Source organism: Nitrospira sp. (genome assembly GCA_030653545.1).
Lineage (GTDB): Bacteria > Nitrospirota > Nitrospiria > Nitrospirales > Nitrospiraceae > Nitrospira_D.
This window is the reverse complement of the sequence record JAURZE010000004.1, coordinates 1-45,946: the sequence shown is the minus strand read 5'-3', so window position 1 is coordinate 45,946 and position 45,946 is coordinate 1. Positions and strand designations below refer to the sequence as shown.

The following is a 45,946-nucleotide window of genomic DNA, read 5'->3' as shown; positions in this document are numbered from 1 at the left end:
CATCGCGTACTCAATACGCTTGGTCTCCGAATCCATGATGAGTTGTTCCAACTTCCCCAGCTCCTCACCTTTGGGATTCTTAACCGTGTCGCCGATCATCTCACTATTGACTTCCACCTTCTTCCCTCTGGCCACCGGCATGATCGTATACTTGCTGGGAATACCCCCGGCCTCGCCTTTGGTGTTGGTCATATCCGTCTCGCCGGCCTTCGTCGCTTCCCGAGGCTTCGGCGACCCGCTCTCGCTCACAGCCGTAGGACTGTCCGGCTTCGTTTCGGCATGAGCAGGCATGCCGAATGGGAGGCTCACCAATCCCATCCCGATGAATACGATAGCTATCTTTTTCATAATTCGGTCTCCTTTGTGCGCAAGGCACTGATTGAGGAACACTATGAGTAGAATGCCAGGCTAAACGTTTGGACAGACCGGCGTCTGGTCACAATTGCTCAGTTGAAACCAATTCATCCGGCACGAACATGCCCGGTTGAAAGCAGGATCACGAGCTCTTTCAACCAGGTGAGAACACAGCGGTCCACCAATCGGAACCTGTCCCCGGTCATCGTTCGACAGGAAAGTCATCGTCCTTCCACCAACGCCAGCCACCGTCCAACTCCATGACCGGATAGCCGCTCCCGGCAAACTCTACCGCCGCCGTCGCGGCGAGATGACAAACCAGCGAGTAGCAATACAGGACATTCGTCTTGTCCTTACGCAGGCCTTTCAACGTCTGCCACTGATCCTTCGGAAGATTGATCGCTCCGGGAATATGCCCCTCGGCATAGTCTTCAGCAGCCCTAACGTCCACGATCGTCACCTCGTGCTTCTTCATCATCCGTTCGAGTTCGACAGGCCCGGTGGTGAACGCCATCTTGGCTTCGAAATGGGCTTTCGCCTTGGCTGGGTCCTGGATTGCGACGGCAGTAGTCATGGTCATCCCTCCCTGTAAATGGACTCGTATCGAGTTGTGCGTCCGCCCCCTCAACATGGCAAAGCATCCCGGGAACGATCGCGCCGGGCCGACGCCCTACCCCTCGCATAAAAGGCGAGTCCGGCAATCGCACGAGCGCGACGTCGCGATCGAGCTCTCGCTGCCCTGCGTAAACCATCCATCAATCGGCTTATCGAAAAACACCGAAGATCCAGAGCACGACGAGCAGGGTGAATGGGACTCCCAGTAGCCAGAGAATAAATGCCTTTCCCATGGTGCACCTTCTTTCCCGCCCGTTCAGCGACCCGGGCGTTGAGATGTAGATCGAGAACCTACGGCCTCCAAGAGACTGGATAGAGCCTCGACATGTTCTTCTTCTTGCGCAAGGATCTGCTCCAACACCGTACGAGTCGTGGGGTCATCGGAGCCGACAGAGGCGATCATTGTCCGATAGCTGGCGATCGCGATCCGCTCAGCAATCAGATCTTCCGTGATCATCTCCGCCGACGAGTTACCTTCGACATATTCCGAGTGGCTCCGGATCAGCAACTCTTCGGAGGACAGATCCGGCTCGCCCCCGAGATGGACAATGCGTTCAGCCAATTGGTCCACATGCGCCTGCTCGTCAATGACATGCTGAAGAAACTCTCGCTTCACGCCGGGGGAACTGGTTCGTGTAGCCATGAAGTAATGCCGCTTATTCCGAAGAACGCAGATGATTTCTGTCGCGAGGGCTTCATTCAGCAGCTTAATCACGCGCTCGGCTTTCGCTTTGTCGCATATGGCCATTACTCTATCTTCACTCCCTTGTCGTGCCCGCGCCCGTAACGTCTTCATATCAGTTGGACCATTGGTTGTTTGCACGACGCCTTCCTTTCGTGAGACACGTGAGAGTAGGACGCTCCCGTTTTGATAGGGCGCCCCCGTGCCGGTGATTGCTGGCGAACTCAGCAGCCATCACGGTATTGTTCCCCCTCCGCCGGCTGACTCTATCGCTGGCTCTTCCTTCCCGCGTTAAAGGACGCGCAGGAAGGCCACCAGGTCCTGCTTCTCTTCAGCGGTCAATGAAGTTCCCAACACAATATTGAAGAACTCCACGGTATCCTCGAGTGTCAGCAGCCGTCCATCGTGCAAGTACGGAGGCGAATCCTTGATGCCGCGCAGGGGAAACGTCTTGATGGGGCCATCGGCGCTCGCCATGCGCCCATTGATCATCCGAGGCTTATAAAAGCGCTCCACCTTCAGGTTGTGCATGGAGTTGTCCGTGTAATAGGGCGCCTGATGGCAACCGGCGCAGGACGCTTTGCCGAAGAACAGACCCTGCCCGCGCTTCTCGGACTCCGTGGCCTTGTGGGGGTTCAACTTGCCGTCTATGCCCAGCTTAGGCGCCGGAGGGAAGTCCAGGAGTTCCTGGAACTCCGCCATGAAATGCACTTGGCTGCCCCGCTCGAGAATGTTGACCCCTTTTTTTGTCGCGATCACCGGATCGCCGTCGAAATAGGCCGCGCGCTGCTCAAACTCCGTAAAATCCTCCACCGTCTTCAGCGCCCGCTGGGAGCCGAACAGTCGTTGGATGTGCACGCCGCGCAACGTCGGAGTATCAATCCTGTGACGGAACTCCTGCGGGCGCACATCTCCGGCTAGATGCGTACTGGCATTCGTGTGACCGTTGGCGTGACAGTCGAAGCAGGCCACCCCCCGGCTCGGACGCACTGTCCGACGATCTTCCGTCTGGTTGAATTGCTGCTGCGGGAACGGCGTGACTAACAACCGCACCCCCTCCAGCTGTTTCGGGTTCAGCATCCCGTTGAAGAGTTCATAGTAGTTGTCGATCGTCACCAATTTTCCCTGGGTCACATCGCCGAGATCGGGTCTGGTCGTCAGATAGATGGGTGCCGGAAACTCAGGGACAAAATGAGCAGGCAGATCGAATTCCAGGTCAAATCGAGTGAGATCGCGGCCCTCCTGCTTCTGAATTTCTTCAATGTGGAACTGGGGAAACAGCATCCCTCCTTCAGGGTGGTTGGGATGAGGAAGCGGAAAAAATCCGGCCGGAAACGCATTCTTCTCGCGTACTTCTTCAGGGCTCATGACCTGAAGCTTGTCCCAGGTCATCCCTTGCGGAAGTGTGACTCGGATGCCTTCTTGAATAGGCTTACCACCGGACATCGTGACATCTTTAGCAGGACGGTTCGCGAGGTCGTACCGCTGGTGAAGCAAATCCATCTGCCGCTTCACGACCGCAGGTTTGGCGGCTTTCATCCGAGCCATGACGGCCGCAAAGTCCTCCTTCAGATCAACGGGTGCATAGCTGGTTCCCTTCGGCGGCTTTTCCGTGGCTTGGCCAGAAGCGCTCCCGGCGCCCACGACCAGCAGGGAGCCGACAAGCAGAACCAGACCGGACATGATCCATTTGTGTGTCTTCATGATGTTCTCTTTTTTATTCAGGTGATGACGCTGTGAATGAAGCGTCGCTTGAGTCTAGCCTGCATTGGATCGCCCTCCGTGCGTCAGAAGTATGGAGAGAAGCCCGGCAGCGGTCTGATCACAATTGCTCACGCATGAAGATTTAGAATAGTAGGGGGGACAGTGCCCCCACGACCGCTCGCGCTTCACTTCGAATACACGGCAGGCTACCGGACAGATACTTCATCTAAGGCCGGAGAGATGAAGGATTGCCGGGGTCGGCCACAAGCGGTGTATGCCCGCCTGAAATCTCGACAGGAATGGCTTCACAAACTGCTCACTGAGTCCTTGCCAGTCAGTTCACAACTCCTTCGACCACAAGAGAAAGGCTCCATGGCCGCCTTTGCTTGGGGGAGCCCCCCCCGCATCGCGATACATGCCGAAGTTGTAGCTATAGTTGAGTTCGACCTGAGATTTCCACGGCGCTCCGGACACCAGCCCTCCCCCGAGAGCCGGCATCGAGTCGGTGGTATTGCGAATGCCCTGCGGGGTAAACCGGGGACGGTCCACGAGCCCATAGGTAGCCGTGACATAGGGGTACAGAAAGAACAGCGCCTCATACCGATACGTCACGCTCGCAATGGCATAGCGCTGAGGAAATAGTTCATTGAACGCAACGCCCGGCAATGTGGGAAGAGAAAGCGCTTCCCATTCAAACCCGGTCGGGCGCCCCGGCAAACGAAATGCACTGAACCGGTCAAGGTGGGCTCCAATCCCGCCGTATAGGCTGGTAATCAGCCGATGTTTGTCGCTGTCGATCGCAGGAAGGCCGCTCGCAATCAAGGCATAGGCGGTGGTTGAGAGATAGGTTCGCTCTTTCTTGAAATCCGGCGTGGCAAATGGCGCCCCGCCCCAGGCATCCCACCGGGCTCGGTGTCCATAGATGACATCTCCGCCCACCGCAAATCCTCGATGCGGGAGCTCCATGAGATTACGGATCAACGCATCCCACCGGATGTGACCGTGAACCCGGCCTTCATACGTATCCTTAGGAACCCCGTATCCGACAGCAGTGTTCTTAGTGCCCCGAAACCAGCGAAACCCCGGCTCATAGGTCAGCGTCACATTGATGGCACTGTCTTGCGCGAAGGGAACTGAAGGAAATCGATAGCCGACGCCGAAACCGGCGAAGATATAGTTCCACTCTAACTCCGAGGCTTTGATGCGCTGTCCCTCGACATACTCCGAGCGACCCAGGGGAGCGATGAAATTATCGAGGGTAAAGACCAGCGACCAGTTGGGAAGCGAGCGCAAGCCGATGGTGTAGTCCACATCATTAACCACTCCCGAAAAGGTCCCCCGAAGCCTAGTGTTGTCCGCATCCCAATTTCTCCACACGTACAAGGCGCCGAACGGGAGCGCTTCCAACTGACTCGGTCCGTTGGGAGTCCACTGAAGGCCAAAGTTCGCCGCCGTCACACTGTGGCGGTCGCGTGGAGGAACGTAGATCTCTTCTCCAAACAGCGTGGTCCGATAGGCCTTGCCCGCTTCACCGGTCTTTTCATTTTCCGCAAACGTGGTAAAAGGACAGAGGCCGATCATTAGAACCGCCCACACCGCAATGAGTTGCCATCTCCGCTTCATATTCAGCCCGTTCCCAAGAAAACAGAATGGTTCACAAACCGGTCACCCACACTCTCGACAACGCAATGGGGGTGAGCCAGACCATCGCCTCGCTCACCCCCATCGCTCTGCGCTCACGAATTCGGCTACTGCTCCTTGGCAATGGCCAGGACGAGACCATCGGCGTCAATCTGCGCCTCAACCTTGTCCCCCGCGCGCATATGCCGGCCCATGGCCTCCGTCAATGTAATCGGCAGATCCATCCCGGCTTGATCTCTCAAGAAGTAGTGGTTGCCACCCTCTTTTCTTGAAGATACTTCGTCCCCGATCAACTCGCCCTTTACCGTTCTCGTTCCCCTGCCGTATTGTGCATTCATACCAGCTGGCAACGAACCCGCCATCCGGTTATCGACAGTCCGAATCCCGCCGGCCTGCGCCAATTTGATCCGGGCATCCCGCACCGAAGCCGTCGCGTCCTCCAACGAAGTGCCTTGTGGCAAGTTCAAAGTCTCTCTCAACGCCACGATTCCTTCATTCAGACCCGGCACGTTCCCTGCGCGCTGGGCTTCCCGGGCCTGATCCAACGACAATTGGGTATGACGAATCAATTCAGGTCCCTTCTTCTGGCTCCCGGCGGCTTCCGCCACCGCGGCATGTTTTACCGCCTTATCGATGTGGCGATCGAAAAATGCGTTCTCCCGAATCAACCGGATACTCTGATCGCTCTTCACCGTAGTTGGAGCACTCTGATCGGCATCCCCAAGCGCATGCGCCGATACAGAAACAAACGCCCCGCCGACAACGAGAGCAGTACAAAGTGACAGTACGTAACGTGTGGTCATGATGTTCTCCTTAACTATAACGTGAAAGTATCGTTTTCGCTGGCTGTCAGAGCGTACCCATATACCAGATACCAGGCCTATTTCCCGGCGATTTTCTGAATGGCTTTCTGATGCCATTGCTCCGCCCACTTCATAAGCTCATCCTTCTTATCGCCGTACCGTTCCTGCACTTTACCGACGAACTTATCGTAATTGCCCTCAATCTGCGTCAAGTCATCATCGGTAAACTTGCCATACTGCTGCTTCAATTCCCCCTTAAACTGCATCCATTTCCCTTTGAGTTGCTCCGCATTCATGCGTCACTCCTCCTTGTACAAGATTGTGTGAGTCCTATGCTGTCTCTTCCCAACCCTCTCGCCCCCATACGTTTCCTAGATGTAAGTATGGCAAGAGAACTGACTACGATCTGATCACAATTGATCAGATGCTCGCATTCGCTCGATCAAAGGCCAATCAATCCTGCTCCATCATGATGTCTGCGCGCCCGCACGACATCAGCCGTCATTTCTCCTTGCGCCTACTCCTTGACGATGACACCGCAAGCAATCCTGGCTCCACCAGGAGCACCCTTGGTCGGCGGATCAGGCAAATATTTATCCTCTGATTCGTGGATGATGAACGCGCTGCCGTCTTTATCAAACAGCGTCGTCAGCCCGTCGGAGATGGTCACACGGTTCGTAATGGTATACAGCGAGCCCTTGCGCCCCTCGGTTACCAACAGATTCGGCAGATCCCCAAGATGGTACGGATGGTTTCCGAGGCCAGGGCTTACATTGGCATCAGGATTGAGGCTGGAATCGACATTACCGTCATAGTGGCTCTGGGCCGCTGCGAACGAGGCGCAATTGCCGGTTTCGTGAATGTGGATCGCATGACGACCCGGGGTCAGCTTGCTCTCCGGAGTTCCCTCCAGCCTCAACGTAATCCTGACACGTCCCTCATATTCTTCGTGAATATAGGCCTCTCCGGTAATACCGGGCCCGGCGATCACGGCCTTAGCCTGCAGCTTCTTATCCAATTTGCCCGTGTGGTAGCCGGAACATCCTGTCACAGAAAGCAGACTGCCTACGATAATCAGTACACCGCACCATGATTGCGTCACATTCATCACACACCTCATTGGTAAAGCACATTCGTCACGCTGCCCGCCGACTCATCATGACCCCGAATAGCCGAGGACAACGAGGACTGTAGAAGGCGCTGTCAACTACTAGTCAATGAACATTCGAAAGGGAGGAGAGAGTGCCCACCACGGACATCCGCGGTGGGCACGACTGGGCTTCACTCGTCACAGAACAGGCGAGCACCTCGACCGTGCTGAACAGAGTAATATTACTTGCTCTTCTTCGCAGCGGCCTTGGCGTCTTCAGCAGAGCTCCCTGGAGCTCCAAGCTTCTCCGCAGCGACAGCCGCACCGCCCCCTTGGGTCTTTTCGACATTCTGATCAAGTTTCTTCTCGGTGACAGACTCCGGCATCTGCTTTTTCATGCCCACTAAATCATCGCTCCGTCTTCCAGGACCACTGCCGCCTGGACCGAAGTTGCCTCCCTCGCGTTGAATTTCCTTGGGCACATTGTCTTTCGGATTGTCAGAGGTTCCAGGCTGAATACCCTGGACTTCCGCTATCGCTCCCGTCGCCAGAAACAGACTCACACAGGCAACCGCGCTGAGAATACGTACCTTGTTCATAACAACTCTCCTTTGAGGTGAAAGCGGGATGTTGATCCCTATGCAATGGATTGAGTTACTTATTGGGGCTAGGCTAGCACCGGCACGAGCCTAAGGCTGGTCAATAGTGCACAATGCGTGGAGATTTCAAAGACCATGACTCGTACGAATACCACCAGGGCTGCAGGTTCTCTGCAGCCAGGCATTCTGCGACTGGAATCCGGAGACGAGTCTCCCTCATGGCAGAAGAGCGCGCATACAACTCCCTCACCGCCCTCGTGGCTCTTCCTTCACCTGCGCCTCAGCCTGGGGCTTCTGCTGAACAGGCTTATCCATCTTGCGCGCGGCTCGTTCCGTCATGCACTGGCTACTCTCGCAACCCTTGGATCGTGCCTGTTGCCGTTCCGAACAAGACTTCTTGTCCTCTTCACTGATGGCACCCTCAAGGCACTGCTTCAAAAGGTGCTTCGCATCATCCAGACAGTCCTCGCAGAGATGCTGAGCAGAGAGAGGAGCACTGCCAAGGCACAGAAGCAGGAACAGTGTGACGACCATGCGTACGTTCATTTCAGCCCCTCATAATATGCATGCAGGACTGTCGTCCAGGCTGTCATGACCCGCATCACTTGCGGCTGACAGATCTAGCCAGCTCATGTTCCGCCTTCAGCCAGTCCTCCAAGTCATAACCGTCCTGCCTGCCACGCTGCACATAGAGTTCATAGGCGAGTTGTTCAATATGGGTGTGATCGATCACGGCTCTGTTGAACGCCTGCGCCATCTGACCAGCCTTCTCACCGGTCGGACTGACCTGAGACAGCCCCGATGTGCGTCGCACGGCAACCCGACTGAGATTCGTTTCCATCGTCTCTCTCCTCCTTATGTACACCCGCTTCTCTCTCGTCCACCGATGCCATCATGGCCGTGCTCGGCGGACGGAGAGCACCTGTGTTGTGCGAATGAAACCCTAAGCCTTCTCTTTCACCGTGAGATCATTCTTCACGGACTTCACGCCCGGGACGAACCACGCCGTCCAGGAGGCACGGGCACTCGTCGTGATATCCTTGACCTCGCCGGTCAACGAGACGACCCCCCCATGGGTTTGAACGGCGATATCGGACTTCTTCAAGTGGGCGTCCTTGGCGAGCTTCTTTTTGACCTGTGCCGTTATGGCCTCATCCTTTTCCCCCACGACCTCGCGCTTCGACGGGGCCACCACCTCAAGATCGTTCTTCACCGTCTTCACGCCATCGAGGAGCTTCGTGATGTCCGCCGCCGCCTGTTTGGCTTCAGTGGAATCCACCTTCCCGCGGAGCATCACAACGCCCTGCTTGGTCTTGACATCAATCTGCCGCCCTTTGACCCGGCCATCGGCCGCGAGGGCAATCTTGGTTTTCGCCGTCAGCCACGTATCGTTGATCGGAGTCTTCTCGGCAACCGTATCCTCCGCCATCGCTGCCCCGGCAATGAATGCGCCGCCGAGAACCAACGCCGTGCAGAATGTCAGTACATAAACTGTTTTCATCAGCATCTCCTTGCCCGAAACGTGAAAGTGATCAACCTGCCAATTCTTACTGCCTGCTATGGGCTCCCCGCTACATCCTGGTCTTGATATCATCCGGCGTCGACTTCTGATGCCACTGGTCAGCCCACTTCATCAGCTCGTCTTTCTTATCCCCATACCGTTCCTGAACTTTTCCGACGAACTTCTCGTAATCGCCTTCGATCTGCGTCAGATCGTCATCGGTAAATTTGCCATATTGCTGTTTCAATTCACCCTTGAACTGTTTCCATTTCCCCTTGAGTTGATCTGCGTTCATGATGTCTCCCTCCTGCGTGAAGTTGTGTGACACTCTGGCCTGTACTCCCTCTTCGCGTGCGGACAAATTCTGGCAATAACCCCGGCGGAGATCTGGTCAAAATTGCTCAATGGGAACGAATTGAAGCGGCAGGGAGAACTGCCACCAGTGGCCGGTGGAACCGGGGCCATCGGCAGCACAAAAGAATGCGGCCCTAGTCGTGAAGAAGGACGTTGAGGAGTGAACTGTGCACGTGCAAGTCGCTGCTGTACTCAATGTAGCCAAGCTTGCGGAACTTATTCATAAAGAAACTGACACGGGAGCGCGTCGTACCGACCATTTCGGCGAGTGTTTCCTGGTTAATCTTCGCGATCACCGGCTCCGGCTTGCCCTCTGTTCCAAATCGAGCCAATAGCAGCAGCACCCGCGCAAGCCGCTTCTCGCTGTTATTGAAGAGGTGGTCCACCAGATCCTCTTGCACACGCATCGCATGCGTCAGCAGGTACGCCATAAAGAATTCAGCGAATGCGGACTCCTCGCGAAGAAGATGAATCATTGCGTCTTTGTCGATGCGCACGAGACTGGAGTCCTCCAGGGTGGTGGCGGTCGCCAACTGCACCTGCTGGCCCGCAAGACAGGACTCCCCCACAAAGGCACCACGATCCAGAATCGCAACGACAGCTTCTTTCCCCTGCGGCGAGACCACCGTCAGCTTCACCTTGCCCTCCCGGATGTAGTAGACAGCGTGAGCCCGCTCCCCTTGTGAGAAGATCGTGTGTTTCCTGGGATACGTCACCAGAGTTCGCCCCTGGCCTTGATCCAATGTCCGCTGACCGTTATGAGCCAGGCTTACGGGCGCACAAGGCGACGGAGGCTCACAACGTGAGACCGTCGCCATCGCTTGCGGGGTGCGCCCACTCTTGACCGCTCGACTCTGTTTTGTCCGCTGAATGAGTTCCGCTGTAGGCATCACGACTCCTTGATTGCTAGAAGTGCACTGCTCCATACCGGCTCATCTGAAAACGACCGTCCCTGTAAACTCCAGCCCCCCTGGCCACGAGCAAGAACCATCGGGAGGCCACCGTCCATCACACATGTCACATGCCCGATACGCCCCCAATCAAAGCCGGCCGGTCAGGGCCAGGATAAGCAAAATCAGCAGAACGAGACCTAACCCACCACTGGGGTAATATCCCCAGTTACTACTGTGCGGCCAGGTTGGCAATGCACCCACAAGCAGTAACACCAGCACAACGATCAGAATCGTACTCATTCTATGTCTCCTTTGTTTGCGGGTTCGCCCCGCGGCTACCATTGCTAAACATCCACTCTGCCTTCCGCACCTCCAGACTCATACGACTTCGTTTTCCATTCACTCCGGCTGATAGTTAATTACTGATGGGGACGAGCAGATGATCGATGCGCTGACTATGGCCTACTCAACATATAGTCATTGCCAAGAGCATGCCATGTGGGGGGTTGCCTACATTCGCACAGTTACGAATTTGCGATGAGCCAGAGCGCGGTGCCTTGGGGTGAAACGACTCACAGCGAGGCATACAGAATGGGGAATACCGCGCCAACTTGGGATTGCTAAGCGAACCGCTCACTCGCCCATCGGCAGGGGATCATCAGCAGATATCACAGTAGGAATTGCACCGCCATGAATCGACAAGATCGGAAGAATGTGAGACCGCAGCGCACGGCTCATCCATCATCACTGCGACTACCCGGGGGTGCAGGTCCGACGCAGATGAACGCTCTCCCGGTGCGCGCACTACACCACGTGATGGAGCGCAGGATGCCGCCTGTGTTTCTTCAAATACTCAGCCAGGAATTGCACCGCTTTATGAAGCTTGCCATGCGCGACGCCCTGGCCCATCGGGGCCGTCCCAGTCGCTCGCAGGCCATAGGTCCCAATCCGCTCAGCTGAAGACTCCGGCCCGTCTGCCGGCTCCCAAAGATTCACCCGCGAACCGGCGACTTCAAAACGCTGATGCGCATCGAAAACCCGGTCGACATCTTCAGCACTGGCCATATGCACGATCCCGACACCGAGAGAGTGGCCGTTATCATCCCGGAGTACCTGCGCCAGGACCACCGTTCCAAACGGAATAAACACCTCGCGCAGCTCAGCGTCGGTACAAAAGAACGACAGCCCGCTGACATGGATGTGCGTATTCATATCGCTCCCTCCTGATGCAAACCACTTTTACGAACAACCAACCTCAACACCTGCAGGATACTAACCGCCCGATCACAGATCGCCTGCTGGAGCGATATCCGCGCGAACAAAGCGACGACTCTTGCAGTTGCGTGCTAGCGCGGGCCATCACCACTGAGAGACGTCCCCTCTCTGCGTGAAGGAAGTCTCCATGGCTCTTACCGGTCGCTGTTAGGCGGCGATTCCGTCGCAACAGCGCAGCGCCTGCTCCAACTCCACCGAGTCGAAGGGTTTAGTCAGACAGACCCGCGCGCCCGCCGCGAGCGCCTGGTCTGCTACCTGCCCGCCCGCATGACCGGTCATCATGACCACGGGAACCCCCGGATAGCGCAGTTGCATATGGTGCAAGACCGTCAAGCCGGTGATCCCCGGCATCATGTAATCGAGCAATACCATGTCATAGTCCGCATGCACGGCGTCCGCGTAGGCCAATCTGTTCAGCGCGTCGAGACCGGTTTCAGCGGCCTCTACGGTATGTCCGTTGTACTCCAGCCGCATCGTCAGCATGCTTCGAAGGGCGGCATCGTCGTCGACCACGAGTATGTGTTTCCTGGTCATTGGACACTCCTTTCAGACATTCTGACTTGTTGCATCCGGTCCAGGGACGGGACCCGTCTGGACTGGCTATCTTCCTGCGCCACGGTCGCACCACTTAAGGGCCGCTGTTGCGCAAAATCCCCAGCTGTGACGCCAGAGGTCGAAGCAGATGGTACGGCAACCGGAGCCTGGCCCCCCTGCTCCTTCGAATGTTCGATCTCCTCCAATACCATCACAATGCGCGAGTCCTCATCGGAATACCGGCCCGCCAACCCGAACCCGCGGACCCGGATTGTGCGTCCGGCCTCAAATAGCAAACGCCGTAGCTCGAAGAGTTCTGAGATGTTGGTCAGTCTCCGATGATCGAGCGTCTCCTGAATGTTCTGCCTGAGTTCATGTATCGATGCCGAGCGCAGCTTCTTAGTGGGTTCGGCATCCGTCTGATCGAGATGACCGGTCAGCTCCATGGCTCGACGATTCATGTGGAGCAATTTACGACTATGTGAATAAATCAGAATGCCGGGACGTGTCCCCCTGCCGACGGCCGGTATGCGCGCCGCGCTTGACTCACAGACATCTCCGAGCACGACTCCGTTATGCATCATTAGAGACCTCCTTACCTAGACGTAGAACAATGAGTGTTCATAAGCATCGACACCCGCGTGGCTTTGCAGGATCAGATTGGACAACCGCGAGAGCAGACCGATGCCCTTCAGGCTCTCTCTAACTGAGCGCGCACGTGCCCGACTCATTAGGCGCGGGCATATGCCTTCGTGAGCATGAGTCCGCTTTTCTTCAACAGCCCCCGAGGCTCCGACCGGTTTGGCAACGGCGGACGAAGACGATTGGCAAGGACAATCTCGTCCTCAATGCATCCACAATTTACGCATCGGGTGGCCGGACTCATCCGGCCTATTTCCTCGCTCAGATCGTCGAAGGTCACTCGCACGAGCAATCCTCTACAACGTTGGCAAAGCATATGTCCTCCTTTGGCGTTCTTCGCCGCGCAGATGAGTGGCCTCGCAATTGTCGTCTGCTTGACGCGCCTCAATTGCATCGTGCGCGCGGAAACAGACGTCCACTGCCCTTCTAGAGCTTCAAATGTATGGTTGTGGTAACTCACGAGATCTGGTCCTCCGTAACCGTCATGATCATGAACACAAGCTCGCTAGTTCGAATCCAGCACCCGCAAAGGACAATAAGTCAGTCCTCTCTTCGCATCGAGCACACCACAAGTCTCAGCCCCAGTATGTAGAAATGACGAATGCCGGTCTGATCATATTTGCTCACCTAGGCATCTCCCTAGCGGAGCTGCCCGACGAGAGCGGGCTCTCCCACTGTGGTCATACTGAACGCCCGCTAACAAAAGGCTCGGGTGGCTCTTTGAGCTGTGTATTCAAACGGGACGGTGTGCGTTGTGAATATCGCGAGAGGATTATGAGGATCAGAGCGCCACGCATACCCAACAAGAGCATCGACTGGTCAAACCGGCCGATGCCGGGGCGCGCTATTTCTTAAGCACGAACGGCGTCGTGAAGGACGAGATTGAGAAGTGAGTTGTGTGTGCGCATCCCGCGATCCAGGCCATCCGCATACAACTGACCGTTATATTCGCCGGGTCCCGGTTCCGGAACTTCTCCATTCGCATAGAGACAGACTCAGATGCTTGCGGCATACAGGTAACACGCGCTTTCAATTACCGTGCAAGACTCAGAGCGTCTTATGCGTACCGTCGCAGTACGGTGCCGTCTGCGTCTGCTTGCACTGGCACAAAGCGACTTGTTTCTTCTCCGTCATCACAAACTCGACCGGACTGAACTGAGTGCCTGCATGGGATCCGTCACAAAACGGTTGCGTCTTTGAGCGACCGCATTGACACCAGTGGTAGGTGCCCGGCTCCAGCGTGACCACGGCCGGCTCTTTCGCTGCAATGATTGGCTTATCCATTAGCTGCCCTCCTTGTCCCAATTACCCACATACTATTTTGTTTAGCTAGCCTGGCACCGGAGCCATCACGACAGTCCATGATGACTCCGGCATCACCGCTCCACCCAATACTTTTATGTGATCATTGCACCTTCCGCAAGTCGATCACCGTCCCCTCTTCGTTCAACTCCACCACGATGTTGGAACCTTCGGGGATCGGTTTCGTCTTGACCTCCATCCGCTCCAGCGGGAACAGCCTCTCGCCTTCCGGAGTGGACAGCTTGATCTGATTCTTGGTGGTCCCGGTATAAATCAGCTTTCCGTAAATCAGCCGGTGCAGACCTTGCTTATGTTTCTCTTTTCCGTGATGGTCGATCACCATATTCTCGTCATTGATCCAGAGCGAGACCTCGTCACCCACCGCCGCGTCGGCAGGAGCGGTATTCGCGCTGATGGTGGATTGCCCGGCAGGCGTCTTGATATAGATGAGGCCTGACTGGATCTTCGTCACCGTGCCATTTACTTGAATGACATTTCCCGGCATGGCGCGTGGGCGCTCGTCGAAATTCATCTCCATGGCGAAACGATGGATATCGATCATCTTCCCGGCCTCGTTTAGTTCGACCGTCACAGGCGCCCCTTCTTCAAGTGACGACATCTTCGATCGTCCGGCTTGCACGTCAAACGTCTTTTCCCCCTCCGGGGTCCAGAGTTTGATTTCTTTGCGATCCGATGAGGTATAGGCCAGATTGCCCGACCCATACCGATGGGCATGAGCAGGGTCTCCCTTTCGATGGACATCGATGACAGCGTTGTTTCCGCTGATCTGCATGTCCACTTCTTCTCCGACCACAAGGTGCTTGGGCGCGACATTCGAGGCGATGGTCATCGACCCCCAGGACGTCTTAATGGTGGTCAACCCCGATTGCACTTTGGAGACAACCCCGCTGACCTTTAGATGTGTGACGTTTGGAGGTGGGGCCACGTCGGCCGCATACCCGCCGGAGGTCAGAACCACGAGACTCAATGCCAGCGAACCGAGCACCATTTTTGTACGCATCATTCTTCTCCTTGATGTAAATAACAGCTGCGGGGCAGACTATTCTCCTGCTGAGGAAGGATCTGTTCACAATTGTTCACTTAAGGGATCTGGCGTAGCGCAGAGACTCGCAGCGTTGGAACAAGCAGAAGAACGCTCGACGGAACAAGATCCTTCGCGGATGAAGAGTAGGAGCCCTTCGGCGGACCGCTACTTGCGGCTACAAGCGGCTTGGGGTTGCGTCTGCAGAAAGCCGGCGATCTGGCAGCGGCCCTCCCGGCCAGTCACCAATTCCATATGTTCCACCCGCAAGCGCCGGGTGGTGACATGTAAGGCCTTCTCGTAGGCCGACGGCAGTAAAGCAGATCGGACGGTGACCGTCCCATCTCCATCACCCTGGACGAGTTCTGGGGCGAGATCGGGAAGGCGCGTGTGGAATTGCTCCTCGTCAAACACCACATTATTCTGCCGCCGTCCGGCCTCCTCCGGTATCCAGATTCCGCCGGCAAGCGTCGGCAGCCCTTCGGCATAGAGATAGAGCACCGGAATCGGTCGATCGTTCGGCACGGCGGAAGGAGCATGGAGGAGATCGAAGAACCGTTGCGTTCGATTCAGCCAGTAGGCGGTATAGGCCGCGCGCTTTGCGACCATGAGGGTGGGCGCCGACTGCGTATCCTTCAGCAATCCCCACCCCTGTTCGCGCCAGTGCATCGTCGAATGAATTAGTCCTCTGATTGGCTGCTTGGCAGCAGTCAGGAGCACATCCTCTTCCAACACCGGCAACGTAAAATAGGAAGCGGGAAAGGACGCCATCGCCTGTTGGTCCAACAGTGAACGGTTGAGCCCAATCCGCTTGCCGTATTGCATATTGCGAAAGGACCACATGGATCCTTGAAAGGGGACACCAGCCATCACCACCTGGTCGACTTGCTCGGCGCCTTCCCAGGTTTCCACGGCCGCGTCCAGGTCTTGCGCGCCGTAGCGAAGATAATAACTGACGATTAACCCACCCATACTATGGGCAACGATCGCGATGTGCCGATACCCCGAGGATCTCAGACGCCGGACTTCGATGCTCAACATGCGAACGGCATCCATGAGATCCAGACGCCAGTCGTAGTTCAATGGGCTGATCGAGACGTGCCCCTCCCGTAACTCATGCAACCGGTCAAGAAGCGGCTTATATAGCTCGACCGAATAGAGCCAGGGGATCACGCTGACTGCATCCAGAATCCCGCTCGGTCGAACGGCGACTCCGTCGAACCCCAGATCGGCCAACGGAAGAATCAGAGATTGTGAGCCGCCGAGGGCTTGGGATGCGGTGACCCAGAGAAGGTCTCCATTGTCGACACGCGCGAGTTTGGTCCCGTAGTAGCCGGTGACCACAATGATCGCGTCGCGTGACAGCTCAGAGGAAGAACTACGAGGGACAGGCGGAGCGCTGCACCCCAGGGAGCAAGACACGAGGAGACCGACGACCGCCGCATACCACTGCATAGGTTCGACTCAACGCTTCCCAAATGAACAGAATACGGCAGGATGGCCAACTCCCCCACCTGTGTTCCCGAGGGTGCCACAGGGACACACCGGCTTTCCACCGTCTCACCCCTGCGAGACACACAGCCACCCCCGTCCGGCGAGCAGACCTGGACGACCGCTCTATCGCGAGGCGATCGTTTCAAACGATTTCACGAGGCCCCCGCTCTGCTTCATCTTCTCCACGAGGCCGGCGTAGGACAGATCACGGACAATGCAGGTAAACTGCGAACGATAGTTGCTGACGATGCTCGCATGATCGACCTCCACATCGTACACGAGCCATTCACCGGAGTGGTTCTCTAACCGGAAGTCCAATAAGGTATCAACTTTGGGACCAATCAAGTTGGTCCTGAGCTCGGCAAAGTTGCCATCACGCCGCTCAACCAGATAGAAGACCTGCTCGTCGTAATACTGGTCGATCTGGTTGGCAACCCTATCCCGCAGCAACGCCACGAACAGGCCCACAAACTCCTGCCGCTCCAGGTCACTGAGCTTCACCCACGGGACGCCCAAAGCCTGCTGGGCCATGTGCGCATAGCTGACGCGACGTCTAATGACCTGTTCAATTTCCTGGCGGCGATCCTCAGAGCGGCCCGGTTGCTTCAGCGCCTCATTTCCGAGGATCCAGAGTACATCGTTGATTGTATGCTTCACCACTTCCGTGGGGGAGTAGCCGGATGGCTCGACGAGGGTGACGCCATCCACGACGGCGATAACAGGCGAGGAGCTTTTCAACCGTTGATGGTTCGACTGATCGGCCATCCTGCTACCGCCGGGGGACTCCAGTGAGGCGCACCCAACTGTGAAAGTTGCCAGCCCGAGAACTATGATCGATACGGCTACATGTGTGCGCATAATAAACCTCCTGGGGCAGAGTACTCGTCTTCGTATGTGCCACTGTGAGACGATTGCCCATGCGCATGAATTCATCCCGCCCTTTATCAATACCTGGCCGAATCTGAACTCCTCTACGGGATCTACCGGCGACGGTTACCACGCAGGCACGGCCCGGTCCGGCCAGTCCGTGAGGACTGGCCGGACTGGCATGAGATATCCCGATTCGCTGTCGACTTAGAACCATCTCATTCGCTCAGGACGATAGCCTTCGTCAGTTCGTCCCGCAGGTCACCTTCATCGACTCGATGTCGTTGGACATGTCAAGCTTGGACAGATCCGGCACACGTTGGCCCGGCGCAAAAGCGATCTCCGTCCCACGGAAGTCCTTGTCCTTAAACGCATGGACCGTGGCATTCGAGCCGACGATGACGCTCTGAATGTCGTTGTTCCAGTTCCGGCCGCTCACATCTTTCAACGAGGCGAACTCCTTCGGCCCCTGAATGAGCAAGTGCGGATCGTCGGCATCGTATTTCGTGTCATCGAATATTTCGATCGTGCAATTCTTATCGATCACTTTCATTTCCAAGTCCGCAGCCTGGACCGTGAATGCGCCGACCGCCATCACTCCACCCACAATGAACAATCTAAGAACCAACATGGTATCCTCCTCCAGAACACAGTTAAGAACATCGACTACCGGACCCGATGCGCCGTGGCCGTCACGCTCCTTACCGGAGCACGCCTACGAGCCACAGCACCACAAGAATGCCGGCCGGCACTCCAAGCACCCACAGCACGAGACTTTTACCCAAGACACCCATACGCTTACCTCGACACGACGGCGGTCGTCACAACAGGCTCCATGCTGCCGGTTCCCCCTGACGAGTGGGTCGAATTCTCCTTCCCACTCAGCGCCGACAACAGGCGCTCTGCGGTGCGGCCATCGGATGCGAATAAGGTGGGATACTGACTCTGCGCGCGGGCCCGAAATGCCGCCTGCTCGCCTGCCGGTATTTTCATGAGGGCGACGAGAGAGGTGAGATACTCACCGTCTCCGCGCGCAATATTCTGCTCGATATTTTCAAACGCGACGGCCGCAAACAACTGCGCCTTTTGGCTGTCAGTGACCAGGCCATCGGCATTGAAATACTCCCCCGGACTGGTACTCGAGGTGAATTTGGCAAACGTATCGACCGTCGCTTTGCTCGTATTACAGCCCGACACCGATAAGGCGCTCGCAAGAACGACTACCATCCCACACACACCCGTCACGTCAATCATGCGTGCCATGCTGCCCTCCCACGGTATGAAACCATTGCCGTCCGACGCGGAACCTGCTCTTGCGCTAGGTCACGCGTGGGGTTTGCCCCTTGACCACATGAACGAGGAGCAGCACGATCCCGATGACAAATAAGATCCAGGAGATCTGCGTCGCGATCGCTGCGACTCCCGTGACACCCAGCACACCAGCCACGAGACCCACCAAGAGAAATACCAGCGCGTAGTACAACATGAGAATCCTCCTTCTTGACTTAAGCGCGTTCCGGCAAATGATTTGCCGGGGCACGTCGTCTACTGCCATGCGGCACACTGCTCGCAACGCTCGTTCCTACCGACAAGACTTAGATCTTTTTGGGTCCGGCCATGCGCTCTCGCTCTTCCCTCAGTCGATCACCGGCGGTTCCGATCGCTTCAGCCACCACCGATGATTTCGCTTTAAGCAACTCCTGGCCTTCTTCTACTGTCTGAGCAATCGCCTCAGATGCCTGCTCGACGAATTCATGCAAACCGTCCTGAGCCCGCCGCGCGTATCCCCGTAACTGATCCTGTGCCTGACGACCCGATTGCGGCGCCAGCAGCAGCGCGACACCGGCGCCAATGGCCGCTCCACTCAAAAACAGCAGCGCCATTGTGCCCGCCGAGAACTCTTTGTCATGTGCCATTGGATGCCCCTCCTTCATGATGCATGCGTTGTTTCAACACGTTTGTCGCGGCCCTCACTCCACTGACTACACCGGCCAGACGGGCCAACACCGACCGGCCTTTCCCTTGCACCGTGCGCTGAACCAGTTGCAGCGTGTCACCCAGCGTTCCCGCCATATGCAGCAACACCACCGCGTGCGCGACTCCGCCCCTTGTCTGGTCGACCAGCACGTTCACCCGCTCAACCGCCGCCCGCATCTCAGCGAGCATCGACGGCAGCTCCCGATTCAGATTCGCCAACACAGTTTCCGAGACGACCAGCGCATTCTTGATCTGCATCGACAGAGCGGCCAGAGCGATGGCCATCACCGAAAGGGCGGCCGCGATGACACAGAGTGCAATCTCGACGATCATTGCGGCAGACCCTGTGCTGCGAACGGAGCGGATTGCGCTCCACCCAGGCTTGAGGCCGCCAGCTTCATAAACTTACGAGCTGCGATAAACGTAACGGCGCGTGATGCGGCAAATACCCGCCGATGGGTCCTTGGCTTTCCAATGCATGGTGTGATTTTCATGGCAGTATCTCCTTCATAGCTACAGTCTCTCTCGATTCTTAGACTACGCGTCCCGGCAGATGCCTGCTGGTCACAATTGCTCAGCTTCTCATTTAGCACGGGATTATTTTGCGATACGCCCGGAGCACTCTTCTGGGCACACCGGGGATCCGGAACTGACCGGATTCGTCTATTCGCAGATGAGGACTGGGCCGAAGGAGGAGAGAGAAATTCGAGAGTGTGACTTCGTGATCATCGCGCAATACGATGGGCGAGCTGACAGTACACGGCCTCGGCGAGGCATGTTGGTGCCGGCTCTGACGGCCGGCTCACCCCATACTGGAACCGCGTGATCGGCGGTCCCCGGCCCCTCCGGGCAGCACTCCACCTGACAGCAAAGCCGTATCGATTGTCGTGTCCATTCGAGTGGTCAGGGCGAGCTCTTTCTCAGATATGGGGAGGCTCACAGTGTCACGGTCTTGCATGGAGAGTTCCGTGATTGCATCCACTTCTCCATGGGCCTCGGGTGAAACCACTGCTCCCATTCGTTGGCCCGTTTCAGAATTTCCCCATGTATCGCCATAGGGCCGTGGGAATTGACCGACGGCGTTCCCGTCATATTTTTCGTCCTGGACTAAATGTGCCTCCCGAAACTTGACCCACTGCTGTCGCAGGTCACTCGCCAACTGCCCCCATCGCTCCTTGAGTTGATACCCACCCATGACGGTGCCATCCTTTAGTTGCGGCACACAATCGTGACGGGTCACTTTTTCAATAGACTGGCCAGGTCTTCCGCATGCTCCTCTTCGACGGCCAGGATCCCTTCCAGCATTCGCTTGGTCGTGGGATCCTCCTGGACGAGATGGAGAATCATCTCCCGATAGCTGTCGATGGCGATGCGCTCGGCAATCAAATCTTCCTTAATCATATCCGTGATGGACTCCCCTTCCACGTATTCGGAGTGACTGCGGCTCAGCAATCCTTCCGGCGAAAGATTCGGTTCTCCTCCCAGCTGCACAATACGTTGGGCAAGCTGGTCAGCATGGCCTTGCTCTTCGATGGCATGCTGAAGAAACTCCGCCTTTACGCTCTCAGAGCTGAGTCCGGAAGCCATGAAGTAGTGCCGCCGATACCGCAGCACGCAAACGATTTCCGTCGCAAGCGCTTCGTTCAACGCGTGAATAACGGCATCCGGCGTCGCCGGATACCCGGCGGTCATCGCGCCGTCCTGAATATCCTTACGGGCCCGCGCCCGAAGTGTTCCAACATCCGTCATGCCTTGATTCGTCTTCATAGGTCGTTCCTCCGCCTTCGGTCATTAAATCGAGTTGATGGTGCCAGGTCATAGAGATTGCCCCATAAACAAAGCACGATCCCATTGTCTTTCCTATTTCACCTTACCGTTGGCCGGATCCTGCAAGGGCCGGCACCCCGAGTTGCAACCGGCTCTCTACCGCCTTCCAATCGATATTGGAGAAAAACGCCTCGATATAGGCCCCCCGCTCTACAGGCTTATAATCGAGCAGATACGCATGCTCCCACACATCCATCACGAGGATAGGAACTAATCCCACCATCGCGCCATGTTCGTGGAGACTGATCCAGCGATTGGACAGGAGCCCGTTCACCGGGTTCAGATAGCACACCGCCCAGCCCACCCCGCGCAACTTGCCCACACTGCTAAAATCCATTTTCCACAGATCCACACTTCCATGGCTGCTCTCCGCCGCTTGGGCAAACGCGGAGTGGCCGCCGGGACGATCCGACCCTCCCGGTGTCAAATTCCCGAAGTAATACTCATGGAGCGCCATCCCGTTGTATTCAAATCCCAATCGCCTGGTCAGTTCCGAGTAGGCCGGCATTTCCTCATGATCCACCTTGCCATCTTGCAAAAGAGCCCAAATATGTTCGTTCAAATCATTGGTCGCTTTGACATAGCCTTCGTACAGAGCCAGATGCATATCAACCGTGCGGTCAGAAATTCCCTGCAGGCCGTGCAGCGTGAATGGTATGGCGTGATAGGTCTCAGCTCTCTTCATCGTGGTGTCTCCTCTTCCGATCCTGCTGGTACACCGCTGACATTGCCAAGCCCTACGTCAGAACTTGAAGCAACGTTATGAGAGAGTGTGACTGAAGGGGAAGAAGCCCGCTGAGCAATAGTGCACAGCGGAGAACTTCTATGACTGTCGTCGTCCGCCCAGCCGGCCGGTCAACACCAGAGCGAGCACAATGAGGAAAACGAGACCAAGTCCCCCGCTCGGTCCATAGCCCCAGTTGGCGCTGTGCGGCCAGGTCGGCAGGGCGCCGAAGAGAAGGAGAATCAAGAAGACAATCAGTATGGTACGAAGCATGATCGCGGGGCCTTTCACGACTCCCCGCCGGTTCTTCCGGCAACCTGAGTTCATCCGTACGTTCAGTGTTTGGCGGATCAGTAGTACAGATGGATGCCGAGTCCCAGCCAGTCAGTGCTTTGCGTAAAAAATTGGCCGTTGGGCGATGGCCCTTTGAAGTACTCCACCAGCACTTGCAGTTTACGGTCCCCGATGCGCGCATTTTCAAATTGCAGTCCGGCCATCAGGGAGCGACTGACCGCCCAATTGCTTCGCTCATTGGCCTGAAAATCGGCATACACGACCGGACGAATTTTTCCGCTCAATAACGTCCAGGGACTGGTGAGTTCAGCACCGAACTGGCTGGTGCCGATTCCGAGGGTTTTCGGATCTTTCCCCACCAGCACGCCGCCGCCGCCATACACGCGCAGCCAGGAGGCCAGCTCATAGGACAGCTTCAGATCCACTTCCTCAAAGCTCAAATTCAGCCGGTTCACCGGAGTCCGGCTGTTGAGGATAAATTCATCCCCCAGATGCGAGCTTTGATGATGGAAGCGAAGGAAACCGGAAAAGGCTCCGGTCCGGTAACTGGTGAGCAAACCGACCGTATAATCCGCATTGACCAGATCTTTCGACGCGGTGTCCATATTGAACATGCTGAAGACGCCGGCCTGGATGGCGATGTCCCATTGGCCGTCCAAAGGAGCCGCATCCCGATAGAGCGCGAACGTTTCTCCGAAGTTTGCAGCCCCGGTGGTTTTCGGCTCAGTGCCGGCCGAGATATGACGATACCCGGCGGATAAATGCGGCCACCGAGGATCGGCGTGCAGCGGAGCGAAGAGCAGGCCGTGGGGCAGAAACTTCGACTCGGTCTTCGGAAGTTCCGGCTTGATGACCTGCGAGGATGGAGACGTGGGAGCTATAGCACTCACTGGCCCCTCGCGGATCTCCACGCGTGTCACACCGGGAATGGCTTCCAAGGCGGCTTGGACCTTGGTCCGGTCCACGGTCCCGAGCGATTCGGCCTCGACTGTCACAACGCCATGCTGTACCAACACGGATGCTTTGGGTGCTTTGAACTCGTTGTGGAGCACGGCAGCAGCATAGCCGGCAATATAGGCATCGTCTGCCGCCACCACATCCGATACACGTCCGGAGAACAGACACAGCAGACATGCCATCACGACTGTCACATTCCGCACGCCACTGAAAAAGGCACACAGGGCAACAGAGCTTCTTCTGACAACGTTCGATAATTGAGTCATCTCAAACTGCACTCCTTATTTAGTCATGTCACATGGCCGCAGTGGGGGTCAGACACCCCTCTGACCGGACAATGCAAGAACGACATTAAGCCTTTCTGGCACCCATGATCAGCAGGGCCACTCCCCCGGCCAGCGCCAATCCTCCGGCAATGGGAGGAAGCGGAATCGTCTCTTTCTTGTCGACCGTGGCCTGGAGCGGCCCGATGTCGATGATCTTGTTTTGAGTCGTGTACGTAATGCCTTGGTAGGCTAATACCACGAGGCCGAACAGAATGAGGGCGACACCGAGCGTCGTTGTTGTTGTCATGGTCGATCCTTTCATGAGCCCGCGCTCTTACTAGGGCCTGGAATCAGAGACGGCCGGTCAAGGCGAGGATCACGAGAACCAGCAGGATGAGACCCAATCCACCGCTGGGACCATATCCCCAATTGGCACTATGCGGCCACGTGGGCAACGCTCCGACAAGTATCAGCACCAGCACGACAATCAAAATAGTACTCATTTCATGTCTCCTGTTTTACGACATCGGCATACGACAATATGCTTCCGCATCGAGAAAGAAGATGCTGCTACTACAGCTCAGCCCCTGCATCCGACTCGCTCAGCGATGTTCCTATCCGATCATATAGACCCCATACCGCTTAGTGCCGTGGAATGATCAGGCAGAAACACAATCACGTATGGGCGTCAACGCCCGTTCATTCACCGCTCCGCGTGCAACGAGGGGCTGTGCACACATTGGGCATAGATGCGGGCCCAAGGATTGTGAGTCGGAGCGAACTTTTAGAATCGGCGAGCCACATTCGCAACAAGCGACCAGATCCTGTTGGCTGCGATCGTGAAACGATCGGGCTACTCGGCAAGTCATAATATTGCCTCCTTCTATGCCCAGAATGACTGCAATGCCGGCGGGGGTAAGCCTCAGAAAGATAGTTAATTATGGCGGGAAGGCTGTGGGCAGTCTGTTCACAATTGCTCAGAATTGACTCAAGGAAAAACCGGACAGGCATGTTCCGGCCGGCGCACACTGAATACGATGTCGATCAAGAGGGATGCGTCGAGGAACGCAGATCTCGTGGTCCGTCAGGTGCCGAACGAGTCTGCAAACAGAGCGGACGAATAGCCGAGCTGCCGCATATACCCGACAAATCCGTCGAGGAGTAGGAAGTTCTCCGGCCTCATGCCTTTCATGTTCCAGGGGGACATGTTGCGCGGGAAGCGTTGCTGATGCGACGTCACGAATTCGTGGGGGTGACAATAAAACACCACCCGCGGCGACTCCCGGACAATCCGGCGGACCATCCAGGCCAGCACCGGCAAACCGAACGTCCTCAGCGTGGCCAGGTTCAAGGGAAACAGGAGTGCCGAGGGAGCCACCTCGATGATCGAGCTGTGCCCCGGCAGCCGCAGATGAGTTGACGAAGGGCGATACGGCTCGCGCGGGGCGCGAAAATACTTCAGATAATGTACCCGGCCGAAACCGCAATCGAACCGCCTGGCCGGGACCGATGAATCGTAGCGGTATCCTTCGTCTTCCAGCGCACACAACGTGGTTTCGCTGATCCACAAACTCGGTGCGCGGAACACGACCGGGCGAACCCCTGACGCCTGTTCCACCGCGTCGGTGGCGCGCCTGATCCATCTCCGTTGCTGGTGATAGGTGGCCGACCTGAAATCTTCATCGACCTCAAGGCTGCCATGTTCCCACCCGTGCGTACCAAGTTCATGGCCTTGCCTCACACAGTCCTTGATGAGATCCGGGTAGGATTCCGCAAACCGCCCCGCCACAAAGATGGTGGCCTTGAGCCGCCATCGAGTACAAAACTCGAGCAACCCTGCTAATCCGAACTGCGACCCCGGAACCCAATCCACATCAATGGTGAAATGCCATCGCGGGGTCATGGATGCATGTTCGGCCGGTAGACGAAGAAAGGACGTCCGCGGTGCATGAGATGTTTGTGGCAACGCACCGTACTTGTAGAGCCTCTCCAGCTTCCCTGCCTGTTGAGAGATCTCACCCTTCGCGCTGTCTACCCCGTTGTTCGCCTTCGCCTGCACGGTATCCATCAAGGCTTGCCTCTCATCAACTTCGACCGGCTGCTGATGTGAGAATCCCCCATTTTTGCATCATCGAGGTTCCACAATCATGTCCGGCGCTTCCAGGACCATCTGCATACGCTCTACTGCAGGACTCTGCTCTGCAGGCCGACGGTCACGCCGGCAGACAAGCAGGATCTCGTCGACGTTCGTCACGTCGGTCAGGCCGGTCGACCAGGCGAGAGGCCTCTGCAAGAACAGTCCGAGGGGCAGAAACAGCCCGTTGTACCAACGCATCGCCTGCACCGGTTTGTGCGTCAGACCCCAGACCGCAAAGTCGAGAAGCCAGCCGCTCCTGGGCTGCATACCGAACACCGCGCTCTGCTCCAACGAAAAGGAATGCGTTCTGAGGATCGCGAGAAGTTCGCCGGGCTCGTAGCGTCGAACGTGCCCCACCAGCGTGTCGAAGGCGCTCCAGCACGCGGGATGCAGCGGCACGGAAAGAACCACGATCGCATCGTCCTTCGCGACACGGGAGAGCTCGCAGAACGCCTGCTGATCATCTTCAATGTGCTCGACGATATCGAAGGCGCACAGCAAATCGAAGCTGCGGTCAGGGAATGGCAGCGCAGTCACGTCACCGAGCATCGTGAGACCGCCGTGCGCCTTCAGCCGGGAGAGAGCCGGCTGGCTGATATCGACGAAGGATGTCCCCGCAATCGGCAGTCTTGGCCTCAAGCCTGGGCCGATTTCGAGTCGCGCCGGAGCCGAGGCGGCGAGCGCGGAAAGCAGCGGCCAGGTATTAAATCGCTGCGGGAGGGTCACAGAGCTTGCAGACCAGAGTGCGTCGTAGAAACCCTGGTTGCGAGCGGCAATGTCCGAGCACGCCCTGACTTGCGCCGCCTTGGCCGGCGGCGGAGCATGAACGACGTCTGCCGTCTCCTCGCGACAGGACTCACGCGCTGGTGACGCGATCCGGCTCATATTCAAATCCTACCGGCTGCGGAGAACCCACTTGAGCCGGCAAGCCCCCGATGGCTCACTCCGGCCCTCTGCTCTTGAGTCAACACGGCCTCGATCTCCACTAATAACTCGCTTCGGCACATCTCTCCCTGCAGGTAGAGCACCTGCGCATGGGACGGCAACAACGCCGTCAGCATGTCCCGAATCGTCACCGCATGTTCCGGATGCCGAATATAGACTTTGAAGAGCGCCCGCCCAAACCACTGCCCGCGATCAATGCCAAGGAGTTGTTCAGTCCGTACGAGCAACACATTGAGGTTGTGCAGTATTTCCAGGGTCTGTTGGTGAGGCGCGCCGACATGCTCACTCGCATGACCGACGATACTCGCCGTACCGGCGATGAGCAGTTGCGCTCCTGAAAAAGACGGCTGAAGAGTGGCTCGTGCGAACGACGGACTGCGGAGACCATAGACAGGCGGATACTCGTACGCGCTCACCTGCCGAGGATTTTCTATATGCGCGCCAGGCTGCTTCGCCGCCAGAAAATAGATGGTCAGCGGACCGGACAGCGTCCCGACGGCGGTCCCGGCAGGCAAGGTTCGAGGAAATCCCTCAAGCCCCTCGGCCAACGCCTGGTACCGGCCCGCGCAAAAGCGCTGATACCGCTCCAGCCCGTCGGACTCGCTATTGATAGAAGGAAAATAGTTCCACACCCGTAGCAGATGTGGATACCCCAGAGCACGTGCCTGCATAAGCAGCTGTCGATACGCGCGGTAGGTCACCGTATCCAGCAACGCTCCCGGGAGCTCTACCACCTGCAGCGCGCCAAAGAGCACCTCGTCATTCATGGCGCAGTGGATTCCCTCGGCCTGGTGATAGGTCACCGGCAGAGGGCTGGTCCACACCTCGGCTAATGGCGGGTCGCTCAATTGCGGCAGATCGAGAGAGACAACCGGAAGGACACCCGTGCCGCAGGGACTCCCTGAAGTTCGGCCATGATGGACGACCGCCAGGAAGCCGGATGGCGAAGCGCTTAGACGTGTCTGTAACCGCGCCACCTCCATGTATTCCACATGGAATGACTGGACATGGGTCACTGGAAGAAGTGGAGCGGACGCCGTCGACTGCGATCCAACGCTCCGTTCCACCACACACTGGTTTGACTGACCTCGGCTCATCGCGCTGACCTCCACTGGTGCTGGACGCTGCAGCAAAGCCACCGGGTTCACCAAATCGCTTTTAAACTCGATCACCCCGCCGCGCCCCACGTGGACCAGGGTCCTGGCAAATCACCAGCCCCTATTGGGTCTTCATGAAACCGGAACCCCCGTGCGATGGCATCTCCTATGGCAGCAGCGCATCTCCCGCTACGTTTGTATACACCGGGGTGAAAACGAACCCTAAAACCGGAATGAGATACCACATGACCGACGTGTCCGATTGGACGATCCGGACCTTCGTGGCCCCGGCTTTTTTGGCCTCATCGGCGAAGCTCTGGACCGTGGCGTTGAGCGTGGCGTCTCCGACGATCGGTTTGCTCATGAATAGGTTAATCGCATAGTTGCGCGTGTTGATGTGCGTCAGCTTGTCGCCATCAATACCTTTGATACCGCGCATATCACTCGCGGTATCGGTGATGGAGCAGCCGGCGCCGACTCCCATGACTAACACCAACATCGCCATAGCGGAATATCTCATGGTTTCCTCCTGTGGGTAGACACATGCGACGCATGTGCAAGTTCTTGCAAATTTACCGAAATAGACAGCCCACAATCTGTTCACTATTGCTCACATCCTGGCTATTCACCCGGCAAAACACGCCTGACGGTTGCCGGCCTGCGATTACTTCGTAACAGCCGGCTGAAACGCGACATCTATGACTTTGTTTTCCGCGTCCAGCAAAAGCACTGCAGCATCGCCCTTGGACAGCGTCGCCAGTCTTGGCTGAACGAGCGAACGCACCTTGTAAGAGTGCTCTTTCCCGTCCGCGGTCTGAATGACAATGACATTGCCCTTCAAGGGCTTCAGAATCTTGCCTGTGACCTGTTCGAGATTCCCCTTGAGAGGCGACTTCTGCTGCCCGAGGTCCGCCGACCGTTGCACTGATTCCACGCTCCCCATCGTCACGTCGACGATCTTGTCCAACTCGTCGATGAGAAACACGACGTCCGCCCCCACGGGAATCGACGCGACCTTACTTTTTGCAACCGGCCGGATAAGGTGAGTCTCTTCTTTTCCCTCCGTCGTGCGAATCACTGCCTTGTCGTGTCCGGTCGGCATCGGTTCGGCGAGCCGCCCGCGAACCACACGATGGTGGCTGGCCTCACCGGCTTTGTGAACATCGACCAGCAGATTCTGATCGTTGATTGTGATTTCGATCAGATCCCCTACTTTCAGCTCCGGCAATCCCTTATCCTTCCGCACGTTCATAGGGATATACCGCGGCTGTCCCTCACCGGTATTGATTTTGGCCTGGTCGCTTCTGATTTCTTCTACCGTGCCGAGAAGCACACGGTTCTCGGAAAGCAGCTGAGGATCAGCCTCTTTTACTTCCGCAAAAGCATCAGAAACGGGCACAGCCCCGATGAGCCACACCGTGAGCATTAATATTTTCCAGAGAATAGGCTGTGTCATGAGATCTCCTTTCGACTCCATATGCTCGAAGATTGTTGATGAGGATAATGTGCGACACCTACTGCCGCCGCTTATCTAAAGACGGGCCGACTTCTCGGTCCGGTCTGTTTCTTCTCCCGATTACGGCTGTTACCTCTCTGGCGGCATCCTCCCAAATGGCCAAGCGACGGGTTATGAGGGCGGCCCGAGCGAGCCACGTGTTTCTTGTGGGCGTGACTGGGGGAATCTGACAAGCTGGCCGCATCAAAGCTGCCGCTCCCGTTCTCCTGGTTTTTCCGTTCACGGCTCGGCCTCATTGCACGGTGAAACTCGTCATTGACCTTGCCGTCCGGTCGCCCATCGCAACCGTGGTCGTGACGTCATAGATTCCCTTCTGGGCATCGGAAGGCAGGATAATCGGCACCGTGCTGGTAAATGTCCCATTGGCTCGTTGAGTGTTTACTGTCGGATTCGCGACCATCGCCCCATCGTGGCGCACCTCCCGGCTCTCCTGTATCGTCATCGGTTGGTTGTTCGGCGTAAGAATCGTATACGTCGAACTCAGATTCACGGTCTCGCCGGCCCGCGCCGTGCTGGGCTGCGCCTGACCATTCTCCAGGCGTACGACGTTCCCCTGCGAAGCCTGATACCCGGTCGCGGCCGCGGCCGCTGCGCGATCCTTATCCTGCCGCTCGACATAGTTCCCGACCGCGCCGCCGGCCAGGACACCTAACAATCCGCCGATGACGGCGCCTTTTGTTCCCCCGGCAAGGCCTCCGATAACGGCACCGCCGGCGCCCCCGACGCCGGCGCCAATAGCCGTGTCTTTATGATCCGTCACGGTCTTCCCGGCAGACTCACAGCCTGGAATTGCCGTTAATACCAGCAGTAGCGCCGCCAATGAACCGGCCGTGAGTCGGCTCCGGTTGTGTCCTTGCGTGTTCATACAGGTCTCCTTGGTTATGCCGGCGAACCGTCTGATTCGCCTGGCCGTTACATCTGGCGGACTCGATTGATCCGGTCTTCGGTGGCAGGATGCGTGGCGAAAAATCCTCCCGCCCCTGTACCTTCTGCCTGCATCAGCCAGGTCAGCGTGGCGGCCATCATTTGCTTACCATCCCGTCCGGTCCGTTGAAGCAGTTCGGCACCATGGCGGTCGACTGCATATTCCGCGTCTCGCCCGTACGGCCGAGCCACGAGTAAATCCCCTGCCAATGGAACAAGCTCAGCGCCGGGAATCCCGAGCACTCCGAGCAAGACTGCAGCAATGTTCGTTCCGGCTCCGATGGTTTGCAGTTTCGTCACATGCCCGAGATCGGCATGCGCGACCTCATGTGCGATGACACCCGCAAGCTGCTCATCATTGGCCTTCTGAAGGAGTCCGGTCGTCACATAGAACTCCCCGCCGCCCGCATTGGCGGCATTGATATGAGAATCATCCATGATCGCCATGCGAACCGAATCCAGTGCGATCTGGTGATCCATCTTTTGAAGGAGTGGAGTCATCACGGCCTTCAGCCGTTCGGCTTGTTGCGGATCCAAGTGACGAGGGGCTGAATCAGTCTTCTCGCGCGCGACCGGTTGCGAATCTGGCGGTGCGGCTGAAGTGTCAGTCGCGCACCCCCCGATGAACAGGGTCAGACAGAGCACTGCGGAAGCCGGAACACCGGAGCAAAGAATCTTATTCATATCCATGAAGCTTCCTTTCTTATCGACGCGGCCTTGTTCCTGCCGCCACTCCACGGCCGGATGTAATAGCGAGCGGGCTCTGATGTCTGAGGCATCCGAACACGTTGTCCCCTCTCCGCCGCAATTCAGACAACGCCGACAGGGAAACCCGATCGAGGACCCGGCGTCGGGATTGTTCAAATGCTCCGCGACGATGGAGCCGGCACAACGTGGGCAGGTCATCGACTTTTCTACCTATAGTTGTAGGAAGAGCGTGGGACCGCTCCTCCATAAGAATGATGTTGCCTCATAGCCGCCAGCGGGATGCGAAGGAGCGCCTGCCCATCATGAAAACCAAGACGATAGCGCTCAACCTGTGAGGGATAGCACAGGCGTATGAGTTCGACCCGCTCCCTGCCGAGCACCGCATCATGGAGCCCCTCCTCTTCAGCCAACCAGCCTTCCTTCTCATCCCGCTGCTTGGCGTAAACTCGGTTCTTCTGGCACCAGTGAAGACGTGCATCCAGCAGGCGTCGTTGCAACTCCCCGCTTACCTTCTCTGCCACCGCGCCGGATATTGGTACAACCACGCTCTCCGGCATCGCCGGCGTGGAGGCAGATGGAACACGCCCCTGTTTCTGTTCTGGTTGTATGTTCATCACAACCCTTTCTTTTCGGATCTAGGAACCCCGGGTCAACCGAGCCTCACAGTCATGCTCTACCTTTCAGCCGATACCATCTGGTCAATACAGCTCAGGCCGGAAGACGAATGGAACGCCCATCTGAGACTTTCGTTCGTACCGAATCGTTCTCAGAGAAAAACGGGAAGCTGATATATGTGCGAATTGACGGATGGAACGAAGACAGGCCAATCGAATCGGCTCCACGACCACCATGAGAGGGATCGCGGAGCTGTTACCGGCCGAATCAATGCGATGGAGAAACCGAGTGCTTGGTGGCGCGACTCAGCTGACGGTCGCCGCCTTCCGCTCAGCAACTGATCACTTACGGCGTCAAGGTGAAGACTTGCGTTGTATGCTCTCCGGTAATAGTCACGGGCGATGGCGGTGGAGTCTGGGTTGCATACACAATGGTAGGGGTCAGGGCGGAGCCGTGGACAGTATATACACCTGCCACCGCTACCAGCTGCTCCGTGAACAGGATCGGGAGAGGCGTGCTGAACGAGCCAAGCCAAGGCCGGGCAATGGGGAGGGTCAGGTTGTACCCGTAGTCGCCGGTCTGCGGCGTACTCGTGAGTGTTGTGGCGACCTGCGATCTCACGGTCACGACAGGACCACCGGTCAACGATTGCGTCGCTGCAACAATGACGGCGTCGCCATCATCCGACCGACTCACCGACACGGTGCCGTTCATGCTCTGGGATGTGGAGGGCTGCAACGTGATCGGCGGAGCCGGCATTGCGTTCGTGCTGATGGTCGTGATGCTTGTGGTGCTTGCCACCGGCACTCCTGCGACGACTTTAGTCGCACGGTCATCCGCGGCAATCACGACGTCGTAGTTGGCCGGATCCAGACGGGCGAGCAGGAATCTTCCGGTATTGGGATTCGGCACCGTTGCCCGGATGATCGCACTGTTGACTTGAGCCGACACGACGACATGGCTGCCAAGCAGAGCGGTGTCGACAAAACCTTCGATGCCATTCAGCGCAAATGGAATGACCTTGATCACCGGCTTGAGCCCGTAGGTCCCGTTTTCGCGCCTGACAATGGATTTGCAAGCATCAAAGTCGAGCAACAGATCGACATGTTGCCCGGCCCCTACATCGAACGGGCGGATTAATTTAATCCCCGATCGTATTGCGCTGGGCATATCGAGGGGGATTTCATTTCGTGGCGGTCCTGACAAGACGACTGAATTGACAGGTGGATTGCTGCCGTTATTCTCGACCAGCACCAGACGCAATTGGGTGTAATGTCCTGGCTGCAAGGGCGTTTCACCGAGGCTTTCCAGAGCCAAATTGGGCTGCGTGGCATCATTCAGATTCAGCAGATTGATTCTACGCGGGGGATTGAGAGTGATGTCGGTCCAACCGGCGGCGTTTTCATTCGCCGAGTCGCTCTGATGGACTCTCACTCTGCTGACGGTGACATTCACTTCATCGAAACCGCAGGCCGGTGCATCGGTCAGAGACACGCTGAGGGCGCCTGCCTGTGCGCTGCCGGCACCACCACCGGCATCGCCACCACCGGCATCGCCACCACCGCCACTACAGCCGGCGCATAAGCCAACCGCCAGCAAGCCCATGAACCCGAAGAATAATCTGCCCAAGCTTCCAACTGTTTTCATATATTGCCCCTGTGCATGTATCTATTTTCGACCAGAAACGTATCAGCCGACTCTTGGGAGAACGACGCCACATAACGATTCGTGGGCATGGCCTCATCTGCAATCTCGCCACCATTCAAACAGCACCGACAGAAAACACGGTAGTGGGAGCCTTCAAACCCATCCACCAGCTCTTACCCGACGATGGGGCCGCAACAGCCTTGTCCGTCCTATCGACCTGTCAACGGACCGTAGGATCTCCGGACCCGGCGAATGAATGGCCATACTCTGCCTATCGGCTGAAGACGTCTGGTCAATGCAGCTCAGATGCAAAGACAGAGAAGAAGATCGAGAGCGAGTCGCTGGTCAGACCGACGTGAGCAACTTTGAACAGATACGGCTCCTGAATTGTCTTACCGTTACGCGATTCCGATTTCAGTCTGGAGGCTCTTGGGTCGTCAGTTATTCACAGTCCAGTCCAACCGGGAAACTCTGGATCATTCCCGTGGGACGGAAGAAGAAAACATGCCCGTACTCGGGAGAATGGAATGAAGCCATGGGAAACACGGTAGCCGATACGCTCATCGAGCGACTGATCGCCTGGGGCGTCGACACGATCTTTGGCTATCCCGGCGATGGCATCAACGGACTCTTTGAAGCCCTGCGAACCCGCCAGGACCGTATTACATTCATACAAGTCCGGCACGAAGAGTCCGCGGCATTCGCGGCCTGTGCCTATGCCAAGTTCACGCATCGCCTGGGCGTCTGCCTGGCCACCTCCGGTCCCGGCGGCCTGCATCTGATCAATGGTCTCTACGATGCCAAATGCGATGGCCAGCCCGTGCTCGCGATTACCGGCCATACCTACCATGACTTGATCGGCACGCACTATCAGCAGGACGTCGATCTCAATAAAGCGCTTGTCGACGTGGCGGCCTACAACGAACGGATCAATGGACCATCGCATGTCTTGAATGTCGTCGATGTGGCCATCAAAACCGCGCTTGCGCGCCGGACCGTGGCGCACATTACGATTCCAAAAGACGTGCAGGAATGGACCGATGATCAGGGCTCTCCGGCAAATATCCCGCGGCATAGCGGACACCTCGCGAGTGAGGCGCTGCCGCTGCCCGGGAGCGCGCTGCTTGAACAGGCCGCGGAGATCATCAATGCAGGATCAAAAGTCGCCATCCTCGCCGGCCGGGGGTGTCTCTCCGCGCGGGACGAGATTCTGCATCTGGCCGAAAAGGTGGGAGCCCCCATTATTAAGCCGTTACTCGGGAAAGCCGTGGTGCCGGATGATAGCCCGTACACCACCGGAGGCATCGGGCTCTTGGGGACGGCACCTTCTCAGGAAGCGCTGGCGGATTGCGACACGCTGCTCATCGCCGGCACGAGCTTCCCCTATCTGGAGTTCTACCCCAAGCCCGGGCAGGCCAAGGCCGTGCAAATCGACCTCGATCCGGTCCGTATCGGCCTTCGCTATCCGGTTGAGGTGGGATTGGTCGGGCACTGCCCGAATGTGTTACGGGCGCTTCTCCCCCGCATTGCGGTCAAAACCAAACATCCCTTCCTCGAAAAGATCCAGGGGCAGGTAAAGGATTGGAACACCCTCATGGACAAACGAGGGAGCCGCATGGACAGGCCGCTGAAGCCGCAGGTAGTCGTCCATCAACTCAACGACGTGCTCGCCTCGGATGCCATCATCTGCTGCGATACAGGCACGGTCACGACCTGGGCCGCCCGACACATCCGCATCAAAGGCGATATGCAGTTTTCGGCCTCCGGTACGCTCGCCTCCATGGGCAACGCGCTGCCCTATGGTGTGGGAGCGGCAGTGGCGTTTCCCGGCCGGCAAGTGGTCTGCATCGTCGGCGACGGAGGCTTTACGATGTTGATGGGAGAATTGGCGACCATGGTCAAATACCAGTTGCCGGTGAAGATCATTCTGCTGAAGAACGACCTCTTGGGCATGATCAAATGGGAGCAACTGGCCTTTGAGGGCAATCCGGAATTCGGGGTCCAATTACAGCCGATCGATTTCGCCCTCTATGCGAAGGCTTGCGGTGCGACGGGGTACACCGTGGAGGATCCCGCACAGGTCGGCGACGTGCTCCGTCAGGCCTTTGCTCAGCCCGGACCGGTGGTCGTCGAGGCGATCATTGATCCTCTGGAGCCGCCTCTGCCCGGCACAATCACACTGCAGCAGGCAATGCACGTTGCGGAAGCCTTAGTCCGGGGACAGAAAGACCGCTGGGACATTCTCAAGACAATCGTCGAGAACAAAATCCGAGAGATCGTTTAAACCGCTTCATACCAGGCACGTCATGACAACAGAAAGAGGTCACGCATGAAGATCACAGAAAGGGCTTCGAAGTGGAGGCCTGGCACTCATTCAGAACAGATGTGGGAGACGAGCATGACACACGACGAAAAAGAGCAGCTGATCCGTCCATGGATTGACCCGGAAGAGCGGGTCACCGTGCAATTCCTCGATGCGACGGATCTGAACGCCGAAGTCACCGGCTGCAACGATGCCTCCGTGACGCTCTCGATCGAGACCACCGTGTCTCATATGAATCAACACATTTCAATTCCGCTTAGTCACGTGGAAGTATCGGAGGACTCCTCGCACTACACACGAGATCCGGACCGCCCGTTGCAGCGACGCCGGTTGATGCTGGTCATCGCGGAGAAGCGACCACCCATCATTTACTAAGAAGGGATGTACTTATGAGCACGGCAGCTATCGCGACAACGTTTCTGTCCAAACTGAGCACACGGGAAAACATCGCCGAAGGCACGATGGCCTTTCGGTTTGAGAAGCCGGAGGGGTGGACGTTCATAGCCGGCCAGTATGTCGATATGACTCTGCTGAATCCTCCGGAGACGGATAGTGAAGGAAACACACGAACTTTTTCGATCGCGAGCGCTCCCCAGGATGACCTCTTCATGGTCGCGACGCGCATGCGTGACACCGCGTTCAAACGCGTGTTGCAGCGCCTTCCCATAGGAACAGCCGTCAAGATCGAAGGCCCGTCCGGTGCCTTGACGCTGCACGACGATGCCACGCGAGCGGCGGTCCTGCTGGCAGGCGGTATTGGCATCACGCCCTTTCGAAGTATGCTGCGCTGTGCCACGAAGGAGAAACGCCCGCATCGCCTCATCCTGTTCTATTCCAATCGCCGACCGGAGGATGCGCCATTCCTCGATGAACTTCTGGCGCTGGAACGGGATAATCCGCACTACTCGCTAATCGCAACCATGACCGACATGACGCAATCCCATCGGACCTGGCCCGGTGAGACCGGCCTGATCACCAAAGAAAAGCTTGCCACGTATGCGAATCACGCCGCCTTGCCCGTCTACTACATTGCGGGGCCGCCTAAAATGGTGAAAGGGTTACAGACGATGCTTCGTGAAATCGGCGTCGACGAGGAAGACATCCGCGCGGAAGAGTTCGCCGGGTACTGACGATACCCTCGCCGAGCGTCCAGGAGCGCTGGCGGAGGTGACCGAACTTGCGAGCGCTCCGTACGGAGAACCCCATGGCCAACACGTTTAAGCGTGGTGACCGCATTGAATGAACCGCAGAGAGGCTGGACCGTTACGATGAGCACGCGCGCCTCAACACAACTGCCTGCAGTCTTCACTATCGGGCACTCCACCCGGTCGCTGGAGGCTTTCCTCAACCTCTTGCACACACACGGCGTGAAACATCTTATCGATGTGCGCACCGTCCCGCGTTCTCGTTATAACCCGCAGTTCAATCACGAGACACTTCCGCAACCACTTCGACAAGCCGGCATCGACTATACACACCTGGCTGAGCTCGGGGGGCTTCGTCACGCTCTCCGGGACTCGCCTAACAGAGGCTGGCGCAACGCCTCATTCCGCGGCTACGCCGATTACATGCAGACCGCGTCATTCCAAGCAGGGATAGAAACGCTGATTGGGGTAGCCAGTCGTGAACGAACCACGATCATGTGCGCTGAAGCGGTGCCCTGGCGTTGTCATCGGTCGCTGATTGCTGATGCGCTGGCGGTGAGAGGAATTCCGGTCGAGCACATCACAAGCATGGCACATCCTAAACCTCACACCCTCACGCCATTCGCCAAAGTGAACGGCACACACATCACCTATCCGGCTGAACACGAACAACAGTCGCTCCTTCATTCATTCGATGGGACAACCCAGTAGCACAGGTAACTTTCAACCAGAAAGCGAGGTGTGGAATGGCGAGGAAAGCGACTACGAGAAAACCAACGGCCCCTCCTCCTGCGGTCAGACCAAAGGAGGACGAGCTGGCTTACGAAATGTGGCTGACTCGAGAAGTTGAACAGGGACCCGTGGAAAATCGAGGTGCGGCAGAAGGCCTCTTACTTGAAGAGCTTCAACGCCGGGGCCCCCAGAAGCGGTCCGGCGATAAGATACCAAGAACAAAAGCTCAGAAATGAACTATTCGTACCGTCAAGGTTGTCCCCGTCGTTTTTGAACCCCTGATCTTCAGAGAGCCCTTGAGCGCCAGGACGCGCTCTCGTATGCCGATAATGCCGAGCGACTGGGCGCTCGAGATCTGCTCCCTGGTGATCCCTTTCCCGTTGTCATGCACCGTCAAGACAAGATGAGTTTTTTCATCCATCAAAGACATCACGATCTTGGATGCGTTGGCATGCCGGGCCACATTCGTGAGGGCTGCCTGGCCGATACGAAAGATAGTAATACCCCCTTCACGGCTACACTTGGTGTTCCCCATATTCGTCTCAAATTTGCAGGGTATTCCCGTATATCCGGTGAACTTCCGTGCCTCTGACTTTAAGGCTTTCACCAGCCCCAACTCATCCAACAGGCCAGGACGCAAGTCATCCGCGATTCGTTGGACCGTCCGGATCATGGTCATAACCAGCGCCGTCATCGAGTTGATCTTGTCCCGCAACGGCTGTTGCCGTGCCGTCACCTTGCCGGCGATCCAGGACAATCCCAACTGCACGCATGTCAGCGCCTGGCCCAGCTCATCATGGATCTCCCGGGCAATGACGGTCCGTTCATGCTCCCGTGTGGACAACAGACTTGCGGTGAGGGCGCGCAGCTGGTTCCGCGACAGCTCGAGGTTCTCTTCCGCCTGCTTCAAACGGACCAGCATGATGTGGCGCTCGCCGACGATGGCGTCCACCTGGTGAGTCCTCAGCGCGTGAACCAACTCCTCTGCCGCTGCTCCCTTGATCTGCGGTTTGCGGAGCGGCGGTTTCCGGGGCCTCATTGCTCACCACCGATCAGTCTGAGCGCGGCAAGCACATGCCGCGTATCGCTGAGGTTGCCCAATAGAAGAACCTTGGGCAGAGGCTTGATCAGGATCAAGGTGGGGGTCACCAGCACATGATGGGTGTACGCGGTCGCGGCGTCTTTCAGCACGTCTACGATGGTGATCTTGTGCCGCCCCGTGAGGTGTTCCTTGCAGAGTCTGGCCAGGTTATCTCTGGCTTGCGTCGAATTGGACTCGTTGCCGGCCACGAAGAGCTGGAAGACATAGGTATTCTCTCCGGCCGGCGCCGTCCGGCGCGTCTTGAGACTGCAAGATTTCATCATCGGACTCCCGTGTACCTGCGCCCCATCGAATAGACCGACCGGGCTGCTCTTGTGAGCTAGGTCTTCTCCAGCTCAATTCCTCGATCAGTAATGTGGAATTCGTGGAAGAGGTCGGAATGTTTCGAGCCCCGCGACTTCATGACGAGCAACTGGCGTTTCATCGCATGGCCGACCGGAAGATGGCGAAGCAGCACCACGGTGTCGATAATGGACGAAATACCGATGCCGCTGATCTCTGCGACGATATCAAGGCCGGTTGCCTGATTAAGATAGAAACAGGTGATCCCGCGTTCCCGGCAGTCGTTCAGCAGCCGCATCAGGTACTCAAAGGCCGCCTGCTCCGAGCCCATGCGTTTGCAGGCCGAGATCGCATCCACCACGACGTGCTGAGGCTGCAGCTCATCCAGGGCTTTCAGAGCATGAAACAAATGCTCCTCCACGCCCATCGCTTCCGGCAGGTAGGACCGGATAACCAGCGTCCCGCGCTTGATCAGCGGCCCCAGGGCCAGGCCCGGGCTCAGCATGTTGCCGACCATCGATTCTGCCGACTCCTCGAAATTGAGATACAGCACGCGCTCGCCGCGTCGGCCGGCAGCCTGAGCGAAAATGCAGGCCAGCGTGGTCTTTCCGCTACCGGCAGTCCCCACGATCAACGTGCTGGCCCCGCGCCTGAAGCCGCCGGCGAGCACGCCATCGAGCCCGGCCAGGCCGCTGGATACTTTGGGACCGAGCGGACGATGCTGCAACACGTTGCTGGTGATGGGAATGACGTTGATGCCGTCCTGACTGATGACGAAAGGGTACTCGTTACGGCCATATCCGGCCCCCCGATACTTGACCACTCTCAGGCGGCGCGTGGTGATCTGTTGCGTGACCCGCTGATCGACGTGAATGACGCAATCCGCCATGAAGTCCAGAAATGCGTACCGGGGAGATTCCTCCTGCGGGACTGTTTTGACCGTCATCATCGTCGTCAGTTTTTGGTCCAGCAGCCATTCGTGGAGCGAATATAATTCGTGTCGCTCGCGCATGGGGCTGTCGTACAGATACAGCAGCGCATCCACCGCATCGATCACGATGCGCCGGGCTCGCATGGCCTTGGCCTTCTGTCCGATGATCGCCAGCAGCCCCTTGATGGAAAAGTCGCCGGAGACCACCGCTTCAGGACTGATCCGGGCATCCAGCAGGCACAGCAGGCCCTTCTGCTCCAGCCGGGCCACATCCCATCCCAAGCCGGCGGCGTTTTGGCGCACAGACGCGACACGCTCTTCGAACAACACGAGAATGCCCGGCTCGCCGGCATCGGTGCCCGCCAACAGCCATTGCAAGCCGATGATGCTTTTCCCGCTCCCGGGGCCGCCGCCGACCAGTGTCATACGTTCGGCAGGCAGGCCTCCGCCCAGCACTTTGTCCAGCCCGACGATGCCGGTCGGGATCTTTCTGATCTGTTTCCTGTTCTTCCGCAATCCGGCCTCCTCTTGTTCGAGCACCCTTCGCGTTGGTCTGGCCACCGTCCCCCCTCCTCTCGATGAGATCGCTCCCCGGTTTGTCAGTGCAGACGCCGATGGAGGCGCATGAGCAATACAGGGCATACATCAGGAGTCGCTCCTGATACAGTGAGCAACATTTTCGCGGCCACGGGAGGAGACGTTGCAATGACGACTATTGTGTTGGCGGATGACCATGTTGTCGTGAGGCAAGGGCTGCGGGCGCTGCTGGAGTCGGATCCCCGATGCGTCATTGTGGGCGAAGCGGCTGACGGGCTCGAGGCAATCGAACTCGTCAAGCGGAAGAAACCCCAGGTGTTGATCGTCGACCTGATGATGCCTCGACTGAACGGGCTCGACACCACACGAAAAGTCCTGCGCCTCAAATTGGATACCCGTGTCATCATTCTTTCCATGTGCGGCGATGAAGCCTATGTGTTGGAAGCCTTGCACAACGGTGCTGCGGCTTATGTGGCCAAAGAATCCTGCGGCAACGAGCTCCTCCAGGCCGTACACGAAGTGGTTGCCGGTCGGCGTTACCTGAGTCCAAGGCTTTCCGATTCGTTCCGTGGTTCATATACGGCAAAAGGCACCCTGCTGGAAAAGGCTCAGACAGGTTCGCCGAGCCTCCCTGATACACTGACCGCCCGCGAGCGACAGATCCTGCAGCTCGTCGTGGAGGGAGCGACCAACCGCGATATCGGCATTCGACTGAAGATCGGTTCCCGCGCCGCCGAATCCCATCGTGCCGGCTTGCTGCGGAAGATGCGGCTGCACTCCCACCGGGACCTCATCCATGCGGCCCTGCAACGCGGAGTCCTGCCTATGGACGAGCCCAAATCCACGAAGGGAAACGCTAAGAAGTCAGGAACCGCGAGACGGACCACCACAAGAACAGCGGCGGCGCGGTCAGTCGTGAAGCACGATATTCAGTAGCGAGCTATGCACTTCCAGCCCACCGTTATACTTGATGAAGCCCAGTTTCTTGAACCGGTTCAGAAAAAAGCTGACTCTGGAACGCGTGGTGCCGATCATGTCGGCCAGCATTTCTTGGCTGATCTGGGGAATCACCGGGACGGGCTGCCCTTCCTTGCCGAAGTGGGCCATCAGCAGGAGAATACGCGCCAGCCGCTTCTCGGCAGAATTAAAGAGGTGATCGACCAGATCCGCTTGGATGCGAATGCTGTGGGACAACAGATACGCCACGAACAGGGCGGAAAAAGCGGGCTCGTCGTTGAGCACGCGAATCATGGCGACCCTGTCGATACGCGCAATCGTGGATACTTCCAGTGCGGTGGCGGTTGCCATGCACACCACCTGTCCGGCGAGACAGCCTTCACCGAAAAAGGCCCCGGGCTCCAGAATTCCGACGACGGCTTCCTTGCCCTGCGGTGAAACTACGGTGAGCTTGACTCTGCCTGTCTGGACATAGAATACCGCATTCGCCGCATCCCCTTGGGAAAAGAGCACATGCTTCTTTGTGGACCTCAGCATGGTCGTTCCGTTGCCCACCTTGGCAAGGAAGGTCTTGGGATCAAACCGTGCGACTTGAATAGGAGCCGTTCGCGCCACGCTGGATGGTTTCGACTTTGCTGAATCCGTTTTCGCTGCGGCCATCGCTATAAGTGCCCCTTCTGACGCCCCATTTGCCCAATCGTTTGATTTTCTCCCACCAAGAACTCAAATTCTGATCAATATTGCTCAGAACTAGACTCCGATCCCATCGGCACACAGACACAACCTTGTTCGCCCCAATGTTTCGCGCGTGCAGGAGACGGCTTGACGTGGAACTTCCTGGATGTCGCATCCATGACCACCCGAGCCCGGCCGAACGGACATTTAGTCGTGGAGCACAACGCTGAGGAGCGAGCTATGCACGTGGAGTTCGCCGTTGTATTCGACAAAGCCCAGCTTGCGGAACTTATTCATAAAGAAACTGACACGGGAGCGCGTCGTTCCGATCATCTCGGCCAGCGTTTCCTGACTGATCTTGGGAATCACCGTCTCCGGCTTGCTCTCTTTCCCGAAATGCGCCAGCAGCAACAATACCCGGGCCAGGCGCTTCTCGCTGGAATTGAAGAGCTGATCGACTAAGTCCTCTTGAATACGAATATTGTGCACCAGCAGCACCGACATAAAGAACTCAGCAAATGTGGGCTCATCATGCAACAGACGGATCATGACGTCTTTGTCGATGCGCACAATACTGGAATCTTCTACCGTGGTCACTGTCGCCGGACGAACGTTCTGCCCGGCGAGGCAGGATTCACCGAAAAATTCCCCTCGCTCAAGAATCGCAATGACGGCTTCCTTGCCTTGCTGTGAGACGACGGTCAACTTCACCTTTCCCGACTGGATATAGAAGACGGCGTCTGCCGCATCTCCTTGGGAAAAGATCATCTTCTTCTTTGGAAAGGTCAGCATCGTCTTCCCGTTGCTGACCGTTTCTAGAACTTTCTGGAAATCAAACGGCGCTGTTCGCTTGGCTGCCATATACCTACCTCCCGAAATCGGGTACCTTGCCTCTCACTTGCTCCCTATCCGAACGCTCTCTGCCTGCCTCGCCGGTTCATCACAGGCTCAGCGCCGTAAGGCCGCCGAGTACCGGAGACACACACTCTGCGACACCGTCACCTTCCGGTGCGGATGAAACGCGATCCAGCCCCCGCTAGCGGGAACGATTCAGGAAGTCCGACCGACCGGGCCCCGGCGTCGCCGCCTGCAGCTGATTCATGTGGTGCTGCAATTCGATCAGCGCCTGCCCCATCTGCTTCACTGAGCAATGGCGCAGCGCATGGATATTCTTCCCCGTCCAGATCCGCATCCCCTTCCGGGATGGGGAATTCATGGTCAGGACAAACGTTTGCGATGTGTTCTTCATAATTTCTCCCGTCACGCGTGTGGCCCGCCATCGTGCTTTCGAACCGGCCATTGATGGTGATGTCATCCGGATAATCCTTTCAGGCTGCTCGAAAGACCGCGAGCAGGTCGCTCAGCACCATGGTTTTCTGCTTCACAATCCCCCGCTCCGTTTTCAACGCCTCCACCAGGGCCATCTGGGACGCGCCCCCCTTGAGACAAGCCTCAATCAACGACCGGATACGATTGCACTCTGCCTCGACCTTATCTCTGACCACCCGATTCACCGAGAGCAACTCCAATGCTATGCTCCTGGCTCCGGCAAAATTCGCGTCCAACTCAGACTCATCGGCGCGGCCCCGGGCCTTTTCATCCAGGGCACGGTCCATGGCTTGCGCCAGGAATAGATACAACCGTGACAAGGCGTCCGTCGTCTCGATGTGGATGGAGACTGTCGCGTGCGTGGTCATAGACCCTCTCCTTCTTATCCAAGACTCCGCCGCCAGTTGGACGACGGAACAAGCAAGACTCGCTGACTGAACCACACTGGCAGGAGGTTACCGGGACAAGCCTTTGATGCTGACCGAATCCTCATTGCTTGAAGATTGCTTGAAGATTGCTTGAACACTCTAGGCTCTTTAAGTAACTTTAGTCAACTACTCCATTGCACAGCTCCACAAGAGTCTATACAGTTAACTCTTATTATTTAACTCGTAAAACTACCAGGGAGATGACCCGTGACCATTGCGCTTTTTATCAAGAATCGATTGAAAGAACTGAGACTGGGGCAGAAAGATCTCGCGCACGCCGCCAACGTGACCGACTCGTACATCTCGCAGCTCATGGCGAACAAGAAGCTTCCTCCGGCGCCGAACCGCACCGACATGTACGACAAGATCAGTCGAGTATTGAAATTGCCGGACGGGCAGCTGGCCAAACTCGCCGACTTGCAGAGGCGAGAGCACCTCAAGAAACGATTGGGAGACCAGCCGGCCCCCTTGCTGCGCGACGTGCGCGAGCTGATCCTTCGCAAATGCAACACCGACAAGAACGGCGAGATTCGCGTGATTTTTGAAAAGCAGCCGTTCGGGGAACTCGAGCGGTTTGTCACGCAAAAGCTCCTCAGCGTCGCCAAAGGCGTCGCCAGGAAGGAGCTCGACAATCAGGTCTGGATGCGCCAGGTGGCGCGCCTCAGCAAGAAGACGTACCCTCAGATGCGGGTGACGGTCCTGCAGTTTCTGGACACCACGATCTTCGATCTCTCGAACGACAACTGTATCGCCTTTCTGGATCCCATGATTGAATCCTGGGACATCGACCTCGCGACCTTCTGTATTGAAGTCGTGCTCAATCGCCGCATCGCTCCCGGCCACCAGAAGCGGTTTGAGTTTATCGAGAAGGGTCCCGCGGCATCCACAGAGGAGGAACCTGGACTCACTGAGTTTCTAAAGGATGCGTCACTGAGCGGGGAAGCGACCGAGGAAGAGATTGCGTTTCTGCGCGCCCTGCGATTCGGAACGAGACGACCCACTGCCTTCTACTATTATCGGGAGCTCCAGAGTCTCAGAGACCCGCTGCATTTCCGTGCGCCGGACCGGTCGCGTTCACGGTAGCCAGGCACTTCGGACTTATCGCGACTGCACATACGTGAGGGCCAACGCTACCACCCACGCGACCAGGTAGAACCCCAGCGACAATTCCGGCCCAATGTCTCGCCATGTTCGCATCGTTCGCCCCCTCTGGACTTCTCAGCTTCTTGCTCGTCCGCCCCTCGCGACCGTCGATCCGGGTACCCGCGCCCGGGTTCGAACCGACGGAGGAGGGACCGCTCTATTGGCTTCGATTCCCGGATCCGTTGCCTCACCGCAGAGCAGGCAGCGCCACCCCACCACCGCGTCGGCACAAAACGGCTCGTTCATCGAAGTAATGATCATCAGGCCCTGACAACGTGGACATTTCATAATACCCCCCATCAGATGACGGCATGGCAGAAAAGCGTTTACCGCATGCCCCGCCACTTGCTCTCCAAAAATCGGACCGTCACCGAGCCGATCCGCAGCCCCTTCAGGGGCTGCAGAAGGACTTCCGATTCTTTTTACCAAGCTCTCAATACTGGGAAGCGCCTTGGCTCGTACTTCTTGTCCGCTCTGCCCCCTGACAGCTCTGTTCGGCCAAGAGTCGCTGTCCGGCACTCGCATCCTTGGGAATTCTCGCCAAACACAATTTCAGTGTGTCCTCCACTGAGCCCGATGCCATGACATTCATCTCGCCCGTCGCGAGCGGAGCGGCCGATGACGTCGTCCGGGGATCTGCCGCTTGGCCCTCGCCCGTCGGCACTATCGCACTCATCACCAGACATCCCGTCAAAACAAGTTGCTTCACGAATAACTGGATTCTCATGATTTCTTCCTCCTCGGTCGGATTGTGTAGGGCCCTTGATGGCGCTTCATGCCGGGCCCGCTCACTGAAGCGCAGCTGACGATTGCCCCGGTCTCGTTTCCCTATCGTGCGCCTGGGTGCTCTGCCGCCGGACAGATGTCGACCGCACAACAACCGCGGAATTCGACGCACCCACGCCTACCCAAATTGAAGGAAAGAAACGGAACCGTCTTTCTAGAAGCGGTGGAGACCGGGGAATCAGACGCGCAGAAAAGAAAAATAGACGGGATGCGCGAGGGATGGGACAGTCGGCGTCACTCACACCGCCATACACTCACCCTACGAGCCGCATCGGCGAGAGTCAATGCACGGATAATGCGAAGGCCTCGCAACAAGGCGATTCCGTGAGCAGAATAATTATTCTCCCTGAGATTCCAATCCACGTCCAAGCTGAGACGATCTTGGCGTTTTCGACAATGCCCCTGGTCACAGCTAGTGTAGTGATTCATGCTGTTCTTGTCTTATCCAGAGCGCTCTTGGCCCGATTCACTTTCGCTAAGATTTCCTGCGCGGATTTGGTCCACACAAAGGGGGTGGGCTGGGTATTGCGGTGGGTCATGTAGGCGTCAA

General features: G+C 57.2%; 58 protein-coding genes. 6 read left to right on the top strand and 52 right to left on the bottom strand.

Going from position 1 to position 45,946, the window contains the following annotated elements; all coding sequences use genetic code 11:
• The 44 genes from Q7U39_00355 to Q7U39_00140 form a co-directional block, all read right to left on the bottom strand.
• Positions 1-348 (bottom strand): hypothetical protein (locus Q7U39_00355; GenBank protein ID MDO9116379.1); only part of this gene is annotated, 348 nt, incomplete at its 3' end.
• Between the two features lie 208 nt (positions 349-556).
• Positions 557-928 carry a rhodanese-like domain-containing protein gene (locus tag Q7U39_00350; protein MDO9116378.1) on the bottom strand — a complete coding sequence of 124 codons (372 nt, stop codon included), beginning with the start codon at positions 926-928 and terminating at the stop codon, positions 557-559.
• A gap of 297 nt (positions 929-1,225) precedes the next feature.
• Positions 1,226-1,717: a DUF892 family protein gene (locus tag Q7U39_00345; protein ID MDO9116377.1), complete on the bottom strand. Its 492-nt coding sequence runs from the start codon at positions 1,715-1,717 to the stop codon at positions 1,226-1,228.
• Between the two features lie 225 nt (positions 1,718-1,942).
• Positions 1,943-3,355 carry a hypothetical protein gene (locus Q7U39_00340; GenBank protein ID MDO9116376.1) on the bottom strand — a complete coding sequence of 471 codons (1,413 nt, stop codon included), beginning with the start codon at positions 3,353-3,355 and terminating at the stop codon, positions 1,943-1,945.
• Between the two features lie 339 nt (positions 3,356-3,694).
• Positions 3,695-4,978, bottom strand: coding sequence for a hypothetical protein (locus Q7U39_00335; protein ID MDO9116375.1), 1,284 nt, complete (start codon positions 4,976-4,978; stop codon positions 3,695-3,697).
• A gap of 125 nt (positions 4,979-5,103) precedes the next feature.
• The gene (gene smbP, locus Q7U39_00330; GenBank protein MDO9116374.1) at positions 5,104-5,799 is read right to left on the bottom strand and encodes a small metal-binding protein SmbP; all 696 of its coding nucleotides are present in this window, start codon (positions 5,797-5,799) and stop codon (positions 5,104-5,106) included.
• A 77-nt stretch (positions 5,800-5,876) separates the two neighbouring features.
• Positions 5,877-6,095 carry a CsbD family protein gene (locus Q7U39_00325; GenBank protein MDO9116373.1) on the bottom strand — a complete coding sequence of 73 codons (219 nt, stop codon included), beginning with the start codon at positions 6,093-6,095 and terminating at the stop codon, positions 5,877-5,879.
• A 221-nt stretch (positions 6,096-6,316) separates the two neighbouring features.
• On the bottom strand, positions 6,317-6,907 hold the full coding sequence (locus tag Q7U39_00320; protein MDO9116372.1) for a superoxide dismutase family protein: 591 nt from the start codon (positions 6,905-6,907) through the stop codon (positions 6,317-6,319).
• Between the two features lie 224 nt (positions 6,908-7,131).
• Positions 7,132-7,488, bottom strand: a complete 357-nt coding sequence (locus Q7U39_00315; GenBank protein MDO9116371.1) for a hypothetical protein — start codon at positions 7,486-7,488, stop codon at positions 7,132-7,134.
• Positions 7,489-7,734: 246 nt separating this feature from the next.
• Positions 7,735-8,034 (bottom strand): hypothetical protein, encoded by a 300-nt coding sequence (locus Q7U39_00310; GenBank protein MDO9116370.1) that lies wholly within the window; start codon positions 8,032-8,034, stop codon positions 7,735-7,737.
• 55 nt (positions 8,035-8,089) lie between these two features.
• Positions 8,090-8,329 carry a DUF2934 domain-containing protein gene (locus Q7U39_00305; GenBank protein MDO9116369.1) on the bottom strand — a complete coding sequence of 80 codons (240 nt, stop codon included), beginning with the start codon at positions 8,327-8,329 and terminating at the stop codon, positions 8,090-8,092.
• Positions 8,330-8,431: 102 nt separating this feature from the next.
• Positions 8,432-8,989 (bottom strand): BON domain-containing protein, encoded by a 558-nt coding sequence (locus Q7U39_00300; protein MDO9116368.1) that lies wholly within the window; start codon positions 8,987-8,989, stop codon positions 8,432-8,434.
• Between the two features lie 70 nt (positions 8,990-9,059).
• Complete coding sequence (locus Q7U39_00295) at positions 9,060-9,284, bottom strand: CsbD family protein (protein ID MDO9116367.1); 225 nt, start codon at positions 9,282-9,284, stop codon at positions 9,060-9,062.
• Between the two features lie 193 nt (positions 9,285-9,477).
• Positions 9,478-10,233 carry a cyclic nucleotide-binding domain-containing protein gene (locus Q7U39_00290; GenBank protein MDO9116366.1) on the bottom strand — a complete coding sequence of 252 codons (756 nt, stop codon included), beginning with the start codon at positions 10,231-10,233 and terminating at the stop codon, positions 9,478-9,480.
• Between the two features lie 150 nt (positions 10,234-10,383).
• Positions 10,384-10,536 carry a DUF3309 family protein gene (locus Q7U39_00285; GenBank protein MDO9116365.1) on the bottom strand — a complete coding sequence of 51 codons (153 nt, stop codon included), beginning with the start codon at positions 10,534-10,536 and terminating at the stop codon, positions 10,384-10,386.
• A gap of 504 nt (positions 10,537-11,040) precedes the next feature.
• Positions 11,041-11,448, bottom strand: coding sequence for an RNA-binding protein (locus Q7U39_00280; protein MDO9116364.1), 408 nt, complete (start codon positions 11,446-11,448; stop codon positions 11,041-11,043).
• 210 nt (positions 11,449-11,658) lie between these two features.
• Entirely contained in the window at positions 11,659-12,045 is a 387-nt protein-coding gene (locus Q7U39_00275; GenBank protein MDO9116363.1) for a response regulator, read from the bottom strand.
• On the bottom strand, positions 12,042-12,629 hold the full coding sequence (locus Q7U39_00270; GenBank protein MDO9116362.1) for a hypothetical protein: 588 nt from the start codon (positions 12,627-12,629) through the stop codon (positions 12,042-12,044). Before Q7U39_00270 ends, Q7U39_00275 begins: the two co-directional genes overlap by 4 nt.
• Positions 12,630-13,734: 1,105 nt before the next feature.
• Complete coding sequence (locus Q7U39_00265; protein MDO9116361.1) at positions 13,735-13,971, bottom strand: CDGSH iron-sulfur domain-containing protein; 237 nt, start codon at positions 13,969-13,971, stop codon at positions 13,735-13,737.
• A gap of 121 nt (positions 13,972-14,092) precedes the next feature.
• Positions 14,093-15,013 carry a hypothetical protein gene (locus Q7U39_00260; protein ID MDO9116360.1) on the bottom strand — a complete coding sequence of 307 codons (921 nt, stop codon included), beginning with the start codon at positions 15,011-15,013 and terminating at the stop codon, positions 14,093-14,095.
• A gap of 186 nt (positions 15,014-15,199) precedes the next feature.
• Positions 15,200-16,486: a hypothetical protein gene (locus tag Q7U39_00255; GenBank protein MDO9116359.1), complete on the bottom strand. Its 1,287-nt coding sequence runs from the start codon at positions 16,484-16,486 to the stop codon at positions 15,200-15,202.
• Positions 16,487-16,648: 162 nt separating this feature from the next.
• Complete coding sequence (locus Q7U39_00250; protein MDO9116358.1) at positions 16,649-17,290, bottom strand: ABC transporter substrate-binding protein; 642 nt, start codon at positions 17,288-17,290, stop codon at positions 16,649-16,651.
• A gap of 346 nt (positions 17,291-17,636) precedes the next feature.
• Positions 17,637-18,023, bottom strand: a complete 387-nt coding sequence (locus tag Q7U39_00245) for a beta/gamma crystallin domain-containing protein (protein ID MDO9116357.1) — start codon at positions 18,021-18,023, stop codon at positions 17,637-17,639.
• 167 nt (positions 18,024-18,190) lie between these two features.
• On the bottom strand, positions 18,191-18,655 hold the full coding sequence (locus tag Q7U39_00240; protein ID MDO9116356.1) for a DUF3015 family protein: 465 nt from the start codon (positions 18,653-18,655) through the stop codon (positions 18,191-18,193).
• Between the two features lie 55 nt (positions 18,656-18,710).
• Positions 18,711-18,878 carry a DUF1328 family protein gene (locus tag Q7U39_00235; GenBank protein MDO9116355.1) on the bottom strand — a complete coding sequence of 56 codons (168 nt, stop codon included), beginning with the start codon at positions 18,876-18,878 and terminating at the stop codon, positions 18,711-18,713.
• A 109-nt stretch (positions 18,879-18,987) separates the two neighbouring features.
• On the bottom strand, positions 18,988-19,308 hold the full coding sequence (locus Q7U39_00230; protein ID MDO9116354.1) for a YtxH domain-containing protein: 321 nt from the start codon (positions 19,306-19,308) through the stop codon (positions 18,988-18,990).
• Entirely contained in the window at positions 19,298-19,702 is a 405-nt protein-coding gene (locus tag Q7U39_00225) for a hypothetical protein (GenBank protein ID MDO9116353.1), read from the bottom strand. Before Q7U39_00225 ends, Q7U39_00230 begins: the two co-directional genes overlap by 11 nt.
• Positions 19,699-19,863: a hypothetical protein gene (locus Q7U39_00220; protein MDO9116352.1), complete on the bottom strand. Its 165-nt coding sequence runs from the start codon at positions 19,861-19,863 to the stop codon at positions 19,699-19,701. The genes Q7U39_00225 and Q7U39_00220 overlap by 4 nt, the downstream gene beginning before the upstream one ends.
• A 308-nt stretch (positions 19,864-20,171) precedes the next feature.
• Positions 20,172-20,564, bottom strand: coding sequence for a hypothetical protein (locus Q7U39_00215; protein MDO9116351.1), 393 nt, complete (start codon positions 20,562-20,564; stop codon positions 20,172-20,174).
• Positions 20,565-20,605: 41 nt separating this feature from the next.
• Positions 20,606-21,136 (bottom strand): ferritin-like domain-containing protein, encoded by a 531-nt coding sequence (locus tag Q7U39_00210; GenBank protein MDO9116350.1) that lies wholly within the window; start codon positions 21,134-21,136, stop codon positions 20,606-20,608.
• 103 nt (positions 21,137-21,239) lie between these two features.
• Positions 21,240-21,881: a Fe-Mn family superoxide dismutase gene (locus tag Q7U39_00205; GenBank protein ID MDO9116349.1), complete on the bottom strand. Its 642-nt coding sequence runs from the start codon at positions 21,879-21,881 to the stop codon at positions 21,240-21,242.
• Between the two features lie 138 nt (positions 21,882-22,019).
• On the bottom strand, positions 22,020-22,193 hold the full coding sequence (locus tag Q7U39_00200; GenBank protein ID MDO9116348.1) for a DUF3309 domain-containing protein: 174 nt from the start codon (positions 22,191-22,193) through the stop codon (positions 22,020-22,022).
• 77 nt (positions 22,194-22,270) lie between these two features.
• Positions 22,271-23,353, bottom strand: a complete 1,083-nt coding sequence (locus Q7U39_00195) for a DUF1207 domain-containing protein (protein MDO9116347.1) — start codon at positions 23,351-23,353, stop codon at positions 22,271-22,273.
• A 169-nt stretch (positions 23,354-23,522) separates the two neighbouring features.
• Positions 23,523-23,744: a hypothetical protein gene (locus Q7U39_00190; GenBank protein ID MDO9116346.1), complete on the bottom strand. Its 222-nt coding sequence runs from the start codon at positions 23,742-23,744 to the stop codon at positions 23,523-23,525.
• Between the two features lie 43 nt (positions 23,745-23,787).
• Positions 23,788-23,940: a DUF3309 family protein gene (locus tag Q7U39_00185; GenBank protein ID MDO9116345.1), complete on the bottom strand. Its 153-nt coding sequence runs from the start codon at positions 23,938-23,940 to the stop codon at positions 23,788-23,790.
• Between the two features lie 581 nt (positions 23,941-24,521).
• A complete protein-coding gene (locus Q7U39_00180; protein ID MDO9116344.1) occupies positions 24,522-25,505 on the bottom strand; it encodes a polysaccharide deacetylase family protein in 984 nt (327 codons plus the stop codon).
• A gap of 60 nt (positions 25,506-25,565) precedes the next feature.
• Positions 25,566-26,459, bottom strand: coding sequence for a class I SAM-dependent methyltransferase (locus Q7U39_00175; protein MDO9116343.1), 894 nt, complete (start codon positions 26,457-26,459; stop codon positions 25,566-25,568).
• A gap of 2 nt (positions 26,460-26,461) precedes the next feature.
• On the bottom strand, positions 26,462-27,616 hold the full coding sequence (locus Q7U39_00170) for a hypothetical protein (protein MDO9116342.1): 1,155 nt from the start codon (positions 27,614-27,616) through the stop codon (positions 26,462-26,464).
• A 166-nt stretch (positions 27,617-27,782) separates the two neighbouring features.
• Positions 27,783-28,136, bottom strand: a complete 354-nt coding sequence (locus Q7U39_00165) for a hypothetical protein (protein MDO9116341.1) — start codon at positions 28,134-28,136, stop codon at positions 27,783-27,785.
• A gap of 144 nt (positions 28,137-28,280) precedes the next feature.
• Complete coding sequence (locus Q7U39_00160; GenBank protein ID MDO9116340.1) at positions 28,281-29,072, bottom strand: hypothetical protein; 792 nt, start codon at positions 29,070-29,072, stop codon at positions 28,281-28,283.
• Between the two features lie 292 nt (positions 29,073-29,364).
• Positions 29,365-29,997, bottom strand: coding sequence for a glycine zipper domain-containing protein (locus Q7U39_00155; protein MDO9116339.1), 633 nt, complete (start codon positions 29,995-29,997; stop codon positions 29,365-29,367).
• A 47-nt stretch (positions 29,998-30,044) separates the two neighbouring features.
• Entirely contained in the window at positions 30,045-30,962 is a 918-nt protein-coding gene (locus Q7U39_00150; protein MDO9116338.1) for a M48 family metallopeptidase, read from the bottom strand.
• 8 nt (positions 30,963-30,970) lie between these two features.
• Positions 30,971-31,378, bottom strand: coding sequence for a hypothetical protein (locus Q7U39_00145; GenBank protein ID MDO9116337.1), 408 nt, complete (start codon positions 31,376-31,378; stop codon positions 30,971-30,973).
• A 346-nt stretch (positions 31,379-31,724) separates the two neighbouring features.
• Positions 31,725-33,026 carry a DUF4382 domain-containing protein gene (locus Q7U39_00140; GenBank protein MDO9116336.1) on the bottom strand — a complete coding sequence of 434 codons (1,302 nt, stop codon included), beginning with the start codon at positions 33,024-33,026 and terminating at the stop codon, positions 31,725-31,727.
• 535 nt (positions 33,027-33,561) lie between these two features.
• Between Q7U39_00140 and Q7U39_00135 the strand changes: the two genes are divergently transcribed.
• From Q7U39_00135 to Q7U39_00120, 4 genes are all read left to right on the top strand, one after another.
• The gene (locus Q7U39_00135; GenBank protein ID MDO9116335.1) at positions 33,562-35,310 is read left to right on the top strand and encodes a thiamine pyrophosphate-binding protein; all 1,749 of its coding nucleotides are present in this window, start codon (positions 33,562-33,564) and stop codon (positions 35,308-35,310) included.
• A 114-nt stretch (positions 35,311-35,424) separates the two neighbouring features.
• Positions 35,425-35,724 carry a hypothetical protein gene (locus Q7U39_00130; GenBank protein ID MDO9116334.1) on the top strand — a complete coding sequence of 100 codons (300 nt, stop codon included), beginning with the start codon at positions 35,425-35,427 and terminating at the stop codon, positions 35,722-35,724.
• Between the two features lie 14 nt (positions 35,725-35,738).
• Positions 35,739-36,479 carry an FAD-dependent oxidoreductase gene (locus tag Q7U39_00125; GenBank protein MDO9116333.1) on the top strand — a complete coding sequence of 247 codons (741 nt, stop codon included), beginning with the start codon at positions 35,739-35,741 and terminating at the stop codon, positions 36,477-36,479.
• A 138-nt stretch (positions 36,480-36,617) separates the two neighbouring features.
• Positions 36,618-37,205 carry a DUF488 domain-containing protein gene (locus tag Q7U39_00120; protein MDO9116332.1) on the top strand — a complete coding sequence of 196 codons (588 nt, stop codon included), beginning with the start codon at positions 36,618-36,620 and terminating at the stop codon, positions 37,203-37,205.
• 247 nt (positions 37,206-37,452) lie between these two features.
• On the opposite strand, the gene Q7U39_00115 is transcribed toward Q7U39_00120, so the two are convergent.
• Genes Q7U39_00115 through kaiC form a run of 3 tightly spaced genes read right to left on the bottom strand, consistent with a single transcriptional unit; the run spans position 37,453 to position 40,102 of the window.
• Positions 37,453-38,265, bottom strand: a complete 813-nt coding sequence (locus tag Q7U39_00115; protein ID MDO9116331.1) for a sensor histidine kinase — start codon at positions 38,263-38,265, stop codon at positions 37,453-37,455.
• Positions 38,262-38,591 carry a circadian clock KaiB family protein gene (locus Q7U39_00110; protein ID MDO9116330.1) on the bottom strand — a complete coding sequence of 110 codons (330 nt, stop codon included), beginning with the start codon at positions 38,589-38,591 and terminating at the stop codon, positions 38,262-38,264. The genes Q7U39_00115 and Q7U39_00110 overlap by 4 nt, the downstream gene beginning before the upstream one ends.
• Positions 38,592-38,647: 56 nt before the next feature.
• Positions 38,648-40,102: a circadian clock protein KaiC gene (gene kaiC / locus Q7U39_00105; GenBank protein MDO9116329.1), complete on the bottom strand. Its 1,455-nt coding sequence runs from the start codon at positions 40,100-40,102 to the stop codon at positions 38,648-38,650.
• Between the two features lie 144 nt (positions 40,103-40,246).
• Here kaiC and Q7U39_00100 point away from each other — a divergent pair, with 144 nt between their 5' ends.
• Positions 40,247-41,014 carry a response regulator transcription factor gene (locus Q7U39_00100; protein ID MDO9116328.1) on the top strand — a complete coding sequence of 256 codons (768 nt, stop codon included), beginning with the start codon at positions 40,247-40,249 and terminating at the stop codon, positions 41,012-41,014.
• On the opposite strand, the gene Q7U39_00095 is transcribed toward Q7U39_00100, so the two are convergent.
• The 4 genes from Q7U39_00095 to Q7U39_00080 all read right to left on the bottom strand — a co-directional run bounded on the left by Q7U39_00095 (position 40,988) and on the right by Q7U39_00080 (position 43,407).
• On the bottom strand, positions 40,988-41,695 hold the full coding sequence (locus tag Q7U39_00095) for a Crp/Fnr family transcriptional regulator (protein MDO9116327.1): 708 nt from the start codon (positions 41,693-41,695) through the stop codon (positions 40,988-40,990). The two genes, Q7U39_00100 and Q7U39_00095, sit on opposite strands and share 27 nt — an antisense overlap.
• A gap of 222 nt (positions 41,696-41,917) precedes the next feature.
• Positions 41,918-42,571, bottom strand: a complete 654-nt coding sequence (locus Q7U39_00090; protein MDO9116326.1) for a Crp/Fnr family transcriptional regulator — start codon at positions 42,569-42,571, stop codon at positions 41,918-41,920.
• Positions 42,572-42,746: 175 nt separating this feature from the next.
• Positions 42,747-43,025 carry a hypothetical protein gene (locus Q7U39_00085; protein MDO9116325.1) on the bottom strand — a complete coding sequence of 93 codons (279 nt, stop codon included), beginning with the start codon at positions 43,023-43,025 and terminating at the stop codon, positions 42,747-42,749.
• Positions 43,026-43,038: 13 nt separating this feature from the next.
• Positions 43,039-43,407 (bottom strand): hypothetical protein, encoded by a 369-nt coding sequence (locus Q7U39_00080; protein MDO9116324.1) that lies wholly within the window; start codon positions 43,405-43,407, stop codon positions 43,039-43,041.
• 267 nt (positions 43,408-43,674) lie between these two features.
• Between Q7U39_00080 and Q7U39_00075 the strand changes: the two genes are divergently transcribed.
• Complete coding sequence (locus tag Q7U39_00075; protein ID MDO9116323.1) at positions 43,675-44,550, top strand: hypothetical protein; 876 nt, start codon at positions 43,675-43,677, stop codon at positions 44,548-44,550.
• A 493-nt stretch (positions 44,551-45,043) separates the two neighbouring features.
• Here Q7U39_00075 and Q7U39_00070 read toward each other — a convergent pair whose 3' ends face one another.
• Positions 45,044-45,337, bottom strand: a complete 294-nt coding sequence (locus tag Q7U39_00070; GenBank protein ID MDO9116322.1) for a hypothetical protein — start codon at positions 45,335-45,337, stop codon at positions 45,044-45,046.
• Positions 45,338-45,946 lie beyond the last annotated feature (609 nt).

Bases quoted from the DNA above. Each gene is read 5' to 3' on its own strand.
- Q7U39_00350 (MDO9116378.1), bottom strand. From the start codon at position 928: ATGACTACTGCCGTCGCAATCCAGGACCCAGCCAAGGCGAAAGCCCAT.
- Q7U39_00345 (MDO9116377.1), bottom strand. From the start codon at position 1,717: ATGGCCATATGCGACAAAGCGAAAGCCGAGCGCGTGATTAAGCTGCTG.
- Q7U39_00340 (MDO9116376.1), bottom strand. From the start codon at position 3,355: ATGAAGACACACAAATGGATCATGTCCGGTCTGGTTCTGCTTGTCGGC.
- Q7U39_00335 (MDO9116375.1), bottom strand. From the start codon at position 4,978: ATGAAGCGGAGATGGCAACTCATTGCGGTGTGGGCGGTTCTAATGATC.
- smbP (MDO9116374.1), bottom strand. From the start codon at position 5,799: ATGACCACACGTTACGTACTGTCACTTTGTACTGCTCTCGTTGTCGGC.
- Q7U39_00325 (MDO9116373.1), bottom strand. From the start codon at position 6,095: ATGAATGCGGAGCAACTCAAAGGGAAATGGATGCAGTTTAAGGGGGAA.
- Q7U39_00320 (MDO9116372.1), bottom strand. From the start codon at position 6,907: ATGAATGTGACGCAATCATGGTGCGGTGTACTGATTATCGTAGGCAGT.
- Q7U39_00315 (MDO9116371.1), bottom strand. From the start codon at position 7,488: ATGAACAAGGTACGTATTCTCAGCGCGGTTGCCTGTGTGAGTCTGTTT.
- Q7U39_00310 (MDO9116370.1), bottom strand. From the start codon at position 8,034: ATGAACGTACGCATGGTCGTCACACTGTTCCTGCTTCTGTGCCTTGGC.
- Q7U39_00305 (MDO9116369.1), bottom strand. From the start codon at position 8,329: ATGGAAACGAATCTCAGTCGGGTTGCCGTGCGACGCACATCGGGGCTG.
- Q7U39_00300 (MDO9116368.1), bottom strand. From the start codon at position 8,989: ATGAAAACAGTTTATGTACTGACATTCTGCACGGCGTTGGTTCTCGGC.
- Q7U39_00295 (MDO9116367.1), bottom strand. From the start codon at position 9,284: ATGAACGCAGATCAACTCAAGGGGAAATGGAAACAGTTCAAGGGTGAA.
- Q7U39_00290 (MDO9116366.1), bottom strand. From the start codon at position 10,233: ATGCCTACAGCGGAACTCATTCAGCGGACAAAACAGAGTCGAGCGGTC.
- Q7U39_00285 (MDO9116365.1), bottom strand. From the start codon at position 10,536: ATGAGTACGATTCTGATCGTTGTGCTGGTGTTACTGCTTGTGGGTGCA.
- Q7U39_00280 (MDO9116364.1), bottom strand. From the start codon at position 11,448: ATGAATACGCACATCCATGTCAGCGGGCTGTCGTTCTTTTGTACCGAC.
- Q7U39_00275 (MDO9116363.1), bottom strand. From the start codon at position 12,045: ATGACCAGGAAACACATACTCGTGGTCGACGACGATGCCGCCCTTCGA.
- Q7U39_00270 (MDO9116362.1), bottom strand. From the start codon at position 12,629: ATGATGCATAACGGAGTCGTGCTCGGAGATGTCTGTGAGTCAAGCGCG.
- Q7U39_00265 (MDO9116361.1), bottom strand. From the start codon at position 13,971: ATGGATAAGCCAATCATTGCAGCGAAAGAGCCGGCCGTGGTCACGCTG.
- Q7U39_00260 (MDO9116360.1), bottom strand. From the start codon at position 15,013: ATGATGCGTACAAAAATGGTGCTCGGTTCGCTGGCATTGAGTCTCGTG.
- Q7U39_00255 (MDO9116359.1), bottom strand. From the start codon at position 16,486: ATGCAGTGGTATGCGGCGGTCGTCGGTCTCCTCGTGTCTTGCTCCCTG.
- Q7U39_00250 (MDO9116358.1), bottom strand. From the start codon at position 17,290: ATGGCCGATCAGTCGAACCATCAACGGTTGAAAAGCTCCTCGCCTGTT.
- Q7U39_00245 (MDO9116357.1), bottom strand. From the start codon at position 18,023: ATGTTGGTTCTTAGATTGTTCATTGTGGGTGGAGTGATGGCGGTCGGC.
- Q7U39_00240 (MDO9116356.1), bottom strand. From the start codon at position 18,655: ATGGCACGCATGATTGACGTGACGGGTGTGTGTGGGATGGTAGTCGTT.
- Q7U39_00235 (MDO9116355.1), bottom strand. From the start codon at position 18,878: ATGTTGTACTACGCGCTGGTATTTCTCTTGGTGGGTCTCGTGGCTGGT.
- Q7U39_00230 (MDO9116354.1), bottom strand. From the start codon at position 19,308: ATGGCACATGACAAAGAGTTCTCGGCGGGCACAATGGCGCTGCTGTTT.
- Q7U39_00225 (MDO9116353.1), bottom strand. From the start codon at position 19,702: ATGATCGTCGAGATTGCACTCTGTGTCATCGCGGCCGCCCTTTCGGTG.
- Q7U39_00220 (MDO9116352.1), bottom strand. From the start codon at position 19,863: ATGAAAATCACACCATGCATTGGAAAGCCAAGGACCCATCGGCGGGTA.
- Q7U39_00215 (MDO9116351.1), bottom strand. From the start codon at position 20,564: ATGGGTGGGTATCAACTCAAGGAGCGATGGGGGCAGTTGGCGAGTGAC.
- Q7U39_00210 (MDO9116350.1), bottom strand. From the start codon at position 21,136: ATGAAGACGAATCAAGGCATGACGGATGTTGGAACACTTCGGGCGCGG.
- Q7U39_00205 (MDO9116349.1), bottom strand. From the start codon at position 21,881: ATGAAGAGAGCTGAGACCTATCACGCCATACCATTCACGCTGCACGGC.
- Q7U39_00200 (MDO9116348.1), bottom strand. From the start codon at position 22,193: ATGCTTCGTACCATACTGATTGTCTTCTTGATTCTCCTTCTCTTCGGC.
- Q7U39_00195 (MDO9116347.1), bottom strand. From the start codon at position 23,353: ATGGCATGTCTGCTGTGTCTGTTCTCCGGACGTGTATCGGATGTGGTG.
- Q7U39_00190 (MDO9116346.1), bottom strand. From the start codon at position 23,744: ATGACAACAACAACGACGCTCGGTGTCGCCCTCATTCTGTTCGGCCTC.
- Q7U39_00185 (MDO9116345.1), bottom strand. From the start codon at position 23,940: ATGAGTACTATTTTGATTGTCGTGCTGGTGCTGATACTTGTCGGAGCG.
- Q7U39_00180 (MDO9116344.1), bottom strand. From the start codon at position 25,505: ATGGATACCGTGCAGGCGAAGGCGAACAACGGGGTAGACAGCGCGAAG.
- Q7U39_00175 (MDO9116343.1), bottom strand. From the start codon at position 26,459: ATGAGCCGGATCGCGTCACCAGCGCGTGAGTCCTGTCGCGAGGAGACG.
- Q7U39_00170 (MDO9116342.1), bottom strand. From the start codon at position 27,616: ATGAGCCGAGGTCAGTCAAACCAGTGTGTGGTGGAACGGAGCGTTGGA.
- Q7U39_00165 (MDO9116341.1), bottom strand. From the start codon at position 28,136: ATGAGATATTCCGCTATGGCGATGTTGGTGTTAGTCATGGGAGTCGGC.
- Q7U39_00160 (MDO9116340.1), bottom strand. From the start codon at position 29,072: ATGACACAGCCTATTCTCTGGAAAATATTAATGCTCACGGTGTGGCTC.
- Q7U39_00155 (MDO9116339.1), bottom strand. From the start codon at position 29,997: ATGAACACGCAAGGACACAACCGGAGCCGACTCACGGCCGGTTCATTG.
- Q7U39_00150 (MDO9116338.1), bottom strand. From the start codon at position 30,962: ATGACCTGCCCACGTTGTGCCGGCTCCATCGTCGCGGAGCATTTGAAC.
- Q7U39_00145 (MDO9116337.1), bottom strand. From the start codon at position 31,378: ATGAACATACAACCAGAACAGAAACAGGGGCGTGTTCCATCTGCCTCC.
- Q7U39_00140 (MDO9116336.1), bottom strand. From the start codon at position 33,026: ATGAAAACAGTTGGAAGCTTGGGCAGATTATTCTTCGGGTTCATGGGC.
- Q7U39_00135 (MDO9116335.1), top strand. From the start codon at position 33,562: ATGGGAAACACGGTAGCCGATACGCTCATCGAGCGACTGATCGCCTGG.
- Q7U39_00130 (MDO9116334.1), top strand. From the start codon at position 35,425: ATGACACACGACGAAAAAGAGCAGCTGATCCGTCCATGGATTGACCCG.
- Q7U39_00125 (MDO9116333.1), top strand. From the start codon at position 35,739: ATGAGCACGGCAGCTATCGCGACAACGTTTCTGTCCAAACTGAGCACA.
- Q7U39_00120 (MDO9116332.1), top strand. From the start codon at position 36,618: ATGAGCACGCGCGCCTCAACACAACTGCCTGCAGTCTTCACTATCGGG.
- Q7U39_00115 (MDO9116331.1), bottom strand. From the start codon at position 38,265: ATGAGGCCCCGGAAACCGCCGCTCCGCAAACCGCAGATCAAGGGAGCA.
- Q7U39_00110 (MDO9116330.1), bottom strand. From the start codon at position 38,591: ATGATGAAATCTTGCAGTCTCAAGACGCGCCGGACGGCGCCGGCCGGA.
- Q7U39_00100 (MDO9116328.1), top strand. From the start codon at position 40,247: ATGACGACTATTGTGTTGGCGGATGACCATGTTGTCGTGAGGCAAGGG.
- Q7U39_00095 (MDO9116327.1), bottom strand. From the start codon at position 41,695: ATGGCCGCAGCGAAAACGGATTCAGCAAAGTCGAAACCATCCAGCGTG.
- Q7U39_00090 (MDO9116326.1), bottom strand. From the start codon at position 42,571: ATGGCAGCCAAGCGAACAGCGCCGTTTGATTTCCAGAAAGTTCTAGAA.
- Q7U39_00085 (MDO9116325.1), bottom strand. From the start codon at position 43,025: ATGACATCACCATCAATGGCCGGTTCGAAAGCACGATGGCGGGCCACA.
- Q7U39_00080 (MDO9116324.1), bottom strand. From the start codon at position 43,407: ATGACCACGCACGCGACAGTCTCCATCCACATCGAGACGACGGACGCC.
- Q7U39_00070 (MDO9116322.1), bottom strand. From the start codon at position 45,337: ATGAGAATCCAGTTATTCGTGAAGCAACTTGTTTTGACGGGATGTCTG.